Source organism: Pseudomonas sp. NFACC14 (assembly GCF_900106885.1).
In the GTDB taxonomy this organism is placed as follows: Bacteria; Pseudomonadota; Gammaproteobacteria; order Pseudomonadales; family Pseudomonadaceae; genus Aquipseudomonas; species Aquipseudomonas fluorescens_AA.
In genome coordinates this window covers 1-57,671 of the sequence record NZ_FNOA01000025.1, presented here as the reverse complement: position 1 = coordinate 57,671, position 57,671 = coordinate 1, and the positions used below count along the sequence as shown (strand labels likewise).

General features: G+C 62.0%; 48 protein-coding genes (1 of these 48 running past the window's edge). 18 read left to right on the top strand and 30 right to left on the bottom strand.

Annotated features, from left to right (window positions below; translation table 11 throughout):
* From adeC to BLU85_RS26070, 3 genes are all read left to right on the top strand, one after another.
* Positions 1-58 carry the final stretch of an AdeC/AdeK/OprM family multidrug efflux complex outer membrane factor gene (gene adeC, locus BLU85_RS26080; RefSeq protein WP_092204598.1) on the top strand. It extends 1,367 nt beyond the left edge of the window, so only the last 58 of its 1,425 coding nucleotides appear in the window; its start codon lies off the left edge, out of view; its stop codon occupies positions 56-58.
* 6 nt (positions 59-64) lie between these two features.
* Entirely contained in the window at positions 65-271 is a 207-nt protein-coding gene (locus BLU85_RS26075) for a hypothetical protein (protein WP_092204597.1), read from the top strand.
* Between the two features lie 534 nt (positions 272-805).
* Entirely contained in the window at positions 806-6,418 is a 5,613-nt protein-coding gene (locus BLU85_RS26070) for a putative Ig domain-containing protein (protein WP_092204596.1), read from the top strand.
* A 209-nt stretch (positions 6,419-6,627) separates the two neighbouring features.
* Here BLU85_RS26070 and BLU85_RS26065 read toward each other — a convergent pair whose 3' ends face one another.
* The 4 genes from BLU85_RS26065 to BLU85_RS26050 form a co-directional block, all read right to left on the bottom strand.
* On the bottom strand, positions 6,628-7,977 hold the full coding sequence (locus tag BLU85_RS26065) for a TolC family outer membrane protein (RefSeq protein WP_092204595.1): 1,350 nt from the start codon (positions 7,975-7,977) through the stop codon (positions 6,628-6,630).
* A 2-nt stretch (positions 7,978-7,979) separates the two neighbouring features.
* Positions 7,980-9,350, bottom strand: a complete 1,371-nt coding sequence (locus BLU85_RS26060; protein WP_092204594.1) for an HlyD family type I secretion periplasmic adaptor subunit — start codon at positions 9,348-9,350, stop codon at positions 7,980-7,982.
* The gene (locus tag BLU85_RS26055; RefSeq protein WP_092204593.1) at positions 9,343-11,064 is read right to left on the bottom strand and encodes a type I secretion system permease/ATPase; all 1,722 of its coding nucleotides are present in this window, start codon (positions 11,062-11,064) and stop codon (positions 9,343-9,345) included. The genes BLU85_RS26060 and BLU85_RS26055 overlap by 8 nt, the downstream gene beginning before the upstream one ends.
* A gap of 306 nt (positions 11,065-11,370) precedes the next feature.
* A complete protein-coding gene (locus BLU85_RS26050; RefSeq protein WP_092204592.1) occupies positions 11,371-12,771 on the bottom strand; it encodes an amino acid permease in 1,401 nt (466 codons plus the stop codon).
* A 504-nt stretch (positions 12,772-13,275) separates the two neighbouring features.
* Between BLU85_RS26050 and BLU85_RS26045 the strand changes: the two genes are divergently transcribed.
* Positions 13,276-13,887, top strand: coding sequence for a TetR/AcrR family transcriptional regulator (locus BLU85_RS26045; RefSeq protein ID WP_072410139.1), 612 nt, complete (start codon positions 13,276-13,278; stop codon positions 13,885-13,887).
* Between the two features lie 51 nt (positions 13,888-13,938).
* Here BLU85_RS26045 and BLU85_RS26040 read toward each other — a convergent pair whose 3' ends face one another.
* From BLU85_RS26040 to BLU85_RS26030, 3 genes are all read right to left on the bottom strand, one after another.
* A complete protein-coding gene (locus BLU85_RS26040) occupies positions 13,939-15,042 on the bottom strand; it encodes a polyamine ABC transporter substrate-binding protein (RefSeq protein WP_092204591.1) in 1,104 nt (367 codons plus the stop codon).
* A 39-nt stretch (positions 15,043-15,081) separates the two neighbouring features.
* Positions 15,082-16,419 carry an alginate export family protein gene (locus tag BLU85_RS26035; protein ID WP_092204590.1) on the bottom strand — a complete coding sequence of 446 codons (1,338 nt, stop codon included), beginning with the start codon at positions 16,417-16,419 and terminating at the stop codon, positions 15,082-15,084.
* A 115-nt stretch (positions 16,420-16,534) separates the two neighbouring features.
* A complete protein-coding gene (locus BLU85_RS26030) occupies positions 16,535-17,797 on the bottom strand; it encodes a serine hydrolase domain-containing protein (RefSeq protein ID WP_092204589.1) in 1,263 nt (420 codons plus the stop codon).
* Between the two features lie 316 nt (positions 17,798-18,113).
* Between BLU85_RS26030 and BLU85_RS26025 the strand changes: the two genes are divergently transcribed.
* Complete coding sequence (locus tag BLU85_RS26025) at positions 18,114-19,217, top strand: sigma-54 interaction domain-containing protein (RefSeq protein ID WP_092204588.1); 1,104 nt, start codon at positions 18,114-18,116, stop codon at positions 19,215-19,217.
* A gap of 122 nt (positions 19,218-19,339) precedes the next feature.
* Here BLU85_RS26025 and BLU85_RS26020 read toward each other — a convergent pair whose 3' ends face one another.
* From BLU85_RS26020 to msuE, 8 genes are all read right to left on the bottom strand, one after another.
* A complete protein-coding gene (locus BLU85_RS26020; RefSeq protein ID WP_092204587.1) occupies positions 19,340-20,128 on the bottom strand; it encodes an ABC transporter ATP-binding protein in 789 nt (262 codons plus the stop codon).
* A 56-nt stretch (positions 20,129-20,184) separates the two neighbouring features.
* Positions 20,185-21,510, bottom strand: coding sequence for an ABC transporter substrate-binding protein (locus tag BLU85_RS26015; protein WP_060742660.1), 1,326 nt, complete (start codon positions 21,508-21,510; stop codon positions 20,185-20,187).
* A 72-nt stretch (positions 21,511-21,582) separates the two neighbouring features.
* Positions 21,583-22,650 carry a branched-chain amino acid ABC transporter permease gene (locus BLU85_RS26010; RefSeq protein ID WP_092204586.1) on the bottom strand — a complete coding sequence of 356 codons (1,068 nt, stop codon included), beginning with the start codon at positions 22,648-22,650 and terminating at the stop codon, positions 21,583-21,585.
* Between the two features lie 11 nt (positions 22,651-22,661).
* Positions 22,662-23,543, bottom strand: coding sequence for a branched-chain amino acid ABC transporter permease (locus BLU85_RS26005; RefSeq protein WP_092204585.1), 882 nt, complete (start codon positions 23,541-23,543; stop codon positions 22,662-22,664).
* A 67-nt stretch (positions 23,544-23,610) separates the two neighbouring features.
* Positions 23,611-24,393: an ABC transporter ATP-binding protein gene (locus BLU85_RS26000; protein ID WP_092204584.1), complete on the bottom strand. Its 783-nt coding sequence runs from the start codon at positions 24,391-24,393 to the stop codon at positions 23,611-23,613.
* Between the two features lie 13 nt (positions 24,394-24,406).
* Positions 24,407-25,567, bottom strand: a complete 1,161-nt coding sequence (locus tag BLU85_RS25995) for an AMP-binding protein (RefSeq protein WP_092204583.1) — start codon at positions 25,565-25,567, stop codon at positions 24,407-24,409.
* A gap of 14 nt (positions 25,568-25,581) precedes the next feature.
* Positions 25,582-26,679, bottom strand: coding sequence for a dimethylsulfone monooxygenase SfnG (gene sfnG / locus BLU85_RS25990; RefSeq protein ID WP_072410116.1), 1,098 nt, complete (start codon positions 26,677-26,679; stop codon positions 25,582-25,584).
* A 39-nt stretch (positions 26,680-26,718) separates the two neighbouring features.
* Positions 26,719-27,282: an FMN reductase gene (gene msuE, locus BLU85_RS25985; protein WP_092204582.1), complete on the bottom strand. Its 564-nt coding sequence runs from the start codon at positions 27,280-27,282 to the stop codon at positions 26,719-26,721.
* Between the two features lie 377 nt (positions 27,283-27,659).
* Between msuE and BLU85_RS25980 the strand changes: the two genes are divergently transcribed.
* The 3 genes from BLU85_RS25980 (at position 27,660) to BLU85_RS25970 (ending at position 30,602) form a co-directional block, all read left to right on the top strand.
* Positions 27,660-28,904, top strand: a complete 1,245-nt coding sequence (locus BLU85_RS25980) for an acyl-CoA dehydrogenase family protein (protein WP_092204581.1) — start codon at positions 27,660-27,662, stop codon at positions 28,902-28,904.
* A 571-nt stretch (positions 28,905-29,475) separates the two neighbouring features.
* Complete coding sequence (locus BLU85_RS25975; RefSeq protein WP_256572894.1) at positions 29,476-30,201, top strand: CPBP family intramembrane glutamic endopeptidase; 726 nt, start codon at positions 29,476-29,478, stop codon at positions 30,199-30,201.
* Positions 30,202-30,224: 23 nt separating this feature from the next.
* Positions 30,225-30,602: a hypothetical protein gene (locus BLU85_RS25970; protein ID WP_092204579.1), complete on the top strand. Its 378-nt coding sequence runs from the start codon at positions 30,225-30,227 to the stop codon at positions 30,600-30,602.
* Between the two features lie 153 nt (positions 30,603-30,755).
* Here BLU85_RS25970 and BLU85_RS25965 read toward each other — a convergent pair whose 3' ends face one another.
* The 4 genes from BLU85_RS25965 to BLU85_RS25950 form a co-directional block, all read right to left on the bottom strand.
* Positions 30,756-31,451 carry a tRNA (adenine(22)-N(1))-methyltransferase gene (locus tag BLU85_RS25965; protein WP_092204578.1) on the bottom strand — a complete coding sequence of 232 codons (696 nt, stop codon included), beginning with the start codon at positions 31,449-31,451 and terminating at the stop codon, positions 30,756-30,758.
* A 15-nt stretch (positions 31,452-31,466) separates the two neighbouring features.
* Positions 31,467-32,393, bottom strand: a complete 927-nt coding sequence (locus tag BLU85_RS25960) for a Gfo/Idh/MocA family protein (RefSeq protein ID WP_092204577.1) — start codon at positions 32,391-32,393, stop codon at positions 31,467-31,469.
* A 118-nt stretch (positions 32,394-32,511) separates the two neighbouring features.
* Positions 32,512-33,306, bottom strand: a complete 795-nt coding sequence (locus BLU85_RS25955) for a DeoR/GlpR family DNA-binding transcription regulator (RefSeq protein ID WP_092204576.1) — start codon at positions 33,304-33,306, stop codon at positions 32,512-32,514.
* A 112-nt stretch (positions 33,307-33,418) separates the two neighbouring features.
* Entirely contained in the window at positions 33,419-34,426 is a 1,008-nt protein-coding gene (locus BLU85_RS25950) for an aldo/keto reductase (protein WP_092204575.1), read from the bottom strand.
* 93 nt (positions 34,427-34,519) lie between these two features.
* On the opposite strand from BLU85_RS25950, the gene BLU85_RS25945 reads away from it, so the two are divergent.
* Positions 34,520-35,413, top strand: a complete 894-nt coding sequence (locus BLU85_RS25945) for a LysR family transcriptional regulator (RefSeq protein WP_092204574.1) — start codon at positions 34,520-34,522, stop codon at positions 35,411-35,413.
* Between the two features lie 115 nt (positions 35,414-35,528).
* Here the strand turns inward: BLU85_RS25945 and BLU85_RS25940 are convergent, their stop codons facing one another.
* Positions 35,529-35,870 (bottom strand): YajG family lipoprotein, encoded by a 342-nt coding sequence (locus BLU85_RS25940; protein WP_092204573.1) that lies wholly within the window; start codon positions 35,868-35,870, stop codon positions 35,529-35,531.
* 151 nt (positions 35,871-36,021) lie between these two features.
* Between BLU85_RS25940 and BLU85_RS25935 the strand changes: the two genes are divergently transcribed.
* Positions 36,022-36,261 carry a hypothetical protein gene (locus tag BLU85_RS25935; protein WP_092204572.1) on the top strand — a complete coding sequence of 80 codons (240 nt, stop codon included), beginning with the start codon at positions 36,022-36,024 and terminating at the stop codon, positions 36,259-36,261.
* Positions 36,262-36,291: 30 nt separating this feature from the next.
* Here BLU85_RS25935 and BLU85_RS25930 read toward each other — a convergent pair whose 3' ends face one another.
* The 4 genes from BLU85_RS25930 to BLU85_RS25915 all read right to left on the bottom strand — a co-directional run bounded on the left by BLU85_RS25930 (position 36,292) and on the right by BLU85_RS25915 (position 40,233).
* On the bottom strand, positions 36,292-37,227 hold the full coding sequence (locus tag BLU85_RS25930; RefSeq protein ID WP_092204571.1) for a hypothetical protein: 936 nt from the start codon (positions 37,225-37,227) through the stop codon (positions 36,292-36,294).
* A 115-nt stretch (positions 37,228-37,342) separates the two neighbouring features.
* Entirely contained in the window at positions 37,343-37,837 is a 495-nt protein-coding gene (locus BLU85_RS25925) for a DUF2269 family protein (RefSeq protein WP_092204570.1), read from the bottom strand.
* Between the two features lie 2 nt (positions 37,838-37,839).
* Positions 37,840-38,967 (bottom strand): saccharopine dehydrogenase family protein, encoded by a 1,128-nt coding sequence (locus tag BLU85_RS25920; protein WP_092204569.1) that lies wholly within the window; start codon positions 38,965-38,967, stop codon positions 37,840-37,842.
* Positions 38,968-39,045: 78 nt separating this feature from the next.
* The gene (locus tag BLU85_RS25915) at positions 39,046-40,233 is read right to left on the bottom strand and encodes a XylR family transcriptional regulator (RefSeq protein ID WP_092204568.1); all 1,188 of its coding nucleotides are present in this window, start codon (positions 40,231-40,233) and stop codon (positions 39,046-39,048) included.
* Positions 40,234-40,388: 155 nt separating this feature from the next.
* Between BLU85_RS25915 and xylA the strand changes: the two genes are divergently transcribed.
* From xylA to BLU85_RS31500, 7 genes are all read left to right on the top strand, one after another.
* Positions 40,389-41,705 (top strand): xylose isomerase, encoded by a 1,317-nt coding sequence (gene xylA, locus BLU85_RS25910; protein WP_092204567.1) that lies wholly within the window; start codon positions 40,389-40,391, stop codon positions 41,703-41,705.
* Positions 41,706-41,910: 205 nt separating this feature from the next.
* On the top strand, positions 41,911-42,912 hold the full coding sequence (gene xylF / locus BLU85_RS25905; RefSeq protein WP_025213958.1) for a D-xylose ABC transporter substrate-binding protein: 1,002 nt from the start codon (positions 41,911-41,913) through the stop codon (positions 42,910-42,912).
* A 185-nt stretch (positions 42,913-43,097) separates the two neighbouring features.
* Positions 43,098-44,654: a D-xylose ABC transporter ATP-binding protein gene (gene xylG / locus BLU85_RS25900; protein ID WP_092204566.1), complete on the top strand. Its 1,557-nt coding sequence runs from the start codon at positions 43,098-43,100 to the stop codon at positions 44,652-44,654.
* Complete coding sequence (locus tag BLU85_RS25895; RefSeq protein ID WP_003201312.1) at positions 44,655-45,791, top strand: sugar ABC transporter permease; 1,137 nt, start codon at positions 44,655-44,657, stop codon at positions 45,789-45,791.
* A 237-nt stretch (positions 45,792-46,028) separates the two neighbouring features.
* Positions 46,029-46,958, top strand: a complete 930-nt coding sequence (locus BLU85_RS25890) for a hypothetical protein (protein WP_092204565.1) — start codon at positions 46,029-46,031, stop codon at positions 46,956-46,958.
* A gap of 106 nt (positions 46,959-47,064) precedes the next feature.
* Entirely contained in the window at positions 47,065-48,204 is a 1,140-nt protein-coding gene (locus tag BLU85_RS25885) for an epoxide hydrolase family protein (protein ID WP_092204564.1), read from the top strand.
* 793 nt (positions 48,205-48,997) lie between these two features.
* Entirely contained in the window at positions 48,998-49,156 is a 159-nt protein-coding gene (locus tag BLU85_RS31500) for a hypothetical protein (protein WP_256572893.1), read from the top strand.
* Between the two features lie 174 nt (positions 49,157-49,330).
* Here the strand turns inward: BLU85_RS31500 and uxuA are convergent, their stop codons facing one another.
* From uxuA to BLU85_RS25850, 6 genes are all read right to left on the bottom strand, one after another.
* Positions 49,331-50,506, bottom strand: coding sequence for a mannonate dehydratase (uxuA, locus tag BLU85_RS25875; protein ID WP_092204563.1), 1,176 nt, complete (start codon positions 50,504-50,506; stop codon positions 49,331-49,333).
* A gap of 16 nt (positions 50,507-50,522) precedes the next feature.
* Positions 50,523-51,977 (bottom strand): mannitol dehydrogenase family protein, encoded by a 1,455-nt coding sequence (locus tag BLU85_RS25870; RefSeq protein WP_092204562.1) that lies wholly within the window; start codon positions 51,975-51,977, stop codon positions 50,523-50,525.
* A 17-nt stretch (positions 51,978-51,994) separates the two neighbouring features.
* Complete coding sequence (locus BLU85_RS25865) at positions 51,995-53,287, bottom strand: MFS transporter (RefSeq protein ID WP_092204561.1); 1,293 nt, start codon at positions 53,285-53,287, stop codon at positions 51,995-51,997.
* Positions 53,288-53,365: 78 nt separating this feature from the next.
* Positions 53,366-54,397, bottom strand: a complete 1,032-nt coding sequence (locus tag BLU85_RS25860) for a Zn-dependent oxidoreductase (RefSeq protein WP_072410057.1) — start codon at positions 54,395-54,397, stop codon at positions 53,366-53,368.
* Between the two features lie 53 nt (positions 54,398-54,450).
* Positions 54,451-55,662, bottom strand: a complete 1,212-nt coding sequence (gene manD, locus BLU85_RS25855) for a D-mannonate dehydratase ManD (protein ID WP_092204560.1) — start codon at positions 55,660-55,662, stop codon at positions 54,451-54,453.
* Between the two features lie 4 nt (positions 55,663-55,666).
* Positions 55,667-56,668: a sugar kinase gene (locus BLU85_RS25850; protein WP_092204604.1), complete on the bottom strand. Its 1,002-nt coding sequence runs from the start codon at positions 56,666-56,668 to the stop codon at positions 55,667-55,669.
* Positions 56,669-56,821: 153 nt separating this feature from the next.
* Between BLU85_RS25850 and kdgR the strand changes: the two genes are divergently transcribed.
* A complete protein-coding gene (gene kdgR, locus BLU85_RS25845; protein ID WP_092204559.1) occupies positions 56,822-57,604 on the top strand; it encodes a DNA-binding transcriptional regulator KdgR in 783 nt (260 codons plus the stop codon).
* Positions 57,605-57,671 lie beyond the last annotated feature (67 nt).

Here is a 57,671-nt window from a genome sequence, read left to right as displayed (position 1 = left end):
GTACAAGGCCCTGGGCGGGGGTTGGGTAGAACGCACAAGCAACGTGACTGTGAGGTGACTGCAAATGGGCACATTCGAACCCGGGGCACTGGTGCGCTTACGCTCGGGAGGCAAGACGATGGTGGTCAAACATGCCTCGTCCATCTCCCAGATGCCGGATACCTTGCTGCTCCTGTGCGAGTACCGGGCCAAGAATCGCCTGGTGCAGGGCTTCTATGCGATCCGCGACCTGATTCCAGCCTCTGGAAACCCGGGCACTGAAAGATCATAGCGACCCGACCAGCCGGCCCCTGTGGCGAGGGGATTTATCCCCGCTGGGCTGCGCAGCAGCCCCAAAGAAGCTGAACACAATCAACCTGACACTCCTCGGCGGTAGGTTCCGGGGCTGCTTCGCAGCCCAACGGGGATAAATCCCCTCGCCACAGGTGGGTGCCCATCAAGGATCACAATCCGATGGGACACCGCAAATAGTCCTCGATCCCGCCTCTTATGCCCGTCACACCAACGAACCCTGTGGGAGCGAGCTTGCTCGCGATAGCAGTGTGCCAGTCCACATCGATGCAACTGATCCGACGCTATCGCGAGCAGCTCGCTCCCCCAAAGGGGCGTCGTCGGGCTTGGGAAAGCGTCAACGGAACGTTGCTCTTGCGCTCATCCCACACAACCGCTGATCAGTTAGTCCGGCTTTTTGACACTTTCCCCGATATGCGGTCACAACTTTTGCGCTCCGTTGGGTCATAACACGAAGGTCGTCGATGGAATGTTGACGTCTACCTAGGTTTAAGCCTGATACGGAGATAAGCTCATGATTTTCAACGTACAAAATTTTGGCGCCAAAGGAGATGGCATCACAGACGACACGGCAGCTATCCAGAGTGCGATCGATGCAGCGGCTGCGGCCGGCGGTGGGCAGGTGTACATGCCCACTGGCACCTACATCGTTTCGGGGGGTGAGGAACCTTCTGACGGCTGCCTGATGCTCAAGAGCAACGTCTATCTGTACGGCGACGGCATGGGCGACACCACAGTCAAGCTGGCCGATGGCTCCGACACCAAGATCACCGGCATCATCCGCTCGGCCTATGGCGAGGAAACCCACGATTTCGGCGTGAGCAACCTCACCATCGACGGCAACCGCGACAACACCACCGGCAAGGTCGACGGCTGGTTCAACGGCTATATTCCCGGCGAAGAAGGCTACGACTCCAACGTGACCCTCGACAGCGTCGAGATCAAGGATTGCTCCGGGTACGGTTTCGACCCCCACGAGCAAACCGTCAACATGGTCATCAAGAACAGCGTGTCCCACGGCAACGGCCTGGACGGTTTCGTCGCCGACTTCCTCAGCGACAGCACCTTCGAAAACAACGTTGCCTACAACAACGACCGCCACGGTTTCAACGTCGTCACCAGCACCCACGATTTCACCATGACCAATAACGTCGCCTACGACAACGGCGGCAATGGCATCGTGGTCCAGCGCGGCAGCGAGAACATTCCCTCGCCCAGCAACATCACCATCACCGGCGGCGAGGTGTACGGCAACGGCGCCGAAGGTGTGCTGGTCAAGCTCTCCAGCGAAGTGACCGTCACGGGCATCGATATCCATGACAACGCCAGTGCCGGGATCCGCATCTACGGCAGCAACCACGTCGACGTCATCGATAACACCCTCAACAACAACGCCCTGGGCAGTGCCGTACCGGAAATCATCATCCAGTCCTACGACGACACCCTGGGCGTGTCCGGCAAGTACTTCAACGGCAGCGATAACCTCATCCAGGGCAACACCATCAGTGGCAGCGACCTGTCGACCTACGGTGTCGCAGAGCGCAATGAAGACGGCACCGACCGCAACGCCATCATCGCCAACACCATCAGCCACACCAGCAAGGGTGCCACGCTGGTCTATGGCGACGGCAGCTACGTCAGCGCCACGGTGCCGATGACCACCGTACAAGGCACGGCGGGCAACGACACCCTGCTCGGCGGCGCCGCCAGCGAGATTTTCTATGGCGGCGCGGGTAATGACACCATCAATGGCGCGGCCGGCGGCGACATCCTCGTCGGTGGCGCAGGCGTCGACAAACTCACCGGCGGCACCGGCGCCGATACGTTCCGGTTCGTCGCTCAGTCGGACAGTTACCGCAACGCGACTACCAGCTTCGATGACACCATCACCGACTTCGACGTCACCCAGGACAAGATCGACCTCGCCGGCCTCGGCTTCACCGGGTTGGGCAATGGCCGTGGCGGCACCCTGCAGGTCAGCTACAGCGCCAGCAACAACCGCACTTACATCAAGGACTTCGACGCCGATGCCAGTGGCAATCGCTTCGAGCTGATTCTCTCGGGCAACCTCGCCAGTACCCTGACCGCCAGCAACTTCATCTTCAACCGGGTGATCACCGGCACCAGTGGCAGCGACTCGCTGCTGGGGAGCGATGCGGCCGACACCTTGCTCGGCCTGGCGGGCAATGACAGCCTCAGTGGCGGCGCCGGCGACGACAAGCTCGACGGCGGTGCCGGCATGGACACCCTCACCGGTGGCGCAGGGGCGGATACCTTTGTGTTCGCCAATCGCCTGGACAGCTACCGCAACTACAACACCGGCGGCGCCAACCTGGGCGACCTGATCACCGACTTCAACGTCAGCGCCGACAAGATCGACCTCTCGGCCATGGGTTTCACCGGCCTGGGGGATGGCAAGAACAACACCGTGTACCTGGTGCTCAACAGCGCCGGCACCAAGACCTACATAAAATCCCTGGAAGCCGACGCCAACGGCAACCGCTTCGAAGTGGCGCTGGACGGTAATTACCTCAACACCCTGACCAGCGCCAACTTCGTCTTCGCCACCACGTCGCCGACCAACCAGGCGCCGGTGCTGGCTACGCCGCTGGTGGATCAGAACGCCACCGAAAACACCCCGTTCAGCTACGTGGTGCCGGCCACCAGCTTCACCGATCCGGATAACGACAGCCTGAGCTACACCGCCAAGCTCGCCAACGGCAACCCCCTGCCCAGTTGGCTGACCTTCGATGCCGCCACTCGCACCTTCAACGGCACGCCTCCCGACACCGCGTCGGGCACCTACTCGATCCAGGTCACGGCCACCGATGGCAGCAACGCCACCGTCAGTGACAGTTTTACGCTCGCCGTGCAGGACGTCCCCACAGCCATTGTGATCAATGGCACGCCGAACAACGACACCCTGACCGGCACCACGGCCAATGAGCAACTGTTCGGTGGCGCGGGCAACGACACCCTCAATGGCGGCGCCGGCAACGATATCCTGGTCGGCGGCACCGGGGTCGACAAACTCACCGGTGGCACCGGCGCCGATGTGTTCCGCTACACCTCGAAACTCGATAGCTATCGCACCAGTTCCACCAGCGCCAGTGACCAGATCCTCGACTTCGACGTGACCGCCGACAAGATCGACGTGTCGGCCCTCGGCTACACCGGCCTGGGCAACGGCCTCAACGGCACTTTGCAGGTCACTTACAGTTCGTCGACCAACCGCACCTACCTCAAGGACCTCACGGTCGACGCCAATGGCAACCGGTTCGAGATCTCGATGGCGGGCAACTTCGTCAGCAGCCTGACGGCCAATCACTTCGTCTTCGCCGACCAGACCAACCCCAGCAACGTGGCCCCGGTCGTGGCCACCCCACTCCTGGACCAGAACGCCAGTGAAAGCACGCCCTTCAAATACACCGTGGCGAGCAACAGCTTCACCGACGCCAACCAGGATGTGCTGACCTATACCGCGACCCTCGCCAACGGCAACGCCCTGCCCGCCTGGCTGAGTTTCAATGCCACCAGCCTGACCTTCAGCGGCACGCCAACCAGCACCGCCGCGGGCAACTACGACATACTGGTCAAGGCCACCGATCCCTCGGGCGCCTCGGTCAGCGACAACTTCAGCCTGGTGGTGGCCGATGCGCCCGCCAACACCATTACCGGCACCAACAACGCCGAGACCCTCAACGGCACGACAGGCGCGGACCTGATCCTCGGCCTCGGCGGCAACGATACGATCAAGGCCGGCACCGGCGCGGACATCGTCGACGGCGGTGCCGGACGGGACTCGTTGTACGGTGGCGATGGCGCCGACACGTTTCGCTACAGCAACCTGTCCGACAGCTACCGCGACTACGACACCGGTGGTGTCACGGCCACCGACACGATTTATGACTTCACCGTTGGCGTCGACAAAATCGACGTCTCGGGGCTGGGCTTTCTCGGCCTCGGCGATGGCAGCAACGGCACGTTGTACATGACCCTGAACGCGGCCGGCGACAAGACCTACGTCAAGTCAGCCGAAGCCGACGCCGATGGCAATCGCTTCGAGATCGCCCTCAACGGCAACTACCTCAACACCCTCACCGCCAACGACTTCGTCTTCGGCGAGCGTGCCCAGCAGGACATTCTCTACCTGCCCACCCTCGGCCAATCCAATGCGCGCCTGCTGCGCATGACCGAGGACGACGACCAATCCGGCACCTCGATGCTGGTCAATGACCTGAACCGCTACACCACCTACGACGTGCGCAGCCAGTTCACCGATGCCGATGGCAACGGTATCGACATCGCGGTCGGCGGCAGCACGGTCAACGGCCTGTCCACACTCAGTCCCGAGGAACTCCAGCTGTGCTGGTGGCTGACAGACACCAACCAGCCCGGGCCGGCACTGTTGCGGGCGGTGACGTTGCTGCGCGACCAACGCACCGAACTGCAGTCGATCGACAACGTCACCATGGGCATCATCTGGGGCCAGGGCGAGGAAGCCGCCCAGGAAATCGCCCGCGCCACGGACAAGGCCGCGGCGGCAGCGGCCTACAAGGCTGCAACCTTGAAGGTGTTCGATTACCTGCACGCCCAGTTCGGCAACTTCAGTGTGTACATGATGGAGACGGGGCACTACGAGCAGGACGCGGCGCGGGCCCGGGGTTACTCGGAAGAGAAAATTGCCTCCATCGTCGAAGGCGTCGGTTATGTCCGCGCCGCCCAGGAGGCCATGGCCGCCGAACGCGCCGACGTCAAGCTGGCGGTGGACTACACCGACCTGCCCTTGCGCTACGAAGTCGATCCGCTGGTGTATCCCGACGATGTCTGGCACCTGCACGAAGAATCGGCGGAAATCGTCGGCCAGCGCCTGGCCGACTACATCGCCGATGACCTGGGCTTCCACGGCAACCCCAACGACAACAACAGCGTGCAGGACATTTTCGACAACGCCCAGAACCAGGGCGGACACATTTCCGGCACCGACCAGGACGATACCCTGGTGGGCAGCTCGGGCAACGACACGATCGATGGCGACCTGGGCGCCGACACCATGACCGGCGGCGATGGCAACGACATCTACGTGGTCGACAACGCGTTCGACAGTGTGGTGGAAACCAACACCTCGGCCTCGCAGATCGACACCGTGAAAGCTTCGGTCAGTTGGACCCTGGGCGCCAACCTCGAAAACCTGGTGCTCACCGGCATATCGGAGATCGACGGCACCGGTAACGAGCGGCGTAACTTCATCACCGGCAATGCCGCCCATAACGTGCTCGATGGCGCCGCCGGGGCCGACAGCATGAGTGGTGGTGACGGCAACGACAGTTACTTTGTCGACAATGCCGACGACAGCGTCATCGAGACCAACAGCAATGCGACGACGGGAGGCGTCGACAGCGTGCACAGCAGCCTGGCCGCCTATACGCTGGGCAGCAACGTCGAGAATCTGTACATCGACAGCACTGGCGCCGCCAATGGCACGGGCAACGCGCTGGACAACACGCTGTTCGCCGGCGCCGGCAACAACATCCTGGACGGGCGCGATGGCAACGATACGGTGTCGTTCGAACGAGCCCTGGCCGGTGTTACGGTGAACCTCTCGACGTCTGCGCAACAAAACACGGTGGGTTCCGGGCTCGACACCTTGAAATTCATCGAGAACCTGACGGGAAGCGCCTATGCCGACAGTCTGTCCGGTAACAGCGCGGGGAACATCCTGAATGGGGGTGCAGGCAACGATACGTTGGTGGGCGGTTCGGGCGATGACCGGTTGATCGGCGGCGCAGGCACCGACAACCTCACCGGTGGCACGGGCGCGGACACCTACGCGTTCGGTGCGCTGTCGGACATGGGCGTCGGGGCTTTGCGCGATGTGATCAACGGTTTCAAGAGCGCGGAGTTCGACAAGTTGGACCTCACCGGCCTGGACGCCAACCCGGCGACCGCCACCGTCGATGCCTTCACGTTCATCGGCAGCAATGCCTTCGACGCCACCAACGCCACCGGCCAGTTGCGCTTCGTCGATGGCATCGTCTCCGGCAGTACCAACGCCGACGCCACCCCCGAGTTCGAGTTCGAACTGGTGGGCGTCAAGGAGCTGCACGCCAGCGACTTCACCGCCTGAAGCAAGCCCCCACAAGGGGGCTTGGCCCCAGATTAGACTGTGGGAGCGAGCTTGCTCGCGATGACGGCAGCACATCCAGCATGGATGCTGACTGACCCACCGCTATCGCGAGCAAGCTCGCTCCCACAGGAGGGCGTGCTGTGCCTGAAAGATTGAAGGCAGGCACAGCGCCTGGACAGTTTTTGTGGCGAACTTGAACCCTGGATTGTCTAGAACAAGCTTTGCACCTGTTCCAGCACCGCGCGGCTCATCTGGCCGGTGTGGGTGTGCAGGCTCACATAGCTTTGCAGCATGTCGAGCTTGGTATTGAGCAGGTCCCGGCGGGCCTGGAACAGCCGCTGCTGCGCATCAAGAATATCCACCGTGGAACGCACGCCACCCTGGAAGCCTTTTTCCGTCGACGCCAGTGCCCGCTGGTTGGACTCTACCGCCCGCTGCATGGCCTTGCTCTTGGTGAACCCGGCGACGACGCCCAGGTAATCAGCCTCGATGTCCTCGGCCAGTTGCTGGCGCTGCACGTCGTAGTCGGACTGGGCACCCGCCAGTTGTGCTTCGGCCTTGGCCACCGAGGCGCGTACCGCCCCGCCGCGATACAGCGGAATGTCCAACTGCACGCCCACGTAATAGGTGTCCTGGCGCGGGTCGAGTTCCTGGTATTGACGGGTTTCCCGGCGGGTCAATTGAGTGGTCAACGACAAGGTCGGATAATGTCCGGCGCGCTGACTGTCGGCCTGGGCTTCGGCGACTTTCACCGCCGCCAGCCGGGCGGCCAGCTCGGGGCTGGCCTGGCGGGCAATCGCCGTCCAGTACGGCAAGTCCTGCTCCGGCGGGATCGGGCTACCGGCGGCCAGTTCTTCGCGCATCGGCAGGATGTCATCGATGGGCACGCTGGCCCGCCCGGACAACGCTCGCAAGGCGGCCACGCGGCGCGCCTGGGCTTCAGCCTCCTGGGCTTGCACCAGGTCGAGCCGCGCCTGAGCCTCATCGATATCGGTGATCGCGCCCTGGCCACCCTCGTACAGTTTTTTGCTCTGGATGACCAAGCCATGGATGGCCGCCTTTTGCTGCTGGATCAGCTTGATCTCGTTCTCGGCCCGGGCGACGTCGAAATACCCCTTTGCCACCCGGTCATACAAGGTCTGGCCGGCCACGTCGAACACCTGGATACCCAGTTGCCCACGCGCCTTGCCTTCCTGGTACGCCGCCCAGCGGGCCTTGTCGTAGAGCGGCTGTTGCGCCGCCAGGGTGACGTTGTTCGCCTGGTAATCGTTGCTGTTGACGTAGGTGCTGTCGTCACCGCCGTCGGTTCGTCCACCGTAGCCGTAGCGCGAGATCAGCGACACTTGCGGATAGAGGCCACCACGGCCGATGTCCTCTTCGTGGCGCGAAGCTTCAAAAGCATGGGCCGCCGACTGCACGGTCGGATCGTTGAGGCGCGAGGCATCGTAGGCGGCGGTGAGGCTCAGGCCCCCCTCGGCAGCCCATAGCGGATCGATCATCGCCCAACCGGTATACAGGCCCAGCAACACACGACAACGGTAGCGACAACGGTCGACCATGCTCATTCCTCCTTGAAGGCTGCCAGCAAGCGTTCGCGCAAAGGCTTCATCAGGTAATTCATCAAGGTGCGTTCGCCCGTCACCACCGTGACATCGGCGAGCATGCCGGGGCGCACCAGCAGGCCGGCGCTCTGCAACGCGACGACGGTCTCGGCGGGAATCTCGACCTTGGCGGAGAAGTACGGTTGGTGCGTCTGCTCATTGATCAACTGATCCGCCGACACCGTCGTCACTGTGCCGGTGACCGTCGGTGTATCCACCCGTTGCAAGGCCGTGAAATGCACATGTACGGGCAGGCCCGGGCGCAGTTTGTTGGCCATCAGCGGCTCGAAACGAGCGGTGATCGCCATCGGCGCATCCAGCGGCACCACCTGCATCAGGGTCTGGCCGGCCTGCGCAACGCCGCCAACCGTATGAATGCTCACGTCCATGACCTGCCCGGCCACGGGCGCGCGGATCGCACCGTTGTCGACTTCAAACTGCAAGGCCCGGATCTGATCGGCATAACCGGCCGCCTCGGCCGAGACTTCGCTGAGCTGGGTTTCGGCATCGCGGCGGAACTCCTGCTGCGCCTGCAAGGCCTTGAGCCGGCTTTCGTTGATCGCCTGCCGGGTCCTGCCGACATCGCCCACCCCAGAAGCGATCTGCCCCGCCAACTGGGCCGCGTTGCGCTCGGCCTCGAACAGTTTGTTGCGCGGCACGTAGCCTTCCCGGGCCAGGTCACGCAGGCCTTCAAGCTCTTGCTGCTGGAAGCGCATCTGCGCGTCATAGTTGCGCTTGACGCCTTCGTAGCCCAGCAGTTGCTGCTGCAATGCCGCGGCTTCGTGCTCGATGATCTGCAAGCGGCTGCCCAGCTCCGCACGGCGGGTGATGAACAACTGGCTCTGCAACGCCATGGCCGCCTTGACCCGTGGCTCGTCGGCACGCGCCAGCAGCTCCGCGGGCCATTGGATTTCGGCGCTGCCCAGGCGCTCGGCAATCAAGCGCGCCTCGACGCTGCGATCATTGAGCAGTTTGCCCAGGGTTACGTCGAGTTGCGACTGCGCCTGCACCGTGTTGAGTTGCACGAGCAATTGCCCCTGGGTAACGCGGTCGCCATCGCTGACCAACAGCTTTTCCACCACCCCGCCGACCAGCGACTGCACCGCCTTGCGCTCCCCCGCCACCACCACGGTGCCGCTGCCCACCACGCCCTGGTCGAGTGGCGCCAGGCAAGCCCAAAGCAGGAAAGCACCCAGCGTCAGGACCAGGAACCCCACGCCATAACGCGCCGCACGCCCGGCATCGGTCCTGGCGCTGGGCAGCGCCAGGGTGTTGCGCACGCTCAGCCCCTGCTCGCTGTAAGCGTGTGCCTCCGGGATCAGATCACGCATCTTTGCCAGCCTCCCTGACCGTGGCCGGTCGCGGCCCCGGCATCAATGCCTTGAGCACCCGGTCCCGAGGGCCGAACGCCTGTTGAGTCCCGTCCTTGAGCACCAGGATGTGATCGACCACCGCCAGCACACTGGGCCGGTGAGTGATCAACACCACGGTGCTGCCGGCCGCCTTGAGCGCACTGATCGCCTGGACCAGCGCCGCCTCGCCGGCGTCATCGAGATTGGAGTTGGGCTCATCGAGCACGATCAGCGACGGCCGCCCATAGAGTGCGCGAGCCAGGCCCAGGCGTTGTTTTTGCCCACCGGACAAACCAAGTCCGCCGGGGCCCAGCGGCGTGTCGTAGCCCTTGGGAAACCTCAGGATCATTTCGTGGATGCCGGCATGCCGTCCGGCGGCGATGATTTTGTCGGCGTCCTGCTCACCGAAACGGGCGATGTTGTCGGCGACCGTGCCGTCGAATAACTCGATGTCCTGGGGCAAGTAGCCAAGGTGTGGCCCCAGGGCGTCGTGGGACCACTGGCTGATCTCGGCATCGTCCAGGCGCACCGACCCGCCCATGGCCGGCCAGACACCGACCAGGGCCCGGGCCAGTGTCGATTTACCGCTGGCGCTGGGCCCGACCACGGCCAGCACGTCGCCCTTGGCGAGGCTGAAATTGATCCCGCGCAGGATCGGCTGCGAAGCCCCCGGCGGGCCGACATATAACTGTTCCAGGCGCACCGCGCCGCTGGGCGGTGGCAACGGCATGCGCAGGCGTTCACGCGGGTGCTGGGCCAGCAATTGGCTCAGGCGCTGATAGCTCTGGCGCCCGGCGTTAAATTGCTTCCACGAGCCGATGGCGATTTCCACGGGCGCCAGGGCTCGCCCGAGCAACAGCGACATCGCAATCATCATGCCCGCCGACAGTTGGCCTTCGAGCACCAGCAAGGCCCCCAACCCCAAGGCCAGGGACTGCCCGGAGATCCGCACGAAACGCGTCGCCGAAGTGATGCGCGCGCCGCGGTCGCTGGCGTGGGCCTGGGCGGCAATGATGCGTTGCTGCAACAGGCTCCAGCGCTGGCGCAATGGCCCGAGCATGCCCAGGGCCTGGATGACTTCAGCGTTGTGCAGCGTGCTGTTGACATAGATCGACGACTGCACCCCCAAGCGATTGGCTTCTCCCAGGCGCGTGCGCGTGGCCAGTTCGCCCCACAGCGCCAAGCCGATCAGCACCAGGGCGAGCACCAGCGTCAGCACGCCGAACCAGGGATGAAAGATGAACGCCACCAGCAGGAAGATCGGCAGCCAGGGGGCGTCGAGCAATGCGATCAGGCCCTGCCCAGTGATCAATTGGCGCAACGTCGCCAGGTCGCTGAGCACCTGCGCCGGGTTGGCGTTGTGTTCGCGCAGGCTGCGGGCGAAAGCCGCGTCGAAGATCCGCTCGCCCAAGGCATCGTCCAGCCCCGCGCTCATACGGATCATCACCTCACCGCGCACCCACTCGATCAAGGCACTGAACATGAACAGTCCCAGGGCCATCAAGGTGAGCATGAACAAGGTGGTTTCGTTGCGGCTGGTCAGGACCCGGTCGTAGACCTGCATCATGTACAGCGACGGCACCAGCACCAGCAGATTGATCACGCCACTGAACAACGCCAACGCCCAGAACACCCGGCGGTAGCTCAGTAAGGCAGCATCGATGTCATGACGCGGATCGAGTAGAAACCCCATGGGAAATCGCCTGCAAAAGAAATTGTCGGTCTAGGACGCAATCCATCGCGAGGCTCTTTTCATCGAGAGAGCTCGAGAAAAAACTATCTAGCTAATGTGCCGATACCAGGGACGATCCTCATCCCTACAGGCGCCAATTACTGACAACGCGACCGCAGGTTAGTGCCGGTTCGCAAGGCTGGATTTACAAGTGGGTGACAGGCGGAAGGGCCGCGCTTCAAGACTGTGGTTTTTGCGTCTGGAATGGGCTGGAAAGACGGTTTTGTTGACGCCAGTAACGTGGCGTCAACAGAGCAAAACGTGGGGCTAGCCGAGGGAAGCGACACGCTCAGGCTGGGGCGAATGCCGCGACGTCGCCAGACCGATGAAGGAAATGACCAGTGCCAGGCCCAAGGTCGTGCTGACCTCGCTGCGGTGCTCGGGGGTGATCATCATGACCGCCAGCGCCGCCGAGATGAACACGATGACCAACCAGGTCAGCCAAGGGAACAGCCACATGCGAAAAGGCAGCTCGATGTTCTGTCGTTGCATCATTCGGCGCATGCGCAGTTGCGAGATGGCGATCACCAGGTACACCAGCAAGGCGATGGCGCCGGAGCTGGCGAGCAGGAACTGGAACAGGCCGGCGGGCATGAAATAGCTGAACAACGTGACACCCGCGCCCAACACGGTACTGGCAATCACCGCCGACCGTGGCACACCGGCCAAGGACGTGACCTTCCAGGCCTTGGGCGCATCGCCACGGCGCCCCAGGGAATACAACATCCGCGAGGCAATGTAGATCGAAGAATTCATGCAACTGGCCACGGCGATCAGCACCACCACATCCACCAGGAATTTGGCGTGGGGGATGTTCATCAGCTCCAGGGCACGCTGGTAGGAGCCGACTGAAGCCAGGAGCGGATCGTTCCAGGGCACCACGGAAATGACCACGAAGATCGACAGCAGGTAGAACACACCGATACGCCAGATCACCGAACGGGTGGCCTTGGCGATGTTCTGTGCAGGGTTATCGGATTCGGCGGCGGCTATCGTCACCGCCTCCGTACCGATGAAGCTGAACATGATGGTGATGAACGCGCCCACCACCGCCGACAGGCCGTTGGGGGCGAACCCGCCATGCTCCTCCATCAACCGACTCAGGCCACTGGCTTCACGCTCGGGAATCCAGCCCATCAGCACCGCGAACCCCAGGGAGATGAAGCCGATGATCGCCACGACCTTGGCCATGGCGAACCAGAACTCGAACTCACCGTATTTCGACACGCTGAACAGATTCGTCACGGCCAACAGCACGATCGACACCGAGGCGAACAGCCAGGCATCGACGGCGGGAAACCATTGGTTGAGTACATGACCGGCGGCCAACGCTTCGATGGGAATCACCAGCACCCAGAACCACCAGTAGAGCCAACCGATGGTGAAGCCTGCCCAACGCCCGATGGCCTGGTCGGCATAGGTGGAGAAGGAGCCGGTGTCCGGATTGGCGACGGCCATCTCGCCCAGCATGCGCATGACCAGGACCACCAACAGCCCGGAAAACAGATAGGCCAGCATGACGGCCGGGCCGGCGGCGGCAATGGCGTGGCCCGATCCCACGAACAGACCCGCGCCGATGATTCCGGCGATGGACAGCATGGTGACGTGACGAGGCTTGAAGCCCTGTGCCAGATGGCCGTTCGAGTCCTTGAAGCTGGGGCTGGTCATTTTCTTATTCTCTTGTGATCGAACATTGAGACGCGCGCAGGGACAGTCGGTGTTGCTGGTTTTCCCGCCCCTCCTGGAAGCGGCACCGGTTGGCTGTGTTGATCCACCTTGGGCGAACGTGCGCACTCGCGGTGAAAAGTCGCGCCACGTTACCTGCCTTCCCTCTGGAGTCAGTTACCTGAACGCGCCATCTCTGTGCCTGATTTCGCCACGTGAAAACATGGCATTTTGCCTCTTGCCAGGCGTCTGGACCGTGGCATTCAGCTAAGTCGTCGAGGAGCGGCAACGAAATAAATCCTTTAAAAACTTTACTGGGTTAAGTATTTTGCATGCCTATGCCCGGCCTGTTGCGAACCACATACCCTGTGGGAGCGAGCTTGCTCGCGATGGCGGTGTTTCAGTCGACTTGAATGCGGCTGATCCACTGCTATCGCGAGCAAGCTCGCTCCCACAGGATTGGTGCGCCGAGGTCTTCAACCTCTTCTTTACGACAAGGACCCTCCCGTGAGCGGACTGCGTGAACGTCAAAAAGCCGAACGCCGGCAAGCCATCAGCAAGGCGGCGGTCGAACTGTTCGAGCGCCAGGGTTTTCAGAACACCACCATCGAACAGATCGCCAGCCAGGCCGGCGTATCGGCCCCCACGGTATTCAAGTACTTCGGCAACAAGCAGGAGATCATCCTGGAAATCCTGCACGACGCCGACCAGCGCGCGCTCACGGACACCCGCAGCCGGATGCCTGAAATCGAGGACCCGGTCCAAGCGCTGTGTTATCTGGAGCGGCTGTTGACCGGTTACGCACTGGAGGTCATGCATCCGAGCCTGTGGCGCGAGTTGCTGCCGCTGATCCTGTTTGGTGGCGATAACGGGCTGCCCGAGGGGTATCGCGCCATGAACGATGCGCTCAGGGCCGAAATCAGTGGGCTGATCAGGGAATTGCAACAGGCCGGCAAATTACGCGCCGACCTGGACGTCGACCTCGCCGCGTTCCTGTTGAACGACTATTCGCACTTACAGCTGTTCAGGCTGGTCAACCAGGAACAGCCGGACATCGAGGCACACTCCACCCAGGTCCGGCGGATTACTGAGTTGCTCTTCCTGGGCATGCGCGCCTGAGGGCATCACCCACCGATACGGACCCGGCGCCGCAGCGCCGGGTCACGCTGGTCAGTGATGGGTCTTGATGCCGATCCAGGTGCGGGTGCGGATCCGCTCCACGGCGGCCGGCACCGGCTCCAGGGCGAACAGGGTCTTGCGTGCCTCGTCCGGCACATACATGGCGGGGTTGTTGCGAATGTCGGCATTGACCAACGCGGTGGCGTCCTTGTTCGGGTTGGGGTAACCGATCTTGTTGCTGATTCGTGCGATGACATCCGGACGCAAGATGTAATTGATGAACGCATAGGCTTCCTTGGCATGAGGGGCGTTGGCGGGGACCATCATCACGTCCGACCACATCGGCGCACCTTCCTTGGGCAGCACCATTTCCACCTTGACCCCCTTCCCTGCGTCTTCGGCCAGTCGCTTGGCCAGGGCCACCCCTCCGGACCACCCCACCCCTACGCAGATCTCACCGTTGGCCAGATCCATGCCATAGCGTGACGAGTTGAAGTAGGTGATGTAAGGCCGGACCTTGAGCATGGCCGCCTGCGCCTTTGCGTAGTCCTCACGTTTCTGGCTGTTGGGGTCCAGCCCTTCGTAGTGCAAGGCAATGGGCACGATCTCGTTGGCGGCGTCCAGCAGACCGACGCCACAACTGGCCAGCTTGGCCATGTTCTCTTCCTTGAAAAGGATATCCCAGGTGTTCATCTGCACATCGGCACCCAATACCTGGCGCACCTTGTCGACGTTGTAGCCGATCAGGGTCGTGCCCCACAGGTACGGCGCTGCATAGCGGTTGCCCGGATCGCCCACCGCCTCCAGGGACTTCATGAACTCAGGGTCCAGGTGCTGCCAGTTCGGCAACTGGCTGCGGTCCAGGGGTTCGACGGCGCCGGCGGCGATCAGGTGACTGACGTTGGTGCTGCTCGGGTAGACCACGTCATACCCGGAGTTGCCGGTCAGCAGCTTGGACTCCAATGTCTCGACACTGTCGAAGACGTCATAGATGGGACGGATGCCGGTTTCCTCTTCGAAACTCTTGAGGATTTCAGGCGGCAGGTACTCGATCCAGTTGTAGATCCGCACTGTCCGCTCTTCGGCCAGGCTCGCGCCACTGACCAGCATCGAAACGACAGCGCCCAGCAAGGTGTTGCGCAAAAGCATGTTCATGATCAAACACTCCAGCGCGGCCGCGAAGGCTCGCGGCACTTAATAGCGGTAGGTGAAGTAGAGTTCCAGCGCGCTGAATTTCCGGTCGTCGCCGAAGACCTGTTTGGCCGCCGCCATGGGTTTGACCCAGTTATATGACAGCGAGGTGGACAACGACTTCGACGGCGCCCAATCCAGGAAGACGACACTCTCGTCGGCAAAACGCCGGTCGCTGACGGCGGTGCCCATGTAGTTTTTTTCGTCGAGCCAGAACTGGTAGTGGATCGCACCGAGGGTGAGGGTTTCGTTGAGGTGGGTCTTGAGGGAGAACTGCTGGACGTTTTCGTTGCTATTGAACATCAAGTAGTTGCCGACGACATCGCCGATCAGCCAGGTGCTCCAGTCGACGAAGCCCTTGCTCAACGGATCCCAGGCTTTCTGTCGGTTGTCGGTGAGGTTGTCGTCGCCGGAAAAACTCGCATAACGGTAGCCAATCACCGGGGTCAACGGCAGCGTGCCGAAGGTGTAGTCCGCCTGGCCGTACCAGGCATTGGCGTCGTAGTCCACGCCTTCGCCGCTCCCCCTTTCCAGGGCATATTCGGCATTGAGGGTCAGGTCCGGGATAGCCGGAAACCTGGCGTTCAAGGCCCTGACGTTATACACCAACATGCCATCGCGGCGACGCGGCAAGGTACTGCCCTTGGGCCCCATGGCCTTGACCTTCAATGCGGTGGCGCCCAGCGTCACCTGATCGTTGAGGTTGTAGTCCAGGTTCACGCCGCTCATGCGAAAGTCCCCCAGGTCGCTGTCGGTCCCCAGGCTGAAGCCTTGGACTTTCAATGCGCCATGGTCCCAGGCGACCACCGCCGAATCCTTGAAGGCGGTGCGCGGGGCGAGCCAATAGGCGCCGTCGTTCAACTGGTCGAGGTTGCCATCCATCACGATGAAACCGTTGCCGATCATGTAGTTCTGGCGACCGCCCGTGACCGTCCACTCCCCGGCGCGGAAACCGCCATAGAACTCTTCGGTCGACACCTTGCCGTCGGAACTGCGGGTGAAGCCACCGGCATCGCCATCACCGAAGGTGGTCGCCCCCACCAGGGAGCCGCCGGCCAGCAGGCTGAAATCCGGCTGCACGGCATACTCCAACTTGACGCCCGGCTTGACGTAGAACTCCTGCCAGTCGATTTTCGTGCCGCGATTCTTGCCGCTGCGCATGTCCACCACGCCGCCGCCAAAGTTGACGTTGCGGGTGGACAGGACCGCGCCACCGGCCGTTAAGTTGACCTCGCCCTTGAGGTTGCCCTCCTCGAAGGAGTAACCCGCCCAGGCAGCCTGGGCGGTCAAGGGTAACCCGAGCACGAGGAACGTTCGGGACAAACGCATCATGGAAACCATATGGAGCTCCTGTTGATTATTGTTGTTACAGGGCAGTGAATGGCGGCGCAAACCCGCGCCAACACCTGGCTGGGCCGGGTGAGCGGAACGAAACTCTTGTGTTTATCGGATGAAGTCAGGGCGTCAGTTGCGCCGCGATGGCACGCAGCATGCGCACGCTGTCGCCGTCGAAGGGGCTGACGGCTTCGTCCAGGGACGACTGCTTGACGATCACCACGCCGGACGGTTTGTCGATGAACAGGTATTGGCCATGGATGCCACCGGCCATGAGCGCCTGGCTTTGGTCGTTGAAGACATACCACTGGCTGCGGTAGGACGCGCCAGGGGTCCAGCTCGAAAAGTCGGCGCAGGCGGCATAGATGGCGGGGTCGGATCCAGCGGCGATACCGGCGAGCGCCTCGGCCGAGAGCAGTTGTCGCCCCTGCTGGCGGCCATCGTTGGCCAGCAGGCGGCCGAAGCGCGCCATGTCACGCAAGGTCGCGCTGAACCCGGCACCGGCCACGCTGCGGCCCCAGGGATCCGCCAGAAAGTAGCCGTCACGTTCACAGCCCAATTGGCTCCAGACCTCCTGCAGCAACTGATGACAGGCCTTGCCAGACGCCCGCTCCATGACCCAGGCCAGCGCCTCGGTGGTGGCCGTCACGTAATGGAAAAAACCGCCGTGGTTGCCGCGCTTTCTCAATGACGGCAAGTACTGGTACAGGGATTCGAACGTCGTGTACTGCGCTGGCGCCGGCTGGAAACCGCAGGCGTAGCCGTATTGGGAACTCTCTGAATCCGGGTCCTCGTAGACCTCGCTGTAATCGACGGCCACGGCCATGTCGAACAGCTGGCGCACGGTCGCATCGCCGAACGCGCTGCCCGTCAGTTCCGGTACGTAATGGGCGGCCGTCAGCGTCGGATCCAGCAAGCCTTCGCAGACCAGTTGCTCGCCCAGGGCACCGATCAGCGACTTGGTCACCGAAAACATGATGTGCCGGTCCTGGGGGCACTGGCCGTTGAAGTAGCGCTCGAACAGCACGGTGTCGCCCTTGAGGACCAGGAACCCATCGGTCTGGCTGGCGATCAGGTGGTCGATCACGCTGATGCTCAAGCCACACTCGCTGTCGAAGTGCAGCTCATCCAGTGGCTGGAGCGCCTGCTTGAACGCGCTGACCGGTCCGGTGCCGGCCCGCACATCGATGGAAGGACGCAAGCGCGCCAGGTTGCGAAAGCCCCATTGGTTGTACGGCGGGCTCATCCAGTTGTGCCAGGTGACGCGGCGCTGGGGTTCGGCGGGGAAGCCTTGCATGAACGAAGGCGCCAGGCGTGCGTCGGAGGGCGATTCGTGAGTCTCGACGTAGAGACTGGCCAGTGAAGGCACGGTGTTCTGATTCATTGGGTTGCCCCTGCGAAATGACTCTGCGTGAAAGCAGATGCAGGAGAATAATTACTCGATGTAATTTTTTAGTCAATAAAACTTTTTACCGACATTCCTTGATGATCTGGATCCCGTGACCACCATGCTTGTGGAAGCAGGCTTGGTCCTTACCGTCGGCCCAGTCCTAAGCAAATAACTTAAAGTTATTTATTATCATTTTTTTAGATCATTTAGATTAAGCCTTAAGCCCAAAGGCTTCCCGCGGTGATGCCATCAAGGAACGTTGGCACTCACCCACCTTCCGTCACGGCAATCTCATTAGCGGGCCACCGTCATGCAGCTTCTTACGCTACCTCCCTCCCCCGGCCTGGCCACCTCGATTCGTGCCACGGCCCAGGTCTTCGAAGACCCCACCTCCCGCGCCTTGCTGGAACACCTGCAACAAGTAGCGCCCAGTGATGCCAGCGTATTGATCATCGGCCAGACCGGCACCGGCAAGGAACTGGTGGCGCGCCACGTGCACAACCTCAGCGCCCGTCGCCACAAGCCGTTCGTTGCGGTCAACTGCGGGGCATTTTCCGAGACCCTGGTGGAGGCCGAGTTGTTCGGCCATGAAAAAGGCGCCTTTACCGGTGCGTTGACGGCCAAGGCCGGCTGGTTCGAGGAAGCCGATGGCGGCACCCTGTTCCTCGATGAAATCGGTGATTTGCCGCTGCCGATCCAGGTCAAGCTGCTCCGGGTATTGCAGGAGCGCGAAGTGGTTCGACTCGGTTCGCGCAAGAGCATCAAGATCGATGTGCGTGTATTGGCGGCCACCAACGTACAGCTGGAAAAGGCCATCAATGCCGGGCACTTTCGCGAAGACCTCTATTACCGCCTGAACGTGGTCAGTCTGGCGCTCAAGCCGCTGCGCGAACGTCCCGGCGACATCCTGCCGCTGATACGCCACTTCATCGCGCAGTACAGCCACAGGCTCGGTCACGGCGAGGTGACGCTGGATGCTCAGGCGCAACGCAAGTTGCTCGACTATTCCTGGCCGGGGAACATCCGCGAACTGGAAAACGTCATCCATCACACGCTGCTGATTTGCCGCAACAAAGTCATTGGTGTGCAGGACCTCCACCTGTCGAACTTTCGTATCGAGCGCCAGGACACCCCACCGCCAGCAGCCCCTCAAAGTGCGGAGGCGCTCTTGCAGAAAGCCTTCGAGAAACTGCTCGAGCAGGAGCATGGCGATGTGTATGAAAAGGTCGAGGCCGAGTTGTTACGCACCGCCTACCGATACGCCAATTGCAATCAGGTCCATACCGCCAGCCTGCTGGGCCTGAGTCGCAACGTCACCCGCACGTTGCTGATCAGGATTGGCGAACTGGTGGTCAACAAACGCCGTCCCACGCTCAGTACGCGGGACGGCCAGGTGGTCAATCTTTCAACCTGAGCCCACACCTGCTTGCCCCCTCTGAGCTGTGTAGGAGCTGTCGAGCAAAGCGAGGCTGCGATCTTCCCCCAGACAATTGAATCTCAAACGAAAGATCAAAAGATCGCAGGCTTCGCCAGCTCCTACAGCCGAACGGGAACAAGCTCCGCTCGACAGCCCCTCGTCCGCGCGCCCAGGTAGAAGTCCTGGAGATCGCTGCGGGCCGCCAGTTCTTCGGCGCTGCCTTCGCTGACCACCCGACCGTTTTCCAACACATAGCCATGGTGGGCGTAACGCAGGGCGACATTGATGTTCTGCTCGGCGATCAAGAAGCTCACACCATCGCGCTGATTGAGTTGCCCGACGATCTCGAAGATTTCCTCGACGATCTGCGGCGCCAGGCCCATCGACGGTTCGTCCAGCAAGACCAGTTGCGGCCTGGCCATCAGCGCGCGGCCTATGGCGATCATCTGTTGCTCGCCGCCCGAGGTGTAGCCGGCCAGGCTTTTGCGCCGCAGTTTCAGGCGAGGGAAATGGCCATAGACCAATTCCAGGTCAGCCAGCAACTGGCGCCGCGGCACCTGGCGCGCCAGGGCACCGGCCAGAAGGTTTTCCTCCACGGTCAACTGGGCAAAGCAATGCCGACCTTCCAGCACTTGCACCAGGCCGCTCGTCGCCAAGGTGTGAGGGGCGCTGCGGGTCACGTCTTGCCCCTGGTAGACGATCCGCCCCCGTACCACCTCGCCCCGCTCGGCGCGCACCAGGTTGGAGGCCGCCTTCAGCGTGGTGCTTTTACCCGCGCCGTTGGCGCCCAGCAGCACCACGACCTGCCCTTTTTTCACCTCCAGCGACACACTGCGCACCGCCAGGATGGTCTGTTCGTAGAGCACTTCAATATCGTCGATCTGCAGGATCGGCACATTAGTCGCCATGCTGTTTCGCCTTTTCAGACAGCGACCGGACGCGTGCGCCCGGTTGCCGCGATGCCTCAGGATTCCTTGCTGCAATCACGCGGGGTAATGCCTTTTTCCCGGGCGTACTGGTGCGAAGACGCTTCGATGATCGGCCGCAACAGGGCGCGGTCGGCCTGCACCCAGTCACTGATCAGCTTCCACTGGGTACCGTCCCATTGCTGGAAGCGCACCGCACCACCGCCTTCATGGTCCGAGCAGGACAACTGCAACGGCTGCACCAGGCCCAACGCCCCCAGTTCCTTGAGCCGGGCGTCGTCGAGCTTGAGGTTCTCGAACCCCCAACGCACCTGCTCACCCGTCAGGGGTTGCTTGCCGAATTTCTGCTGGGCAATGCGCAGCGCTTCTACGTTGAGGATGCCGTTGACCACGCCGAGGTTGTAGTACACGGTGCCGAACCGCTTGGGATCGGCCAGGTCGCCATGGCCGGCGTCGACCACTTGCTGCTTGATGCCCTGCAACACCGGGAAATCAGTACCTGAAGGGTGCGTGGTGATGGCGATGAAGCCCTTGGCCGCGGCACCGGCCGGCGCGGCGTCATCTTCGGAGTTGCTCCAGATGTTGCCGATGATGTGGTCGGCCGGGAAACCGACTTTCTGCGCGGTTTTCAGCGCCACCGGGTTCATCACCCCCCAACCGCGCAGGATCACCCAATCGGGTTTTTCCCGGCGGATATTCAGCCATTGCGACTGCTGCTCGTTGCCTGGGTGCGGCACCTCCAGCAAGGTCAGCGCAAAACCGTATTTGTCGGCCAGGGTTTGCAAGACTTCATTGGTTTCCTTGCCATAGGGCGAACCGTGATACAGGGTGACGATCTTCAAGCCTTTGAGCTTGTCCAACCCGCCGGCGCGCTGGCCGATGTAATTGATGATCGCCGAGACCTCGGAATACGGGTTCAACTGCAACGGGAAAACGTAGGGGAACACGCTGCCATCGGTGGAATCCGTACGCCCATGGTTGATGGTGATCAGCGGCAGTTTGTCGGCTGTCGAGCGCTCCAGCGTGGCGTAGGCGATGCCCACCGACAGCGGATTGGTGGCAGCCGCCGGCGCGCCGTTCAAGCCTTTCTTCAGGCGCTCGTAGCACTCCACGCCTTTCTCGACCACGTATTCGGTCTCGCACTCGCTCCAGGTCAGCTTGACGCCGTTCACGCCGCCATTGGCGTTGACGTACTTGAGATAATCGATGAAGCCGCCGAAAAAGCCGGTGCCGCCGGCGGCATAAGGGCCGACGCGGTAGCTTTGCAGCGGGAAGTATTGCTCGTTGTCCGCCTGGACGGTGAACGCCGCGGCGGTGAGGCTCAGGGCCAGTGCCAGGCTGCTGGCGAATGATCGTTTGAACATCGAATTTTCCTTGTTATGAAGCCATGGATAAGCCAACAAAATGGAACTGCAAACCCGCGTTGTGCGGTTCGCTCAGTAGCGCAACGGCCACAGCCGTGCGCGCTGGCGAAATCTCTGCCAGAGGCGCGCAAGGCCCTCTGGCTCCTTGATCAGGAACAGGATGATCAGGGCGCCGAATATCATCTTCTGCAGGTTCTCCACCTGGCCGGCGTCCACCAGCCCGCCGGGCAGCAACGACACCAGGTTCGAAAGCAACACCGGAAACAGCACGATGAAAGCCGCGCCGAGGAAGTTGCCCAGCAGGCTGCCGAGGCCGCCGATAATGATGATGAACAGGATCTGGAACGAGCGGTTCAGATCGAAGCCGTGGGGCTCCACGGTGCCCAGGTAAGCGAAGGCCCACAGGGCACCGGCCACGCCGAGGAAAAACCCACTGATGGCGAACGCCAGCAGCTTGGTCTTCGCCAGGGGAATACCGATGATCGCAGCGGCGGTGTCCATGTCGCGCACCGCCATCCAGTTGCGCCCCAACTCGCTGCGCACCAGGTTCTTGCCCAGCCAGAACAGCGCTACCACCACACTCAGGGTCAACAGATAGCGGCCGACCGGCGCGTCGAGGTTCACCCCGAAGACTTCCAGGCGCGGCGCACTGATCACGCCCGAGGCGCTGTTGTTGGAAAACCAACCGAACCGGGTCAGCGCCCAGGTCACGAAGAACTGCGCCGCCAGGGTCGAGACCAGCAGGTAGAAGCCTTTGATGCGCAGGCTCGGCAAGCCGAACAGCACCGCCACCAGCGCTGCCGTCAACCCGCCCAGGGCGATACTGACCAACAACGGCAAGCCGGCGACCCGTATTTCAAGGTTGTAGGTGGCGAAGGCTCCCACCGCCATGAACGCCGCCGAACCGAGGGACAGTTGCCCGGCGTAACCGGTGAGCAAATTGAGCCCCAACCCGGCCAGGGACAGCACCAGGAACGGAATCAGGATCGCGCTGAACCAGTAGTCATTGCCCAGCCAGGGCACCACGACGAAGGCGAACAGCAGCAAGGCGGCCAGCCCGTGACGGTCCTGGCGCAGGGCGAAGACCCGGCGGTCCTGGGCATAGCGGGTGTTGAACTGGCCTGCTTCTCGATAAAACATGAGTGTTCTCCCTAAACCCGTTCGATGGCCCGTTCGCCAAACAACCCCGCCGGACGCACCAGCAGAAACAACAGCGCCAGCACGTAGGGGAACCAGTTCTCGATGCCACTGCCGATGAAGGGCCCGAGGTAAACCTCCGCCAGCTTCTCCGAAGCCCCGATGATCAGGCCACCGACAATCGCCCCGCTGATGGAGGTGAACCCACCGATGATCAGCACCGGCAAGGCCTTGAGCACCACCAGCGAGAGCGAGAACTGCACGCCCAGGCGAGCGCCCCAGAGCAGGCCGGCGACCAGCCCGACAAACCCCGCCACTGCCCACACCACCACCCAGACCCGCTGCAAACGAATGCCCACGGCCAACGCCGCCAGCGGGTCATCGGCCACCGCCCGCAACGACAATCCGAGCCGGGTCTTGTTGAACAGCCAGGACAACAGCAGCACCAGAAACGCCGCGGTCATTGCGGCAAAAATGTCGAACTGCGACAACAACATCCCACCCAACTCCAGCGGCTCATCGCTGATACCCAGTTCCAGGCCATGCACCTGGGCGCCCAACAGTGCCTGGGCGAAACCTTCGATGACGTAGGACAGCCCGAGGGTGGCCATGAACAGCGTGATCGGCGAACGGTTGACCAAGGGCCGCAGCACCACCCGCTCCACCACCACCGCGATCAGCACCATGGCCGCCAGGCTGATGACGAACGCCAGCCAGAACGGCACACCGCGCTCCAGCAGGCTGACGAAGGTCAGCGCCGAGAACAGCACCATCGCACCCTGGGCAAAATTGAACACCCCGGAGGCCTTGTAGATCAGCACGAAACCGATGGCCACCAAGGCGTACATCACCCCCGCCAGCAACCCGCCAATCAATACTTCAAAGAAAAATTCCATCGCCGCTCCTATTCTGCGGACGCAACTTGCCTGCCCTCCCTGGCGGGAAGGCGTCGAATATCCGGTATCAGTGGCGAGTGCCCAGGTAGGCCGAAATGACCTCGGGGTTCTGCCGTACATCTTCAGGTGAGCCGTCGCCGATCTTGCGACCGTAATCGAGCACCACCACGTGGTCGCTGATGTCCATGACCACGCCGATATCGTGCTCGATCAACACCACCGTCGTGCCCAGCTCACGGTTGATGTCGACGATAAAGCGGCTCATCTGCTGCTTCTCGTCGGCGTTCATTCCGGCCATGGGCTCGTCCAGCAGCAACAGCCGAGGCTCCGCCGCCAGCGCGCGGGCCAGCTCCACCCGTTTCTGCAAGCCATAGGGCAGCGTGCCCACCAGGACGTCGCGCCAAGGCTGCAAATGCAGGAACGCGATGACACGCTCGGCCGCTTCGCGCTGACGGTCATCCTCGGCCCGGGCGCGACCGATGCGCAGCGCCTGTTCGATCCAGGTACTGCGGCGCTTGAGGTTGCGTCCGGTGAGCACGTTGTCGAGCACGCTCATGCCCTTGAACAGCGCGATGTTCTGGAACGTCCGGGCAATGCCGCGGACCGCCACGTCGTGGGGGCGCATCCGGCGCCGCTGCTGTCGATCAAAACGGATGTGCCCGTCCTGGGCCTGGTACACGCCGCTGATGACGTTCAGCAGCGAACTCTTGCCGGCGCCGTTGGGGCCGATCAAGGCACAGATTTCACCGGCGGCGACGCGAAAGCTGATGTCCGTGACCGCTTTGACGCCTTTGAATGACAGCGAAATATGCTCCAGCTCCAGCAAGTGCGTGATGGCCGTCTGGGTCATGGGGCGTCTCCTCTCAGGCCAGTTGCGACTGGAGGTCCGTCCAGTCATCGGTGGTGTGCTGCACCAGGTTCGGCGGCGCTTGCCAGTGGGCCCCGTCGTCCCACTGGCGAACCGCGATCCCCAATGCCTGGAAAAATGCCTGGGTTTCGGGCGGCAAGGCATCGCCCACCAGCAGCGGCGCGCGGGTGCGGGAAAAACCCAGCACGTCGCGCAACGGCCGGCGAACCAGCCAGTCCCCCAGATGCCGTTGCAACAACCCCGGCTGCGCTGCCAACGCCCAGTCCACCAGCCGGCGCGACCCACTGCCCGGCTCTGGCAAACGTTCCAGCGCATAGCGGTGCAAACGCTCGTAGGTTTCCCGCGTCCCGGCCACCAGCGTCGGGCCCAGCTCGCGACGGTCGCGATCACGGGTCGCCAGGTTCTCAGGGAAGTTCAGGCGAAAACCGGCCATCAACCAGGGCGCCAGCAGATAGCGAGCTTGCCCGCCCGAGGCGAACGCCCGTGCGGCCAATGCCTCTTCCTGCCGGCCCAGCCCTTCGCGCGCCAACAACCGCTGCCCCTCCTGCAACAGTTCGGCGTGGCTGACGCGTTGCTCCTCCATCGCCCGTCCATTTCCGCGATAAAAGACAAAGGCCGTTTGCAGTGCTTGCCCTTGCGGAGTCAGGTCAACGATTGGCCGCTCAGCAGCCAACGCGGCGTAATCCAGCGCGTGCGCAAATGGCAGCGAATCCGACAGGCCACGCTTATCGAGGTAGACCCACACCCCCACGGCCACCTGCGCCGCACGCAGACGCAGCATTTCTTCCACGCCTTCGACCAGGACGAAATCCGGCTGCAGCGTGGCGAGCCGTTGCACTTGTTCGGCCGCCGTCTCCAGCGGGTCGAACAGACTCGCCACGCCGCCCAGCCATTGCGCGGCCAAGGCGGCAAGCAGCGCCTGCGGCCTGGGTCGACTGATGATCGTCAGGGTCGCGCCCGCCGCAAAACCGCGGGCTTGCAGGGCACTGGCGAAACGGCGCACCTCATCGGCTACGTGCGCCCAGGTCCGCTCCTGCCAGACACCCAGGTGCTTGTGGCGCAGCGCGACGTCCGTGCCATGCTCCAGCGCCTGGCGCTGCAACCACTGGGGCAAGCTGGCCGGGACCGCGTCGAGGGTGTCGGTGAACGTGCCCATGCTGCCTCCCGCGCCTAAGCGACCGCCGCTGTTTTGGCTGCCGCTTTGCGCTGCTCAAGCTCACGCACCAGCGGCAGGACCTTACGACCGAAATACTCGACTTCTTCCTGGAAGTGCAGGAAACCGGCGAGCACCAGATCCACGCCTACCGCCTTGAGCGCGACGATGCGTTCGGCGATCTGCTGCGGCGTGCCGATCAAGTTGGTCTTGAAGCCATCGTTGTATTGCACCAGGTCCTCGAAGCTGGACTTGGCCCAGTTGCCCTCGCCTTCCGGGCTGGATTTGCCGGCCTGCTTCGCCGCATCGCCGAAGGCATTGACGGCCTCGGGATCGGCCTGGTCGATGATCTGGGCGAGGACGGCACGCGCCTCTTCTTCCGTGTCGCGGGCAATGACAAAGGCGTTAACGCCGACCTTGACCTTGTGGTTGTTGGCCGCGGCTTTCGCCTGGAGGTCATCGATCTGCGCCTTGACGCCTTCCACGGTATTGCCGTTGGTGAAGTACCAGTCCGATACCCGGGCGGCCATGTCCCGAGCCGCACGTGAGCTGCCGCCCTGGAAGATCTCCGGGTGCTGCTGCAGTGGCTTTGGCTTGAGGGTGTAGTCGTGGAAGCGGTAGAAATCACCGCGCAAGGTGAAATTGTCGGTGGTCCAGATGCCCTTGAGCGCGGTGATGAACTCTTCGGAACGGCGATAGCGCTCATCGTGCTCCAGCCACGGCTCGCCAATGGCGGTGAACTCGCCCTTGAACCAGCCCGACACGATGTTGACCGCCACACGGCCGCCCGTCAGGTGGTCGATGGTTGCGATCTGCTTGGCCAACACCGAGGGCGTCCACGGCCCCGGCAACACTGCGGCGATGACTTTCAGGCGCGTGGTGGCGGCCAGCAAGGCATGACTGAACGCGACGGACTCGTGCTGGTATTCAGCCCCATAGCCGGCGGTAAAGCGCACTTGCGACAGGGCGTAGTCGAAGCCGGCCGCTTCAGCGATCTGGGCCAGCTTGCGGTTGTAGTCGATGCCCCAGTCGGTGCGTTGTTCGATTTTGCTGACCACCAGACCGCCACTGACGTTGGGCACCCAGTAGGCAAATTTGATCGTGTCCTGGCTCATTGCATGTACTCCACGGCTCGTTTTGAAAGGAAAAAAGGATCAGGCAGCACTGGCGTCACGCCGGGCACCCGGGACCAGGCCCAGCAACGCCGACTCGACGGCGCGCTCGATACGCTCCAGCACCTGCGCACTGGAGATCCGGTATTGGCTGAAATCGGTTTCGCTGGCATAGACCCCCACTGGCAGGCTGAGGGCCTGGAAGAAGCCGAACAGGGGCCGCAACTGGTGATCGATCATCAAGGCATGGCGATCCGAGCCGCCTGTCGCGGCCAACAGCACCGGTACGTTCTTGAGGGCTTCGTGATGAACGAAATCGAACAGGTGCTTGAACAGGCCGGTGTACGAGGCTCGGTACACCGGGCTGGCGGCGATCAACAGATCCGCCGATTCAATGGCATGCAGATCCTCCTGCACGGCAGCCGGCAACGCCTCGCGACGCAACACCCCAGCGAACTGTGGACCGACCTTGGCCAATTCGATCAAGCGCACCTCGATCGGCAGTTGCTGCCCGAGCCGGTCCACCAACGCCTGGAGCAGTGCCAGGGTGCGTGACGGGTGCTGCACGCTGCCTGACACCGCCACCACTTTGAATTGCTTGCTCATCGCTTACCCCATGCCTGGAGACGCCACCTCAGCGTCTGCACAAGGTGTAGAGCAGCAACCGTGCCATTTGAATATTTCCTTTTTAATCAAATAGTTAAACTAACAACCCAATCACTGCACTGTCGCTCGACGGACAAGCTGTTGGTCCGCTGTTGCCTGACCAACACCTGACCTGTCGATCCCCGTCGCGACAACTGTTGCCCGGCACACAGTTGCGCAACAGATTGTCCGTGGCCAGCACAGCCCTTGCGCCGATGAACGCCGTATAGGCCCCGCATTTACGGGCGTTTGGCCTCGGGCATGGACTGTGCAATGGCCTTTGGCACCGGCAGATTTTTCCCCTGCCCACCGACTCGCCACCCATAAGGAATATCAACATGACCGCACAGCAACACCACCTGCCGCCGATCCTTTCCACAGGCACCGACTATGAGCCCCTGGCCGAACGCTTCCGGCCGATCTTTGCACGCATCCAGGCCGGCGCCCTGGAGCGTGAGCAGACACGCAGCCTGCCCTTTGAACAGGTGAAGTGGCTGAAGGAAGCCGGCTTTGGCGCCGTCCGCGTACCGGTCGAATATGGCGGCGCCGGGGCTTCGTTGCCGCAGCTGTTGCAATTGCTGATCGAACTGGCTGAAGCCGACTCCAACCTGCCCCAGGCCTTGCGCGGGCACTTCGCATTCGTCGAGGACCGCCTCAACGCCCACGCCAGTAGCCCACAGGGCACCTGGTTCAAGCGCTTTGTCGAGGGGGAGTTGGTGGGCAATGCCTGGACGGAAGTCGGCGCGGTGAAAATCGGCGAAGTCGTCACCCGGGTTTCCCGCCAGGGTGATCAATGGGTCGTCAACGGCACCAAGTACTACAGCACCGGCAGTATCTTCGCCGACTGGATCGACGTGTATGCCCAGCGCGACGACAACGGCGCCGACGTGATTGCCGCCGTCCGCGTACACCAGCCGGGCGTCAAGCAAAGCGATGATTGGGACGGCTTCGGCCAACGCACCACCGGCAGCGGGACGTCGCTGTTCGAGAATGCATTGGTCGAGGCGGAAAACCTCATCGACTTCTCTACCCGTTTCAAATACCAGACCGCGTTTTATCAACTGGTGTTGCTGGCCGTGCTGACCGGCGCCGGCCGCGCGGCGGTTCATGACATCACCGAGCAAGTGCGTAAACGCACGCGGGTCTTCAGCACCGGCAATGCCAGCGAAGTGAGCCAGGACGTGCAGGTGCAGCAAGTGGTCGGCAGGGCATCGGCCCAGGTCTATGCCGCCGAAGCCACCACCCTGCGCGCCGCGAGCGCCTCCCAGCGTGCCTACGAAAGCCGCTTCAGCCAGGACGCCGAGACCGAGCACACCGCCAACATCGCCGCCGAACTGGAGTCGGCCCAGGCCCAGGTGGTGATTTCCGACTTGGTGCTGCGCGCCACCAGCGACCTGTTCAATGCCCTCGGTGCTTCGGCCACCAGTACCAGCAAGGCCCTCGACCGTCACTGGCGCAATGCCCGCACCGCGGCCTCGCATAATCCATTGATCTACAAGGAGCGCATTATTGGTGATTGGGAAATCAACGGTACGGAACCGCCGTATGTCTGGCAGATTGGCGGGGGCTCGAAGCAGCTTTGAGCAGGCTTGCTCGCGATAGCGGCGGTTCAGCTACATGGATGTCGGGCTGGCTGGCCTCATCGCGAGCAAGCTCGCTCCCACAGGGGGTCTGGGTTAGACATGGGGTTCGTGTCCAAGAGATCGAGTGTGGGAGCGAGCTGGCTCGCGATGGCGGTGGTTCAGCTGCATGGATGTTGGGCTGGCAGGCCTCATCGCGAGCAAGCTCGCTCCCACAGGGGGTCTGGGTTAGACATGGGGTTCGTGTCCTGGAGATCGAGTGTGGGAGCGAGCTGGCTCGCGATGGCGGTGGTTCAGCTGCATGGATGTTGGGCTGGCGGGCCTCATCGCGAGCAGGCTCGCTCCCACAGGGGGTCTGGGTTGGACATGGGGTTCGTGTCCACTGGAGATCGAGTGTGGGAGCGAGCCTGCTCGCGATGGCGGTGGTGCAGTTGCATGGATGCCTGTTCCTTACGCCACACGTTCGACTTAGTGAGATGCCAATTGCCTACCTCTCCACAAAGCCGATAGGAACTCATCCCAGACGATCAAAACACTGGCATCATGCCTTTTTCCTTGCACTCATGGAGTGACTGTGACGAATCTAAGTGCCGCCCCTGAGTTTGCACCCGCCGCCACTTTATCGCCCTACCGCTTCTTTCCCCGACTCGGGATGTTGGTGCTGGCCACTGTGGTCGTCTTCCTGGCCGCGATGCCCGAGGTCCTTTTCGTGCCTGCGGACATGCAGGCCTATCTGATGTTCACGACCACCTCGGGGCTCACCGCGCTCGTCCTCCTCGGCCTCTTCGCCCTGCAATACCGTGCCGATTCGCGCCCGCAGTGGCGCGGTCATGCCATTGGCAAACCCCTGCGGTGGGGGGCGATCGGCATTGTCGGGACCTACCTGCTTTTCGGCGTCGCCGTCTTCGTGCTCGGGTTGCCCCGTGAGGTGTTCATGGCCGAGCTTCTGGACGGGCTCAATCGTTGGCAGGCCACGATCAAGATTGCCTCGCTGATCGTGCTGCCGCCCATCGCCGAAGAGCTGTTTTTCCGCCATTACATGTTCCGGCTGTTTCCCTACGAGAACAGCCGTGCCTGGACATGGATCGCGATCATCGTGACGTCGGCCGTCTTCGCCGGCATGCACATCCAATACGGAAATTGGATGACGATCGTGCTGATCTTCGCCTGTGGAGGCGTGTTCGCCATCGCCAGGGTGGCCAGCGGTGGCCTGCTGGTGCCGGTGCTCCTGCATTCGCTGACCGAGATCGTCGCACTGAGCGCTGACCGGTCTTTCTCGCTGATGGGGCTTTACGGGTGAGCCAGCAATCCAGGCCAGCGGCCATGAACCCCCACGCAGCATGCCTCGCGCTGCTTGCCTTGACGCTCCCCTTCCTGTGCGAGCCCGTCCAGGCCTCGACGTGGCAGATCTGCCAGATGGAGCTGCGGATCGTCGAGGTCCTGAAACAACCCTACCCGCAACTTCAGGCGCAGGTCGTGAAAGTCAGGTCCAAATCCGCCTCGGTGGAGTGTCCCGCGCAAGGCTCACTGTTGACCTTCACCCCGGAAACCCCGGACTACCAAGCCACGCTCCCCCGCCGGCAATGGCCCGGCAAAGGGCAGTCGGTACGGGTGGACTACCGCTACCTGGATGGTGTCTGTAAAGGCGACGGTAACTCGTATGCGTGTCGTATCAAGCACTACCCCCTGATGGGTCGGTAGTCGGGCAGCCGGAGAAGGCGGCATTTCTCGAATCAGTGAAGTCACTGATGGCCTCATCGCGAGCAAGCTCGCTCCCACAAAAGGGACTTGCGCAACGCCCTGTGGGAGCGAGCTTGCTCGCGATGACGTCGGCACATCCAACCTCGATGCAACTCAAGCCAGCAGCGCACTGATCCACCGAACCTGCCGTGCAATGTCCTGCAGCTTCTCTTCGGGCACGGCTTGCCGTGCCTTGGCGAAGCTGGCGAGGGTCTTTTGTTTCTGACGCAGCAGGCGTTGCCACTTGGCCAGGAAGGTCGGGGTTCGCGCTTGCATCTGCAGCGGGCCGAAGTACAGCTCCTCGGCGGTATACGTCACTGGCCCGGCGCGCTCGGCGACGATGATCTCGTAGTAGAAGCGGTTTTCCCGAAGCACTTCCTCGCAAAGGATGCGGTAGTCGTTTTCCATCAGCCATTGGCGCAGCGGTTGTTCGCCGCCGTTGGGTTGCAGAATCAGCCGCTCGTGCCCGCTCAGCCGTGCTTTGCCGCTGTCCAGGATGTCACGGATCGTCTCGCCGCCCATGCCGCAGACGCTGATCGCCGTAATCCCGTCTTCCGGCTCGATTGCCGCCAGGCCATTGGCCAGGCGCACACTGACCAGCTGCTCCAGGCCATTCTCGCCCACAGTGCGTTCGGCGGCGCGCAACGGCGTCAACGCCACCTCGCCGGCCACCGCTGCCGCAATGACGCCACGGCGCAACAAGGCCACCGGCAGGTAAGCGTGATCCGAGCCGATATCGGCCAGGTGCGCCCCCGCCGGCATATGCGCCGCCACGCGCTCCAGGCGCATGGACAATGTCTGTTCGTTCAACTGCAGTTCCCTGGGTTAATCGTAGAACGGCTCGACCGCCGTCCGACTGCCGACAAAGAAGCTGTCCGCGACCAACCGCAGTGGCTGCAGGTCCATGTCGCTGGCCTTGTCGTTGATCAGTTGCTGAAAATGTCGATACACCGCCGCGTACTCGCCCTCCTCGGAGACGGCCTGGCGCACGCCGTCGATGCTCAACAGCGCACCGCCGTTGTCCAGGCGCAGGACGCCTTCGGCGCAGCGAATCTCGATGCTCCAGAGCTCGTCGTGACCATGGTCGAAATCGAACTCCGCCCGGATATCGAGGTGGCGCGCGTCGGCCATCTTGATGCTGGCGGCAATCGGCGACTGGCAGTTGTCCGGCACGCGCAACTCGGCGGCCTCCACGAACAACGGCAGCGCCAACAGATGAGTCGCAATCGACAGCGCGTTGATGCCGGGATCGAAGACTCCCAGGCCGCCGGGTTGCCAGATCCACGCCTGGCCGGGGTGCCACTTGCGCACGTCTTCTTTCCAATCGATCTGCACACTGCGCAAGGTGCGACTGGCCAGCCAGTCACGGGCGGCTGCGATGCCAGGGGCGTAACGGGAATGCCAGGCGAACAGGCCGCTGACACCTTGCTCGCGAACCTGCTCCACCAAGGCCATGGCTTCACCCAACGTGGCGCACGGCGGCTTTTCCACCAGAACGTGTTTACCGGCCGCCAGCGCCTGTTGCACCAGGGCGAATCGACCTTGCGGCGGCGTGCAAAACGCAATCGCATCGACATGCGGGCCGTTTTCGAGCAACTCGCCCAGGGATCGGAAGTTCTCCACCCCGGCGCAGGGCTGTCCTTGCGTGGCGACCGCCACCAGTTGGAACGCGGGGTTGGCGTGGATGGCTGGAACGTGTTGATCTTGGGCAATCTTGCCGTAGCCCACCAGGCCGAGACGAATCGGTTGCATCGATGACTCCTGATTTTTTGTACTTGTGATCGGCCAGCAAACTAGACGCAAATCGCCTGGCGAACAATGGGGGGCGCGCAGTATCTACCCGATTGCCCTGCCCTGCGCCGCAAAGGCATCAGCTACGCCGCTGCTCACGGACACCCGTCACGACGTTGGTCACCCGGCCGTAGAAGGGCTCCAGCCGCTCACGTGGCGCATCGTGCTCCACCACCAGGGCGGCGACCTCCTCACAAGAAACCACCTGATAATGCGCAACGCTGGACAGCTTTTCATTGGTCACCGCGGTAATCACTTGCCCACTCGCCGCCACCACTGCGCGCTTGAACTCTGCATCCTCCAGGCCGAATGCCGTGACCCCGTTGTCTGGATCGATGGCACAGGCCCCCAGAAAACACACGTCAAAACTGAACTGGCGCAATTGCTCCACCGCCGTCAGCCCGATCACACCACCGGCGATGGGATTCAAGCGCCCCCCCAAGAGAATGACTTCGGCACGGGGCAGTTTCATCAGCTGAACCGCAATCAACGGCGAATTGGTGGAGAGGGTCAACTGAAGGCTCGGATCGATGGCGCCAGCAATCGCCAGGTTGGTCGACCCGGCATCGATGAACACGTGCTGGCCCGCGCGCAGCAATGCAGCGGCCGCTTGGCCAAGGCTGCCCTTGCGTACCGGGTCCTTACGCACGCGTACATCCAGCGACCCTTCGGCAGCCGGCACAAGTATCGCGCCGCCATAAACACGCTTGCATAACCCCGCCGCTGCCAATACCCCCAGGTCACGCCGGATCGAGTGTTCGGACACATTGAATTCACTGGCCAGGTCAGCCGCGATCACCCGGCCATACCGGGCGAGACGCTGGCTGATCAATTGCTGGCGTTCGCCGGGGAACGCTTCGTGGGGAGAAGTCATGACGTACAACCTGCATAAACGAGCACTAATGATCAAAAACGAGCAAATAGTGCCGGTTATGCAGCGAAGCGTCAAACCCGCTCATCCCAGCGAGCGCCTGCACGACAAACGGTCAAGCGCTCCCTGGAACATTGGTGCCCATGCCCAATGGCAGGAAGGGTCGAATCTCCTCGATCTCCCCGGCACTGAGGCGCAACTGCGCGCCGGCGATCAGCCCATCGACCTGCCCGCGGCGACGGGCTCCGACGATGGCGCCGGTCACCACCGGCTTGCGCAGCACCCAGGCGATGGCGACTGCCGCCGCACTGACCCCGTGCCGTTCGCCGATACCCGCCAAGACCTCGACCAACGCCAGGTTCGCGCTCAAGCGAGGCTCCTGGAAGTCGGCGCTTCGCGCCTTGCGCCAATCGTCGTCGGGCAATTGGGCGATGCGTTCGCGCGTCATGCTGCCGGAAAGCAGCCCCGATTGAAGGGTGGAATAGGCCAAGACACCCATTCCCGCCTGCTCGCAAAATGGCAGGACGTCTTGCTCGATGTCCCGCATCGAGGCGGAATAAGGCGGCTGGAGTGAAACGACCTCGGTCACCGCCTGGGCCCGTTTGAGTTGCGCGACATCGAAATTGGAGACGCCGATGGCGCGAATTTTCCCCTGGTCGCGGGCGGTGGCCAACGCCGCAAGCGCGTTCTCGAGCCCTTCGCTGCTGCCGTCGGCAGGAAAGGCCGGCCAATGAATCTGATAAAGGTCGATGGTTTCGACTTGCAGTCGGCGCAAGCTTGCCTCGACCTCGGCGAGCAACGATCGAGGCGCCAGCGAGTGTGAGATCGCCTTGGTGACCGGGTCCCAGACCAGACTGCCCTTGGTGAACACCAACGGGCGCTGCGAAGCCGGCAGCCGGCGCAACAGCTGCCCGACCAGTTGCTCGGCATGGCCCAAGCCATAAACCGCCGCCGTATCGATCCAGTTCACCCCGCATTCAACGGCATATTCAAGAGCACCGAGGCTGTCCTCGTCGTCCTGCTCGCCCCAGCTGTATTCCCAGCCGGTGCCAGCAATGGCCCAGGTTCCCAGGCCAATGGGCGAAATCAGCAAATCCGATGATCCAAGACGATTCTTTTGCATAGCGAGTTCTCCACAGATGATGCGGGGCAGTATCGGCGAGCGATCTCATGACGATAAGATGGGTAATCGTATTTGAACTACTGAACCGCACTCATGAGTCAGCACCCCGATCTTTCCGAACTGGATGCCTTTGCCGCCGTCGCTCGCCATCGCAGCTTTCGCAAGGCCGCCGACGAGCGTGGCGTTTCGGCCTCGGCATTGAGCCACGCCATGCGAGCCCTGGAAGCACGCCTGGGTGTCAGGCTGCTCAACCGCACCACGCGCAGCGTTACCCCGACCGAGGCCGGCCACCAGCTATTGGCAACGCTGGCCCCTACCCTGCAGCAGGTTGCCGAAGCCTTGACCCAATTGACCTCGCTGCAGGACGTGCCCGCCGGCAAGCTTCGCCTCAACGTGGCGCGTCCGGCGGCGCGTGCGGTATTTGCGAAGGTGCTCGCGCCGTTCGTGGCCAGGTATCCACGCATTCAACTGGACCTGGTCACCGATGATGGCTTGACCGATATCGTCAACGGCGGCTTTGACGCCGGCGTGCGCTTTGGCGAAAGCCTGGCCGGCGACATGATCGCCGTCCCTGTCGGCCCCCCTCAATCGTTCGTGACCGTAGCCGCGCCAGCCTACCTGGCCACGAAGGGAATCGCCCAGGCTCCACGGGACTTGCTCGACCATGCCTGCATCGCCCGGCGTTTTCCCAGCGGCAAACTCTACGCCTGGGAATATCAGGCAGACGGACAACCGATCCGGTTGTCCGTCACCGGCCCGCTCATTCTTGAAGACGATGTGCTGATGATCCAGGCGGCGAAAGATGGCGCCGGGATTGCCTACGTCTACGAGGAGCTGGCGCGCGACGACCTCCGCAATGGGCATCTCACGGAACTGCTTGCGCAATGGAAAGCGCCGCCAAGCCGGTTTTTTCTCTATTACCCCAGCCGACGCCATGTGCCACCGGCCCTGAAAGCGCTCATCGAGTTCATCCGGGCGGACGATTGACGAACCTGAACCGGCAGGCAAAAAAAAGCCCCGCGACCGAGGACGGTGCGGGGCAAGGGAAATTGGTTGGTTGCGGCCAACCAAAGGAGCACGGTGAAAAGCGTTTACGGGCCGGTCAGATGCATTCCTGTGCGGCGCGTTCGAAACTCGAAGGCAGGAGGTTGGAGGCCAGCAAGTGCCGCTCGTAGATGAACACCTTGCCGCCGTCGCCGGCCTTGTAGGCTTCCAGCACGTTGTCCGCCGACACTTTGCTCGGCACCACGATGCGGTAGCTGCGCTGGGTCTGCGAGACCACCGGGTTCAAGGCGTTGCCCTGCAATTTCGGTACGACGCATTCGGCGTATTGGGCCGGCGTCTTGCTGGTTTGCAAGGTCAGGGTCGGATCGTTCGGTGCCGAGGCACAACCGGCCAGCAACAATGGGGAAAACGCCAGGGGCAGCAAGAATAAACGGCGCATGGTCAGGGTCCTGAAAATAAAAATACGGGGCTGCGTGTTCGATGGCGCTGATTTTCCAATGATTGCCGGCAAAGCAGAACTTGCATTTGGTAATGGTCACTATTACTCCTAGCAATAGTTGCAAGCCGAGAAAGATTGATGAGGCCTATCCATGAGAACGTTTGATCTGATTCGCGACGCGGTATTGCCCGACTTCCGTGAGCGGGTGGCTGACTACCTGATCCAGTACGAAAGCGTGCTGTTGAGCGACACAGAACCCGACCCGGAGCTCAAGCGAGCCACGGCCAACCAACTGCGCGGTTATCTGCGCGGATTGAATACCACCCGGGTATTGGGCATGGCGGATTGGGAGGAACTGGATCGGCGGGTGGTGGACACCTGGCTTCAGTGACCGGCCGGACATTCCGGGAATGTGTTCAATTCAGGGTGGCGTGGGCGATTGCTCCCGCCGCGCTGGGCTGCGATCTCTCGCCGGCTGCGGCCCGACACTGGCTTGGGCCCTGTCCACCAGCCGTTGCACCCAGGCGGCGTCCTGGTCATTGACCACCCCATAGCGGTTCGGCGGTAAAAATCTCCAGTGATGGGCGGCCTCCTCCAGACGCTTGAGTTCATCGGCAGACATCCAGTACGGCGTGTCCACCAATGGCATCGGCGCACCGTCGAAACGCCGGCCCAGCTGCAGGTTCGTGCCGGGGGCGAAAGCAATCGCCAGGTGCTGCCGGGGTTGCAGCAGCTTGTCCGGTGCGGGCATTTGCCCTACCCGTGCGTAGCTGAAGTTGCCCGGATATTGCTCCTTGAGCACCAGCCAATGTCCCGCAGCGGTCCGGGCCAGGATCCATTGCGACACACCGCTGTCTTGCACGCATTTCAGCTTGCCGTCGGTCCATTGCATGAGGGTGTTGCAGTCCGGATCATAGTCGTTGGCCCACAGGCTGATGCCGCGGATGAGGGTATGGCGTTCGAGCTCGACCAGCCCTTGATCGGGCATCGATTGCCAATAACGCTTGGTCGGGTCGCGCTTATCACGCAAGTAGTTATGCAGGCCCCAGGCAGCCATGAACAGCAAGGTGACGAGCACGAGCCAGCCAAGGGAATCCCCCACGATCCGGTCAAGGTCGACGCCTGGGGCAGATAACCCCTGGTAGACCAACAGCCCCAGCAAAAACGCGATGCCCGGCAACACCGGGCCCAGGCACAACGGCGGCACCAGCACCATGATCCAGCTGAAGCGATGCATGGTCGCACGCTCACGCGCCCAGGCCTGCTCCTGAGCAAGCATCGGCGCCCGCTCCCGTGGGCCGATCTCAGGATCGGGCGTCTGGAAACGCATGTACAGGGTGTAGGTGTCATCGCTCATGGATCGGATCATGCTCTTGAAGTCATCGTGTTAGACACACATTCATCCCCATCGCCCAAACTCGCCCCCTTGCTCAGCCAGGCGAGACAATGGTCCCGGTGCAACGGATCGATATTTAGACCAGGAGTCGCTCGACCCACTGCTGTGGCGTCATCTTCGTCACCATGATCAGCACAATGACAAACATCCCCAAAAAGCCCAGAACCCCCATCCAGAACCACTTCCGATACACGGTTGAGTATCGATCTTCGAGCGTGTGTCCATCCCGCGCCGCGCTCGACGCCATCACGTACAAGCGCTTCTGGAACACCAGCACAGGCAGCCACAACGTCCCCACGCACAGGAAAATGATCAACGACGTCATGATCCATTCGGTGGTCAGGGGAAGTCCGGCCAGTCTCGTTAGCAGGTAACCCGTCACTATCTGAATGAAACCCGCCGGCGTGGTAATCCAGGTATCGAACCGGACGACCGTCCTGGCCACATGGGCAATGACCTGCGGATTGGCGGTGCGGCTGGCGGCGATCAGGTAGAGGTAGGATCCCATGCCGAAGCCGAACAGGAAAATGGCAGCGATCACATGGATGTACTTCAAGCACAGATACAGCATGGTCAACCCTGCCCGTCAGAGAAATGCACGGACAGGCTGAGGTTTTGCGGATCGTTGATGGCGGCCATGTATTCGTCGACGGTGATTTCACCCACACAGGCCCGAGCGCCGGGTTCGGGCAGATACCCCTGGGCGATTTTCGCCGCCAAGGCAACGGCTGCACAGCTGGGAATTTCCGGCCCTTTGTCGTTCATGGCGGTGAGCTGCACGTTCAACGACAGCGGCTCGCCGTCGGCACCGATGCCATGGACGTCGATGTACATTGCGCTTTTGCCATCGCCAAATCGTTCGAACCAGAGCCCCCACCGATGAAGCCTGGCCGCCCAGGGGAGATGGTCGCGCACCAGCCCCATCCTCATTGCCTGGGCCAGCAGGTAGTTGGCAATACCGCCGAGCTTGAGGCCTGCGCCGGCCTTGAAGCTCAGGTTCTGGGCACCATAGCGGCTGGCGAAGATATCCATGTCCGGCACGTCGACATTGGCCAGTACCCGGGTGCCCATATAGCGCATTCTGCGAAGCGTCAGATCCTGCCATCCCAGAACCTCATGCACCCGGCCATTCCTGAGTTGCCTGATCGGCTTACCCGCATAGGCGAGAACGCCTTCGACGGTGGACAACCCCGGCATTTTGGCCGAAGAGGAAATACCATGCTCGATCGTGTCGATGCGTTTAAAGCGATGCCGCTGCTGATCGATGAGGGCGGCCGAGAGCGTCGGCACTGAGCTACAACCACTGAGGATCGCCACGCCTGCCTGTTTTGCCCGCGTGTCGAGTGCGCCAATGCCGGTGACGAAGGCTCTGCTGTCCGACAAGTCGCAGTAATTCACGCCGGCGTCGATGCAGCTCTCGGCGACGGCATAGGATTGCCCTTGAAAGGGGCCGCCGGTATGAATGACCCATTGGATGTTCATCAAGCCAAGGACAGATTTGAAGCCTGGGCCCATGGCGTCGCCGCACCAACTTTCACATACCGTGCCCGAACGGGCGTTCAATTCATCGACTTTGCGCTGCAGTTTTTGGGCATCGCGCCCCGAAATCACCAGCTGTACGCCTGGCATCACCACCAGGTGCCTGGAAACGATACTGCCGAAATTTCCATACCCACCGACCACCATGACCCTGAGCGTCATTCCATCCGTCCCTAAATATTCGATGAAGCCCGCAACCTTGCCACAAGGACGACGCGGTGGTGTACTCCTTGTGGCAGGTCATTGAGTTCCCGCACTTGCCCCCTGCTGATACTCCCGAGGCGTGCAGCCGAATTCGCGGCGAAACACCGTGTGCAGGTATTGCGCCGATTTGAAACCGCAACTCTGGGCGATGTCGGCAATCGGTGCGTCGGTGTTTTCCAGCCCGTTGGCGGCAGCGGTCAGTTTGAAGCGCAGGATTTCATCGTGGACGCTGCAGCCCCGCTCCTTGCGAAAATGCGCTTCCAGCGATGAGCGCGATATCCCTACATAAGCCGCCACCTGGGCCGTCTTGATGCCCTGGCAGGCATATTGGCGGATGAAAAGCCGTGCCTGCATGACATAAGGGTTGCCCAACGGTTGATGCAGGCTCGACACCTGCACATTGACCGCATCAGGTGGAATCAGAATCTGTGTGCCCGTGGACGGCATGCCGTGCAGCATTTGGTGGAGCAGGCGTGCGGCGGTGCGGCCCATGGTCTCGGTGCCCTGGATCACCGAGCTCAACGGCACCCGCGTCAGGCTGCGGGTCAGCGGGTCGTTGTCGATGCCGATCAACGCCACTTGCTCCGGCACGGCGATCCCGGCGGTCAGGCAGGCTTGCAGCAGTTGCCGGGCGCGGGCGTCGCTGACGGCGATGATGCCGATGGGCTTGGGCAGGCTTTGCAGCCAGGCGATCTGCTGTTCGACGGCGCTGTCCCAGAGCGGTGCGCTGGTGCCCATGCCGCGATAGACCTCGGCCTTCAGGCCGTCGCGCTGCACCAGCCGGCGAAAGGCTTTCTCCCGTTCCTGGGCCCAGCGATTGGCTTGAGCTTCAGGCAGGCTGAAACAGGCGAAGCGGGTCAGCCCGGCCTCGATCAGGTGCTCGTAGGCCAACCTCATCAACGCGTCGTTGTCGGTGGCGACATAGGGGATGCCCTTCGGGTAGGCGCGTTCATCCTGATAGGAACCGCCCACCGCCACCACCGGCAGCTTGATCCCGGCCAGCGCCTCGCCGATCAGCGGGTCGTCGAAGTCGGCAATGATCCCGTCGCCCTGCCAGCGCTCGATGCCTTTGAGGCGGCAGAGAAAATCCTCCTCGAGGAACAAGTCCCAGGACGCACGCGTGCTGCTCAAGTAGTTGCCGATACCGCTGATGATGCCGCGGTCGTAGATCTTGCTGCCGTTGAACAACAGCGCGATGCGGTGAACGGGCGGGACGGTTTTCATTGGCTTAACCCTGTGCCGGTGGACACAGACTAGGCGCGCGGCCGACGAATCTCAATACTCAAAATCGAACTGCCCGTTGGTGATTTTCATAATCAGCAGCCTCGGGGCCGGCGTTAGTATCGAGACACCGCCAAGAATAAAAAGGAAACCCGCACATGCCGTACTTCCCCGGTGTCGACAAGATTCGCTACGAGGGCCCCGCCAGCGATTCGCCGCTTGCCTTCCGTCACTACGACGCCAACAGACTGGTGCTCGGCAAACCCATGCGCGAACACCTGCGCATGGCGGTCTGCTATTGGCATACCTTCGTCTGGCCGGGCTCGGATGTGTTCGGTGCCGGCACGTTCAAGCGCCCGTGGCAGCACGCCGGGGATCCGATGGAAGTGGCCATCGGCAAGGCCGAAGCGGCCTTCGAGTTCTTCTCCAAGCTGGGCATCGACTACTACTGCTTCCACGACACCGATGTCGCCCCGGAAGGTAGCTCGCTCAGGGAGTACCGCAACCACTTCGCCCAGATGATCGACCACCTGGAACGCCACCAGGAGCAGACCGGAATCAAGCTGCTGTGGGGCACCGCCAACTGCTTCAGCAACCCGCGCTTTGCCGCAGGCGCGGCCAGCAACCCCGATCCGGAAGTGTTCGCCTGCGCCGCCGCCCAGGTGTTCAGCGCCATGAACGCCACCCAGCGTCTCAAAGGCGCCAACTACGTATTGTGGGGCGGTCGCGAAGGCTACGAAACCCTGCTCAATACCGATTTGAAACACGAGCGCGAGCAACTGGGCCGGTTCATGCGCATGGTGGTCGAGCACAAGCACAAGATCGGCTTCAAAGGCGACCTGCTGATCGAACCCAAGCCCCAGGAGCCGACCAAGCACCAGTACGATTACGACAGCGCCACGGTGTTCGGCTTCCTGCAGCAGTTCGGCCTGGAAAACGAGATCAAGGTCAACATCGAAGCCAACCACGCCACCCTCGCCGGGCACAGCTTCCACCACGAGATCGCCACAGCCGTCTCCCTGGGAATCTTCGGCAGCATCGACGCCAACCGCGGCGATCCGCAAAACGGCTGGGACACCGACCAGTTCCCCAACAGCGTCGAAGAAATGACCCTGGCCACCTACGAAATCCTCAAGGCTGGCGGGTTCGGCAATGGCGGGTTCAACTTCGATTCCAAGGTCCGGCGCCAGAGCCTGGACGAGATCGACCTGTTCCACGGCCATGTCGCCGCCATGGACGTCCTCGCCCTCGCCCTGGAGCGCGCGGCAGCCATGGTACAGAACGATCAGTTGCAACAGTTCAAGGACCAGCGCTACGCGGGCTGGCAGCAACCGTTTGGCAAGGCGGTGCTGGCTGGCGACTTCAGCCTGGAATCGTTGGCCGAGCACGCCTTTACCAACGAGCTGAATCCCCAGGCTGTCAGCGGTCGCCAGGAAATGCTCGAGAACGTGGTCAATCGGTTTATCTACCCCTGACAAATGTGGCGAGGGGATTTATCCCCGCTGGGCTGCGAAGCAGCCCCCGGGAAGAACAAACTGATTTGTCTGCCCCACCAAAGAGGCCGTTACATTCTCGCGACAAATCTGTGCCCACGGCGCCTCGCAAGGCTCTACAGTTCTACCCGGTATCACGCTCATCGTCAGGCAGTGTCTTTCAAACAACAATAAAAGGACGCACTACATGAAAACATTCAAACGTACCCTGCTCGCCGGCGCCCTCGCCCTGCTCTCGCTTCCGGTCATGGCCGATGCGGCCCATCCGAAAATCGGTTTCTCCATCGATGACCTGCGCCTGGAACGCTGGTCGCGGGACCGTGACTACTTCGTCGCGGCGGCGGAAAAACTCGACGCCAAGGTCTTCGTCCAGTCCGCCGATGCCAACGAGCAGAAGCAGATCTCGCAGATCGAAAACCTGATCTCCCGTGGCGTCGATGTGATCGTCATCGTGCCGTTCAACGCCACCGTGCTGACCAATGCCGTCGCCGAAGCCAAGAAGGCCGGGATCAAGGTCGTGTCCTACGATCGACTGATCCTCAATGCCGATATCGACGCCTACATTTCATTCGATAACGAAAAGGTCGGCGAGATGCAGGCCAGCGGCGTGCTGAAAGCCGCGCCCAAGGGCAATTACTTCCTGCTCGGTGGCGCGCCCACGGACAACAACGCCAAGGTCCTGCGCGAAGGCCAGATGAAAGTGCTGCAACCGGCCATCGACAAGGGTGATATCAAGATTGTCGGCCAGCAGTGGGTGAAGGAATGGAACCCCACCGAAGCCTTGAGCATTGTGGAAAACGCCCTGACCCGGAACAACAACAAGATCGATGGCATCGTCGCCTCCAACGACGCCACCGCCGGCGGCGCCATCCAGGCCCTGGCCGCGCAGAAAATGGCCGGCAAGGTGCCGATCTCGGGCCAGGACGCCGACCTCGCGGCGGTCAAGCGCGTGATCGATGGCACCCAGACCATGACCGTCTACAAGCCACTGAAACTGATTGCCTCCGAAGCCGCCAAGCTCTCGGTGCAACTGGCGCGCAACGAGAAGCCCACCTTCAGCTCGCAATACGACAATGGCAGCAAGAAAGTCGACACCATCCTGCTCACCCCTACGCCGTTGACCAAGGACAACATCGACCTGCTGGAAAAGGACGGGTTCTATACCAAGGCGCAGATCGCCGGGCAGTGACACAGCGCTTGGTTAAACACAGTTCCTGTGGGAGCGAGCCTGCTCGCGATGGCGGCACCAGATCCAATACTGATGCAAGCCGAGCCACCGCTTTCGCGAGCAGGCTCGCTCCCACAGGGGGCTGACTGACACCAGGAAATACTTGCCCCCTGCGTATGTGTGAGCCCTTTTCCATGAGTCCTGCCATGTCCGACTACCTGCTGCAAATGAACGGCATCGTCAAAACCTTTGGCGGTGTCAAAGCCCTGAACGGCATCGATATCAAGGTCAGGCCCGGGGAATGCGTCGGCCTGTGCGGTGAAAACGGCGCGGGCAAATCCACGCTGATGAAAGTGTTGTCGGCGGTCTATCCCCACGGCACCTGGGAAGGCGAGATCATTTGGGACGGCCAGCCGCTCAAGGCGCAGTCCATCAGCGAAACCGAAGCCGCCGGGATCGTCATCATTCACCAGGAACTGACCCTGGTTCCCGACCTGTCGGTGGCGGAAAACATCTTCATGGGCCACGAACTGACGCTGCCCGGCGGGCGCATGAACTACCCGGCGATGATCCACCGCGCCGAAGCCCTGATGCGTGAACTCAAGGTCCCGGACATGAACGTGTCGCTGCCGGTTTCCCAGTACGGCGGTGGCTACCAGCAATTGGTGGAAATCGCCAAGGCACTGAACAAGCAAGCCCGACTGCTGATCCTCGACGAGCCCTCCTCGGCTCTGACCCGCTCGGAAATCGAGGTGCTGCTGGACATCATCCGCGACCTCAAGGCCAAGGGCGTTGCCTGCGTGTACATCTCCCACAAGCTCGATGAAGTGGCCGCCGTGTGCGACACCATTTCGGTGATTCGCGACGGCAAACACATCGCCACCACCGCCATGGCCGACATGGACATTCCGAAGATCATCACCCAGATGGTCGGACGGGAAATGAACAACCTCTACCCCACCGAACCCCATGACATCGGCGAGGTGATTTTCGAGGCGCGCCACGTCACCTGCTACGACGTCGACAACCCCAAGCGCAAACGGGTCGACGATATTTCCTTCGTCCTCAAGCGCGGGGAGATCCTTGGCATCGCCGGACTGGTCGGCGCCGGGCGTACGGAACTGGTCTCGGCGCTGTTCGGCGCCTACCCCGGCCACTACGAAGGCGAAGTCTGGCTCAACGGCCAGCAAATCGACACGCGCACGCCGCTCAAGTCGATCCGCGCCGGGCTGTGCATGGTCCCCGAAGACCGCAAGCGCCAAGGCATCATCCCGGACCTGGGGGTGGGCCAGAACATCACCCTGGCGGTGCTGGACAACTACTCGAAACTGACCCGCATCGACGCCGAAGCCGAACTGGGCAGCATCGACAAGGAAATCGCGCGCATGCACCTCAAGACCGCGAGCCCATTCCTGCCGATCACCAGCCTCTCCGGCGGCAACCAGCAAAAAGCCGTATTGGCGAAAATGCTCCTGACCAAGCCCCGCGTGCTGATTCTCGATGAGCCCACTCGCGGTGTGGACGTCGGCGCCAAGTATGAGATCTACAAGTTGATGGGCGCCCTGGCGGCCGAAGGCGTGTCGATCATCATGGTCTCCTCGGAGCTGGCCGAGGTGCTGGGGGTCTCCGACCGCGTCCTGGTGATCGGCGACGGCCAGTTGCGCGGCGACTTCATCAACCACGAACTCACCCAGGAACAAGTGCTCGCCGCCGCACTCAGCCATCCCGACGGCCATAACAATAATGATCGGAAGTCCGCGTAGATGAATCAGGTCAAACAGCTGTTTTCCCGCTACAAAATGCTTGCGCTGGTGATCGCCGTGGCGCTGATCTGGCTGTTCTTCAGTTGGCAGACCGAGGGTGGGTTCGTAACCCCGCGCAACCTCTCCAACCTGCTGCGGCAGATGTCCATCACCGGGATTCTTGCCTGTGGCATGGTGCTGGTGATCATCAGCGGCGAGATCGACCTGTCGGTGGGCTCGCTGCTTGGGCTGCTGGGGGGCCTGGCGGCGATCCTCGATGTGGTTTATCACATCCCGCTGCTGGCGAACCTGAGCCTGGTAGCCTTGTGCGGCTTGGTGATCGGCTTGGGCAACGGCTACATGACCGCGTACTTGCGCATTCCGTCGTTCATTGTCGGGCTGGGTGGCATGCTCGCGTTTCGCGGCGTCCTGCTGGGGGTGACCGGCGGCACCACCATTGCCCCGGTGTCACCGGAACTGGTCTACGTCGGCCAAGGTTACTTGCCGCACACGGTCGGGACCGGGCTTGGCATCCTGCTGTTCGCCCTGACCTTGTTCCTGACCTGGAAACAGCGGCGCAACCGCGCCCTCCATGGCCTGGCGGCTCACTCCCTGGTGCGTGACGTGTTGCGCGTGGTGGTGATCGGCGCGGTGCTGGCCGGGTTCGTCTATACCCTCAACAGCTACGACGGCATCCCGGTACCGGTACTGCTCCTGCTGATCCTGCTGGGGGTATTCAGCTACGTCACCAGCCAGACCGTGTTTGGCCGACGCGTCTACTCGGTGGGCAGCAACATGGAAGCCACGCGCCTGTCCGGCATCAACGTACAGGCGGTGAAGCTGTGGATCTTCGGCATCATGGGTGTGATGTGCGCCCTCGCCGGCGTGGTCAATACCGCACGCCTGGCCGCCGGCTCACCCTCGGCCGGCAACATGGGCGAACTCGACGCCATCGCCGCCTGCTTCATCGGCGGCACCTCCATGCGCGGCGGCTCCGGCACGGTCTACGGCGCCCTTCTCGGTGCGCTGGTGATCACCAGCCTGGACAACGGCATGTCGATGCTCGACGTCGACAGTTATTGGCAGATGATCGTCAAAGGCAGCATCCTGGTGCTGGCGGTGTGGGTGGATGTGAGTACGCGCACAGGGCGGCGTTGATCTGAACACGCAACTGTAATTTGAGACACTTTGCTGTTGGGCAGTCTAGTTGTCCAACGCAATCCAAAGCATAGGAAACCAATCTACCTATCTTTCCGCTGAGCAACAGGAACTCGTACCCCACGCCCGAGAATAATGGCACTATGCCTTTCCCTGTGCATTCATGGAGTGACTTTGATGCACCCATGTACCACGCCGGCAGTGACTCAACACTCCTATTTACGAAAAGGAATTTCAATGAGACGTGGAAAGCCTATCGGCAACAGGGCTGTAATATTCTGGATGCTCGCGACGTTTGCTGTGGCAGGTGATGCCCAAGCCGGCATCTTCAAGTGGATCAAGAACGAGGCGGTCCCCACTATTCAAGGGAAGCGCCCCATCGTTTTGAAGGAATACATCAAAATTTCCTCCGGGGCAGACCAAATCAAACTTGGTGACGACAGCTTGATGATTAAGATGGGAGGTATTACGGTCAAAACTGGGCAGCTACGTCTACGCCTGGCTCAAGGTGCTTGTGTCTGGGCTACCGGGGACGTCGTTACATGTGCTCCAGACTTTATCGAGAAACAAATCAAAGTTCTGGCTGACGCTGCTTATGCGGGGACGAAGCCGCCTGCTGTAGAAGCCAACTCAGGGAAACCGAAGCAAAAGGCCAACGCCGTGACTCCGTCAGGTTCTGGGCTGAGCTTTTCAGATTTGGATGGCAGGATCATTCAATGGGAGCCACAGGACAATTCGGTAGGCTTCGACTTTAGTAATCCAGGTACCGCCTCATCTAATCCACCAAAGCCATCCTTGTTTTTCCATGATCTATATACGCGCCGGGCGAAGGACGCTTCTGGCAAGCCCGAACTCCAGATATTGGGTCGCGCCGATTTGGCCTTCATGGAGGGCAGAGTGGGAGGTATCGCGTGTTATTTCGCTACGGATAAGAGCACCTATATCCTCGATAGCCAAAACAAATACAATGACCCGAATGGCTATGTGACCATCGGCAGCAAAACGGTTCCTACCAAGCAAATAGAGAGCGTACAAATTCAATTGGTAATCCCTTGGGCTGATTTGGAAGTCCCAAATACGGTTGCCCCCAATGCAACGATGTTTACCCAATGCTTCCTGACCCTGGACGGCGAGCAGATGCTCCAGACCGATTGGATTCCGTTCTAGAAGCATTCTGTCTCTGCCTACGTTGCTCAAGACCGAACAAGCTGACCGATGCAACCCGGCCCCAGCCCCATAGAATGTCGTGAACCCGGCAGTTTGAGACGTAGTCATGCGCATCGAACCTTTCGTTATCAACATCCCCGAACACGCCCTCGAAGACCTGCGACACCGCCTGAAGCACACCCGGCTACCAGAACCGCTGGCCGGGCAAGGTTGGCGCGAAGGCATGGACATGGAGGTGCTGCGGGAACTGCTTGCCTATTGGTCGGACACGTTCGATTGGCGCGCTCAGGAAGCAGCGTTGAATCGCTTGCCGCAATTTGTCGCCGACATCGGTGGGCAAAGGGTGCACTTCATTCATCAACGTGGCGTCGGGCCGAGTCCGAGACCGTTGATCCTGACCCACGGCTGGCCCGGCTCCTTCATCGAGATGCAACGTATCATCCCGCTGCTGACGGACCCGGCCCGCCATGGCGGCGATCCTGCGGACGCCTTCGATGTGGTGGTGCCGTCGCTGCCCGGCTACACCTTTTCCGCACCGTCCCAACGATCCGGCATGGGCCCCTATGAAGTGGCGGGCTTGTGGAGTGAGTTGATGAGCGGGCTGGGTTACGAGCGGTTCGGCGCCCAGGGTGGGGACATTGGCGCGGGTGTGTCGACCTGGCTTGGCGTGCGGTTTCCCGAGCGAGTCACGGGTATTCACCTCAATTACATCCCGGGCTCCTATCGCCCTCCACTTGGCGAAAACGAGCCAGCGCTGACCGAGGCAGAAACGGCCTTCCTGCAACGCGCGGCGGCATTTGCCGATGCCGAAGGCGCCTATGGGCACATTCAGCGAACCAAACCCCAGAGCCTGGCGGTGGGCCTGAATGACTCACCTGCAGGGCTATTGGCGTGGATGGGGGAAAAGATCCTGTCCTGGTGTGATGACAGCCCCGCTATTGACCGAGAATGGTTACTGACCAATGTGACGCTGTACTGGCTGACGCACTGTATCGGCTCGTCGTTTCGCCAATACGTGGAGGGCAGCAAGCGGCCGTTGCAGTTCAACAGCGGCGAACGTTTGAAGCCGCCGGTTGGGGTGGCGCTGTTTCCTAGGGAATTGCCCATGCCACCAAGGAGCTGGGTGGAGCGTTGCTGCGAGGTGAAGCGCTGGACCGAGATGCCTCGGGGTGGTCACTTTGCTGCGTTGGAACAGCCGGAGTTGTTGGCGGAGGATATCAGGGCGTTTTTTCGGGATTACCGCTGAATCTCGCCATAGAGATCAGGTGCAGGATGTGTCTAGCATGATATGGCGCTGAGCCAATGTGGGAGCGAGCTTGCTCGCGATGGCGGCGGCACAGTCAATATCCTTGCAGGCTGAAATACCGCTTCGCGAGCAAGCTCGCTCCCACAGGAGACTTGAGTCAGCAGGGAAGCGGGTTATAGGGGCGTTTTGTAGCGTGGCCAATAGCGATCCGAAAATCTCGTAGGAATTTACACCCTGTGGCGAGGGAGCTTGCTCCCGCTGGGCTGCGAAGCGGCCCCAAACCGGCCGCCGCGTTTCGCCAGACAGACCGCCGGCACCGGTTTTACGGCGGCTGCGCCACCGAGCGGGAGCAAGCTCCCTCGCCACGGGGGGCGGGGGCGTCCTACAGGCCGGTTGTGGGTACCGGGATCGACTTCTATAGTTGGGTTCGTGGCTGGCTTTGGTCAGTGGCTGGGTTTCGCAGCCCGACAGATACGGTAGCAACCAAGCATCATAAAAGTGACAATGAGCGCCTTTGGCGTTCGACGTCATTTTATGGTGGCTGTGTGTGGGAGATCTTCGGGTCTGCCGGGTTCCTTCGTATCCTCGGTCTGCGAACCCACGCGCAGCTACCACCCATTCGTCTCGCAGCGGATCGAAGTAGCTTTTTCTTGATACGAAGAATGAGTAACTATTGTCATGAATCAACGCGATCAACGCTTCACACCTCACCCAAACCGCCACCACCCACCCCGTCCTGCTGATCGACACCCACGCCCCACTGCCCGAACTCCACGCCTGTGCCAGCGAACGCTTGCACGCCACGCTCGATTACCTGACCTTGGTGGCCTGCAGCAGCCTGCGTGATTCGGCAACGAGCGACATCAACACCATCACCAATGTCGCCCGGATCCTGGTGCAGGATGTGGCGGATGTGTTCGGCGTGATCGAGCGGCGCGGGCTCGAAGGCTGAGCCATTGTGGGAGCGAGCTTGCTCGCGATGGCGGCGGCACAGTCAATAGCCTTGCAGGCTGAAATACCGCTTCGCGAGCAAGCTCGCTCCCACAGGGGAAATGCGTTTAGCCCCGATAATCCCGCAGGAATTTACCTCCCTCACCACGGGGCTCCTAAGCCACACAGGGAGTGCCTAGCCCAGTTGTCGGCGCACGGCCAGTTCCACGCCGCGGATTTCCGCCAGGCCCTTGAGGCGGCCGATCAGTGAGTAGCCGGGATTGCTCTTGCGGTGCTGATCGTCCAGCAGTTGATGCCCATGGTCTGGACGCAGCGGCAAGCGCGGGCCGCCTTCGCGTTCACGTCGGCGCTCTTCAGCCACCAAGGCGCCGATGACCCCGACCATGTCGACGTCGCCGTCCAGGTGATGGGCTTCATGGAAGCTGCGTGGGTCGGTTTCCCGGCGGGTTGAACGCAAGTGAGTGAAGTAGATGAACGGCGCAAAGTGCTTGGCCATCGCCACCAGGTCGTTGTCTTCGCGCACGCCATAGGAACCGGTGCAGAACGTCAGGCCATTGGCCGGGCTTGGCGCGGCATCCAGCAGCCATTGGGCGTCTTCGGCGGTGGACAGGATGCGTGGCAAGCCGAGCAGTGCCCGGGGTGGATCGTCCGGGTGGATTGCCATGCGCACACCCACCGCCTCGGCAACCGGGATCACCGCACGCAGGAAATACCCCAGGTGTTCGCGCAACTTGGCCTCGTCGATGTCGGCGTAGGTGCGCAGCAAGTCACGGAAGTTGTCCAGGCTGTAGTGTTCCTCGGCACCGGGCAAGCCAGCAATCAGGGTATTGACCAGGGTTTCGCGCCGGGCCGGCGTCAGTTGTTCGAAGTAGACCTTGGCCTGCCGGATGTCCTCGGCGCTGTATTCAGCCTGCGCTCCCGGGCGCTGGAGGATGAACAGGTCGAAGGCGGCAAACGCGGTTTGATCGAAACGCAAGGCCCAGCCGCCATCCGCCAGCTCGAAAGACAAATCGGTTCGGGTCCAGTCCAGCACCGGCATGAAGTTGTAGCAGACGATATCGATGCCGCAGCTCGCCAGGTTACGCACGCTTTGCTGGTAGTTGGCGATGTACTCGTCGCGCCGCCCACAGCCGCGCTTGATGTCTTCGTGCACCGGAATGCTTTCCACCACCGACCAGCTCAGGCCGGCCGCTTCGATCAGCTGTTTGCGCGCCGCGATGGCGTCCACCGGCCATACCTGGCCATTGGGAATTTCGTGCAACGCCGTGACGATACCGGTCGCACCGGTCTGGCGGATGTCCGCCAGGGAGATCGGGTCTTTGGGGCCGAACCAGCGCCATGTCTGTTCCATGTTCTTCTCCTTGTGATCAGTTGGGTGCGGTAAACGTGAGTAAAAAGCTGTCGATGCCATCGTGGGCCAGGGCGTCATAGGCGCCTTGCACTGCATCGCGAAACGCCGCGCGAGCCGACAACTCAGCCGGGAAGACTTCATCCAGATCCAGAAACGCCTCCACCAGCGACGGGCCTTCGAATCGTCCCGCAAGATCGGCGAAGGTGGCGCTCAACGGGTCATCGATCACCTGCGCCGACCCGCCGGACAACGGCTGCGTGCAGTAGCGAATCCAGGCGGCGATGCCCAAGGCGGTGCAGGCGATGCCACGTCCCTGATCAAGCAGTCGCTGCGCACCCAGCAACCAGCGTTGCGGCAGCTTCTGCGAACCGTCCATGGCGATCTGGCGCAGGCGATGTTGCAGGCTGTCATTGGCGAACCGCGCCTTGAGATCGTGGGCATAGACCGAAAGATCGATACCCGCAGGCATGTCCAGCGTGGGCGCCGCCTCGTCGGCCATGTAGCGTCCGATCAGGTGCAGCAGGTTCGCGTCACTGACGGCCTCGAACACCGTTTCGTGACCGACCAGCAGTCCCACATAGGCCAGCAACGAATGGCTGCCATTGAGCATGCGCAACTTCATCGTTTCGAACGGGCCCACGTCGTCCACCATCTGCACGCCCTCCACTTCCCAGTCCGGGCGGCCAAGGGGAAAGTGATCCTCGATCACCCACTGGCTGAAACTTTCACAGACCACTGCCGCCGGGTCGTGACAGTCCAGTTGCTCCAGCCGGCGGAAGGACTCGCCGTCCATCGCTGGCACGATGCGGTCGACCATGCAACTGGGAAACGCCACCTGTTGCTCGACCCACTGCGCCAGTGCCTCATCCTGCAACGCCGCCAGCGCGCTGACTGCCTGGCGGGTGCGTTGGCCGTTGTCGGGCATGTTGTCACAGCACAACACTGTGAAGGCCGGGACGCCTGCGGCGCGGCGCCGGCGCAGGGCTTCCAGGACGATCCCGGGGGCCGAGCGCGGCGCTTGCGGATAGGCGAGGTCATGGGCAATCGCCGGGTCTTCGCTGCGCAGTTGCCCCGAAGACGGGCTCAGGCAATACCCCTTTTCAGTTACCGTGAGCGTGACGATCCGCGTCTGCGGCGCGGCCATGCGCTGCAACAACTGCTCCAGGTCGGGACCGCCCTCGCCCACATACAAGGCCTGGCGCAGCACCTCGATCTCGCGCAGCGTCACTTGCTCGCGGTCGCGGTATTCGGCCACATGGTAGCGACCGTCCTGCTCGCGCAATTGCTCGACCAAGGTGCGATTGGAGCGCAGGTTGGCGCTGCACATGCCCCAGTCGCTTTCACCATGGCGATTGAGATGGCGTTGCAGGTAGACCGCCTGGTGCGCGCGATGAAACGCGCCCAGGCCCAGGTGCACGATACCGATCTGCGTTGCACTGCCGGTGCAAGGTACACGTTTCACAACAGGCATCGACTCACTCCTTCTGTTCAGGAACGGCCCAGGGCCGAAACGGGCTGCGGGCTTTGTGCCGCCGCGCTGCCGGTATCCGTCACCGACAGCGGTTTAACGTAGCGCGCCACACACACGGCACCGATCACGGTCAACAGCCCCGCCAGCAGGAACGCACTGGTGAACGAACCGGTGAACTGCACCAAAAAGCCCGTCAGGGTCGGACCGACAATGCCCGAGGTGTTCGCCAGAAAGTGCATGAAACCACTGACGCCGCCCACCCGCGCCGCCGGAACGGTGTCCTGGATGATCGCCCAATAGATGGCACCGGTGAGGTAAAGGAAGAACACCGCCAAGGCGACGAGAATCACCGCTGGATACAAGGTAGTCACCATCCCGGCACAGGCGATGCAGGCGGCGCAGGCCAGCAGGCAAGTCACCAGCACCACTTTGCGGGAGAACATCATCCGCCCGGTTTTCTTGAACACGAAGTCGGAGATGAAGCCGCCCAGGGCCAGGCCGAGGAAACCCAGGACCCAGGGAATGACCGTGGCGATGCTCATGTCCTTGACGTTCAAGCCGTGGGCCATGGTCAGGTAGCTGGGGAACCAGGTCAGGAAGAAGAACAAGGTGTAGTTATAGGAAAAGAACGCCAGGGAGGTGAACAGCACCGTCGGCTGCTTGAGGTAGAACCGCAAAGGGAACACCTGTTGTGCCGCCAGCTCGCCCTGCCCCTCGGCTCGGAGAATATCCTCGGCGCCCTCGCCTTCGGGCCGTTCCTTGACGAACTTGAACCACACCGCCGCCCAGACCAGGCCGATCAGCATGATGATAAGAAACGAGATCTTCCAGCCGTAGGTGACGGCGATAAAGCCCACCACCGGACCGGAAATCGCCCCACCCAGCGGCGTACCGGACATGGATGCGCCAAGCGCCCGCGCCCTGCGCTTGGGGGTGTACCAGTTGTTCACCATCTTGCTGGTGGTGACGCTCAGCGGTCCTTCGCCCATGCCGAACAGGATGCGGATGAGCACCAGCGAAGCGAAGCCCACCGTCAGCACCGTGAGGCCGCTGAACAATGACCACAAGACCATGGCCAGCAGCAAGGTGGTCTTGGCGCCGTAACGGTCGGCGGCCCAGCCACCGATGAAGTTGAAGGCCGCATAGCCGACGAAAAAACTGCTGAAGATCATGCCCATCTCACCCGTACTCAGACCGTAGTCCTTCTGGATGAAAGGTGCCGCCACAGACAATGCCGACCGGTCGAGGTAATTGATGACCCCGGCCAGGAACAGCATGATGATGATTAAGCTACGTCCTTGACCAAACATGGTGGAACCTCCCGCTTGTTGTGTTTATTCGGTGAGGGTGCCCATGACAGGCACGGTGAAACCGGTGGTGCCGACGGCTCAGTGATGGGCGTTCGTCAGCTCCACCAGCACTTTTCGGGTTTGCTCGGGGTGCTTTTCGATCAGGTCGATGGCGCCGGGCATTTCGTCGAAGGTGACGCGATGACTGATCAGGTCCTGGACTTGCAACTTGCCGCTGGCGATCAATTCGATCACCCGGGGGAACTTGCGGTTGTTGAGCCGCGACCCCACCAGGGTCAGTTCCTTCTTGATCATTTCCAGCTGCACCAGATCACTGGGCGTGGCATTGAAGCCCAGCAACCCGATACGCCCGGCCGGCGAGGCCAGGCGCACCATCTGCGGCATCAGTGCCGGAATGCAGGCGGCATCGACAATCAACGGCACGCCCTCGCCTTGGGTCAGCTCGCGCATGACGGCTTCGACATCCACTTGCTGGCCGTTGAGGGTCCGGCTGGCGCCCAGCGCCCGTGCCGTCTCCAGGCGGCTGTCGATGACATCGGTGACGGTAATGTCGGTCAATCCCAACGCCCGGGCCATTTGCACCAGGGTCAGGCCTATCACTCCGGCGCCGTAGATCAACACGCTGTCGCCAGGGTGCGGCTGCATGCGATCGAGTACGTTCAGGGCAATGGAATAAGGCTCGACCAGGGCGCCGTGGCTGAGGGACATCGCATCGGGCAGGCGGTGGGCGTTTTCGGCCGGTACGCAGACCTGCTCGCTGAAGCCTCCGTCGCGGTGCACGCCGATCACTTGCAGCCGCGTGCAGACATTGGGGCGGCCAATGCGGCAGGGATAACAGGTGCCGCAACTGATCACCGGATCGATGCACACCCGGTCGCCCACCTGCAGGTGCTCGACGCCTTCACCGACTTGCCGGATCACCCCGGAGAACTCATGGCCGGTGACACGGGGAAAACGCACGAATGCGTTCTGCCCATGAATGATGTGCATGTCCGAGCCGCAGATGCCGGCATACGCCACATCGACCTGGACCTCGCCGTGGGCGACTTGGGGTTGGTCGACCTGGGCCAGCCCGAACTCGAAGGGTGCTCTTACCTGGAACGCTTTCATCAGTCACTCCTGACGGGGCGTTCGCCCCGTTTGCTCAAAGGGTTGAAGCCGCTTCACCAATGCCAGAGCGTGCCGTCTTCGAGACGGTTGACCGGCAGGCTGGCACGCTTGTAGGGGTACTGGCGGGCAAGGTCTTCATCGATGTCGACGCCATGCCCTGGGGTTTCGCCCGGTGTGAAGTGGCCGTCCTCGAAGCGGTAGGCATGGGGGAAGACTTCATCGATGCGGTCTTCGTGAGGCATGTGTTCCTGGATGCCGAAGTTGGGCACCCACGTATCGAAATGCAGGGCCGCGCCCATGCACACCGGCGACAGGTCGGTGGCGCCGTGAAAGCCCGTGCGCACCTGGAACAGCGCGGCGAAATCGGCAATGCGCCGCACATGGGTAATGCCGCCGGCATGCACCAGCGTCGTGCGGATGTAATCGATCAACTGTTCCTGGATCAACTCGCGGCAGTCATGGATGGAGTTGAACACCTCGCCCACGGCCAACGGCGTGGTGGTGTGCTGGCGAATCAGGCGGAAGCTCTGCTGGTTCTCGGCCGGCGTGCAGTCTTCCAGCCAGAACAGGTTGTACGGTTCCACGGCCTTGCCCAGGCGCCCGGCTTCGATGGGCGTCAGGCGGTGGTGCACGTCGTGGAGGATATGCAGGTCATCACCAAAACGTTCGCGCACGGCGGCGAACAGCTTGGGGACGTGGTTGAGGTATTTGGCGGTGTCCCAGACGTGTTCGGCGGGTAGGTCGCTGTCGGCCGGTTCATAGCGCTCGCCGCTGCGCTTGGCGACACCGTAGGTGGTGGCAATGCCGGGCACGCCGCATTGCACACGCACGGCTTTATAGCCCAGCTCGACGTGACGGGCGACTTCGTCCAGGCACCCTTCGATGTCCTTGCCGGTGGCATGCCCATAGACCATCACCCGCTCGCGGCTCTTGCCGCCGAGCAATTGGTACAAGGGCATGTTCGCGGCCTTGGCCTTGATGTCCCAGAGCGCCACATCGACGGCGGCGATGGCCGTCATGGTCACCGGTCCCCGACGCCAGTACGCACCGCGATACAGGTATTGCCAGATGTCCTCGATGCGGTGGGCATCGCGGCCGATCAGCGCGGGCAGGACGTGTTCCTCCAGATAGGCGACGACCGCCAGTTCGCGGCCATTCAAGGTTGCATCGCCGATGCCGTAGAGGCCTTCATCGGTGACGATTTTCAACGTGACCAGGTTGCGCCCCGGGCAGGTGACGATGACGCGCGCTTCAACGATTTTCATAAAATCAGACCTGTGCAACAGAAGGAAGTGAGGATGCGCCCATGTCCGGCATGGCCGCCTGGGCAATCAGTGCGCCCCGGTATCGAACGACCTGGGCCGCCAGGCGATGCCCCCAGCGGGCGGCCTGCTGTGGATCGCCGCCGCGCAGGCGACAGGCCAGGTAGGCGGCACTGAACGAATCACCGGCAGCGGTTGTGTCGACGACATCGGAAACGGTTTGCGCGGGCACCTCGAAACGCCCTGTCGGACATTGGATCAAGCAACTGGCGGCGCCACGCTTGAGGGCGACTTCGCGTACGCCCGCCTGGGCGTAGGCACTGAACAAGGCGTCCGGGTCGCGATAGCCGAACAGGCTCGCGTCATCTTCCCAGGTGACCAGCGCCAGGTCGGTCAGGTGCAACAGGTCGCGGTAGGCCTGCCGGGCCGATTCAGGATCGGGCCAGAGGTGGGGGCGGTAATTGTTGTCGAAGACGATGCGCGTGCCCGCGCCACGAGCCCTGGGCAGGGCCCGGATCAAGCGTTGGCGCCCTTCCGGTGTGAGGATCGCCAGGCTGATGCCGCTCAGGTAGACGTAATCGTAATCGGCCAGTGCAGCGAGCATGGCGTCGGCCTCGGGGCCCTCGAACATGCGCCGCGCCGCCGCTTCCCCGCGCCAGTAGAGGAAGCGCCGCTCGCCGTGGGGGTCGGTCTGGATGAAATACAGCCCCGGCAGCGCGCCTTCGATCACGCGGACATGAGCATCACCGATCCCCTCGTCCAGCCAGGACCGGCGCATGGCGACGCTGAACGCATCGCTGCCCACGGCCGTCATGTAGTCCACGGCCACTGCGCCATGGGGATTCAATCGGGCCAGGTAGACCGCGGTGTTGAGCGTATCGCCACCGAAGGTCTGCGTGATCGCGGCACCCGGCTCACCGCGCATCTCGATCATGCACTCCCCCACCAACGCCACTTTCAGCGGGCGGGCGAAGCGGGCCTGCGGGCCATGGTTGAGCGATAAATCCATCATCAACGCGCCTTTCTTGTTTTTAAAACGGCGTTTCATTTTTATCTCAAGGCCCGAGTCTAGTCAGATTTCCGGCCTCGTCAAGCAAAAATGAAACAGCGTTTTGTTCTGCTTGCGTATATCCTTGGGTTTTACTTTCACGTTGGAGCCTTCATGGACAACAGCGTCATTCCCAACAACGATCTGGTGTCGGCGGTGGGCCGGACCATGGCCGTGCTCGAGGCATTGGCCGAACATCCGGAAGAAAGCGGCGTGTCGGAAATCGCCACCAAACTGGACATGTCCAAGGCCACGGTTTATCGCTTCCTGCAGTCGCTCAAGGCCCGTGGGTATGTGGTGCAGGACGCCGAGGATCGCTATCGCCTCAGCGTCCGGCTGTTCGAACTGGGCGCCCAGGCCCTGCCCCACCTGGACATCGTCCGGGAAGCGGAGCCCGGGATGCGCAGGATCAACGAGCTGACCGGCGAGACCGTCCACCTGGGGATTCTCGACGAAGGCAGCATCGTCTACGTGCACAAGATCGACTCCAAGTACAACCTGCGCATGTACTCGCGGATCGGCCGACGGGCACCGTTGTACTGCACCGGCATCGGCAAGGTGCTGATGGCCTGGCTCGAAGAAGACGAGTTGCTCGCCCACCTGGCCCAGGAAAGCTTCGAGCGTCGCACGGCCAATACCCTGACCAGCGCCGAGGCGTATCTGCAGGAACTGGAGACCGTTCGCCAGCAAGGCTATGCCGAGGACCATGAAGAGTTCGAAGACAACATGCGTTGCCTGGCGGCACCGATCCGCGACCGTTTTGGCCATGTGATCGGCGGGATGAGTGTTTCATTCCCGTGCTTTCGCTTCAGGGAAGAGTTGAAGCAGGACTACGTCAAGCAACTGATGCACGCCACCCAGCAGATCTCAAGCCAGTTGGGCTGGCGTACACGTTAATCGCAAGAGCCGTGGACGAACCTGTGGGAGCGAGCCAGCTCGCGATGACGTCAACACATCCCACATC

Bases quoted from the DNA above. Each gene is read 5' to 3' on its own strand.
- BLU85_RS26075 (WP_092204597.1), top strand. From the start codon at position 65: ATGGGCACATTCGAACCCGGGGCACTGGTGCGCTTACGCTCGGGAGGC.
- BLU85_RS26070 (WP_092204596.1), top strand. From the start codon at position 806: ATGATTTTCAACGTACAAAATTTTGGCGCCAAAGGAGATGGCATCACA.
- BLU85_RS26065 (WP_092204595.1), bottom strand. From the start codon at position 7,977: ATGGTCGACCGTTGTCGCTACCGTTGTCGTGTGTTGCTGGGCCTGTAT.
- BLU85_RS26060 (WP_092204594.1), bottom strand. From the start codon at position 9,350: ATGCGTGATCTGATCCCGGAGGCACACGCTTACAGCGAGCAGGGGCTG.
- BLU85_RS26055 (WP_092204593.1), bottom strand. From the start codon at position 11,064: ATGGGGTTTCTACTCGATCCGCGTCATGACATCGATGCTGCCTTACTG.
- BLU85_RS26050 (WP_092204592.1), bottom strand. From the start codon at position 12,771: ATGACCAGCCCCAGCTTCAAGGACTCGAACGGCCATCTGGCACAGGGC.
- BLU85_RS26040 (WP_092204591.1), bottom strand. From the start codon at position 15,042: ATGAACATGCTTTTGCGCAACACCTTGCTGGGCGCTGTCGTTTCGATG.
- BLU85_RS26035 (WP_092204590.1), bottom strand. From the start codon at position 16,419: ATGGTTTCCATGATGCGTTTGTCCCGAACGTTCCTCGTGCTCGGGTTA.
- BLU85_RS26030 (WP_092204589.1), bottom strand. From the start codon at position 17,797: ATGAATCAGAACACCGTGCCTTCACTGGCCAGTCTCTACGTCGAGACT.
- BLU85_RS26025 (WP_092204588.1), top strand. From the start codon at position 18,114: ATGCAGCTTCTTACGCTACCTCCCTCCCCCGGCCTGGCCACCTCGATT.
- BLU85_RS26020 (WP_092204587.1), bottom strand. From the start codon at position 20,128: ATGGCGACTAATGTGCCGATCCTGCAGATCGACGATATTGAAGTGCTC.
- BLU85_RS26015 (WP_060742660.1), bottom strand. From the start codon at position 21,510: ATGTTCAAACGATCATTCGCCAGCAGCCTGGCACTGGCCCTGAGCCTC.
- BLU85_RS26010 (WP_092204586.1), bottom strand. From the start codon at position 22,650: ATGTTTTATCGAGAAGCAGGCCAGTTCAACACCCGCTATGCCCAGGAC.
- BLU85_RS26005 (WP_092204585.1), bottom strand. From the start codon at position 23,543: ATGGAATTTTTCTTTGAAGTATTGATTGGCGGGTTGCTGGCGGGGGTG.
- BLU85_RS26000 (WP_092204584.1), bottom strand. From the start codon at position 24,393: ATGACCCAGACGGCCATCACGCACTTGCTGGAGCTGGAGCATATTTCG.
- BLU85_RS25995 (WP_092204583.1), bottom strand. From the start codon at position 25,567: ATGGGCACGTTCACCGACACCCTCGACGCGGTCCCGGCCAGCTTGCCC.
- sfnG (WP_072410116.1), bottom strand. From the start codon at position 26,679: ATGAGCCAGGACACGATCAAATTTGCCTACTGGGTGCCCAACGTCAGT.
- msuE (WP_092204582.1), bottom strand. From the start codon at position 27,282: ATGAGCAAGCAATTCAAAGTGGTGGCGGTGTCAGGCAGCGTGCAGCAC.
- BLU85_RS25980 (WP_092204581.1), top strand. From the start codon at position 27,660: ATGACCGCACAGCAACACCACCTGCCGCCGATCCTTTCCACAGGCACC.
- BLU85_RS25970 (WP_092204579.1), top strand. From the start codon at position 30,225: ATGAACCCCCACGCAGCATGCCTCGCGCTGCTTGCCTTGACGCTCCCC.
- BLU85_RS25960 (WP_092204577.1), bottom strand. From the start codon at position 32,393: ATGCAACCGATTCGTCTCGGCCTGGTGGGCTACGGCAAGATTGCCCAA.
- BLU85_RS25955 (WP_092204576.1), bottom strand. From the start codon at position 33,306: ATGACTTCTCCCCACGAAGCGTTCCCCGGCGAACGCCAGCAATTGATC.
- BLU85_RS25950 (WP_092204575.1), bottom strand. From the start codon at position 34,426: ATGCAAAAGAATCGTCTTGGATCATCGGATTTGCTGATTTCGCCCATT.
- BLU85_RS25945 (WP_092204574.1), top strand. From the start codon at position 34,520: ATGAGTCAGCACCCCGATCTTTCCGAACTGGATGCCTTTGCCGCCGTC.
- BLU85_RS25940 (WP_092204573.1), bottom strand. From the start codon at position 35,870: ATGCGCCGTTTATTCTTGCTGCCCCTGGCGTTTTCCCCATTGTTGCTG.
- BLU85_RS25935 (WP_092204572.1), top strand. From the start codon at position 36,022: ATGAGAACGTTTGATCTGATTCGCGACGCGGTATTGCCCGACTTCCGT.
- BLU85_RS25930 (WP_092204571.1), bottom strand. From the start codon at position 37,227: ATGAGCGATGACACCTACACCCTGTACATGCGTTTCCAGACGCCCGAT.
- BLU85_RS25925 (WP_092204570.1), bottom strand. From the start codon at position 37,837: ATGCTGTATCTGTGCTTGAAGTACATCCATGTGATCGCTGCCATTTTC.
- BLU85_RS25920 (WP_092204569.1), bottom strand. From the start codon at position 38,967: ATGACGCTCAGGGTCATGGTGGTCGGTGGGTATGGAAATTTCGGCAGT.
- BLU85_RS25915 (WP_092204568.1), bottom strand. From the start codon at position 40,233: ATGAAAACCGTCCCGCCCGTTCACCGCATCGCGCTGTTGTTCAACGGC.
- xylA (WP_092204567.1), top strand. From the start codon at position 40,389: ATGCCGTACTTCCCCGGTGTCGACAAGATTCGCTACGAGGGCCCCGCC.
- xylF (WP_025213958.1), top strand. From the start codon at position 41,911: ATGAAAACATTCAAACGTACCCTGCTCGCCGGCGCCCTCGCCCTGCTC.
- xylG (WP_092204566.1), top strand. From the start codon at position 43,098: ATGTCCGACTACCTGCTGCAAATGAACGGCATCGTCAAAACCTTTGGC.
- BLU85_RS25895 (WP_003201312.1), top strand. From the start codon at position 44,655: ATGAATCAGGTCAAACAGCTGTTTTCCCGCTACAAAATGCTTGCGCTG.
- BLU85_RS25890 (WP_092204565.1), top strand. From the start codon at position 46,029: ATGAGACGTGGAAAGCCTATCGGCAACAGGGCTGTAATATTCTGGATG.
- BLU85_RS25885 (WP_092204564.1), top strand. From the start codon at position 47,065: ATGCGCATCGAACCTTTCGTTATCAACATCCCCGAACACGCCCTCGAA.
- uxuA (WP_092204563.1), bottom strand. From the start codon at position 50,506: ATGGAACAGACATGGCGCTGGTTCGGCCCCAAAGACCCGATCTCCCTG.
- BLU85_RS25870 (WP_092204562.1), bottom strand. From the start codon at position 51,977: ATGCCTGTTGTGAAACGTGTACCTTGCACCGGCAGTGCAACGCAGATC.
- BLU85_RS25865 (WP_092204561.1), bottom strand. From the start codon at position 53,287: ATGTTTGGTCAAGGACGTAGCTTAATCATCATCATGCTGTTCCTGGCC.
- BLU85_RS25860 (WP_072410057.1), bottom strand. From the start codon at position 54,397: ATGAAAGCGTTCCAGGTAAGAGCACCCTTCGAGTTCGGGCTGGCCCAG.
- manD (WP_092204560.1), bottom strand. From the start codon at position 55,662: ATGAAAATCGTTGAAGCGCGCGTCATCGTCACCTGCCCGGGGCGCAAC.
- BLU85_RS25850 (WP_092204604.1), bottom strand. From the start codon at position 56,668: ATGGATTTATCGCTCAACCATGGCCCGCAGGCCCGCTTCGCCCGCCCG.
- kdgR (WP_092204559.1), top strand. From the start codon at position 56,822: ATGGACAACAGCGTCATTCCCAACAACGATCTGGTGTCGGCGGTGGGC.